The organism is Methylobacterium sp. J-026, assembly GCF_022829585.1.
In the GTDB taxonomy this organism is placed as follows: Bacteria; Pseudomonadota; Alphaproteobacteria; order Rhizobiales; family Beijerinckiaceae; genus Methylobacterium.
Genome location: NZ_JAKSYC010000314.1, coordinates 1 through 56521, shown reverse-complemented (window position 1 = coordinate 56521; position 56521 = coordinate 1). Strand labels below are relative to the sequence as shown.

Sequence of the window (56521 nt, the reverse complement as noted above, 5' to 3'; positions counted from 1 at the left end):
CGTCCTCGGTCATCACCAGGGTGCGCCGCTCGGCGCCCATCATGACCTTGTCCTTGGCGTCCTCGAACTCGTGCATCGTCACGATGCGCTTGCCGCGACGGGCGGCCAGCAGCGCGGATTCGTTCACGAGGTTCATCAGGTCGGCGCCCGAGAAGCCGGGGGTGCCGCGGGCGATCACCTTGAGGTCGACATCGGGGGCCAGCGGCACCTTGCGGACGTGGACCCGCAGGATCCGCTCGCGGCCGGTGACGTCCGGGTTCGGCACCATGATCTGGCGGTCGAACCGGCCCGGACGCAGCAGCGCCGGGTCGAGCACGTCGGGGCGGTTGGTCGCCGCGATGATGATGACGCCCTCGTTGGCCTCGAACCCGTCCATCTCGACGAGAAGCTGGTTCAGGGTCTGCTCGCGCTCGTCGTTGCCGCCGCCGAGCCCAGCGCCGCGATGGCGGCCGACCGCGTCGATCTCGTCGATGAAGATGATGCAGGGCGCGTTCTTCTTGGCCTGCTCGAACATGTCGCGCACGCGGCTGGCGCCGACGCCCACGAACATCTCCACGAAGTCGGAGCCCGAGATGGTGAAGAACGGCACGTTGGCCTCGCCCGCAACCGCCCGGGCGATCAGGGTCTTACCGGTGCCGGGCGGGCCGACGAGCAGCACGCCGCGGGGGATCCGGCCGCCGAGCCGCTGGAATTTCTGGGGGTCGCGGAGGAATTCCACGATCTCCTGGAGGTCTTCCTTGGCCTCCTCGACGCCGGCGACGTCATCGAAGGAGACGCGCCCGTGGGCCTCGTTCAGGAGCTTCGCCTTCGACTTGCCGAAGCCCATGGCCCGGCCGGCACCGGACTGCATCTGGCGCGACAGGAAGATCCAGGCGCCGATGAAGACGAGGATCGGGAGCCAGCTCACGAGCAGCTGGATGAACCAGGGGGTGTTGTCCGACGGCGGACGGGCGGTGATCTGCACGCCCTTGCCCTGGAGCTTGGAGACCAGGCTCGGGTCGTTGGGCGCGTAGCTCGTGAAGTTGCCGCCGCCGACATAGGTGCCGGACACGTCCTGCCCGGAAATCACCACCGATTGGATCTTGCCGGAATCGGCGTCGTTGAGGAGCTGGCTGTAGGCGATCTCGCTGCCGCCGCCCCGGTGGCCGGGGTTTTGGAACAGGGTGACGAGGGCCAGCACCAGCAGGAAGATGACGACCCACAAGGCAAAGTTGCGAAAATTCGGGTTCATCGATCAATCCTTGGCGTGTGCGACCCCCAAGACGGACGCGTCCCTCGGCAGTTCCGGTCCATCCGTGCACACCCCGCCAATGTAGGCGGGGGGCTCTCCCTTGCCAAGTAATTCGGGGGCCCCTGCGGCGAGGGCAGCATCCGGGGCCCGATCCGCCGCCCGCCGGCGCGGGGGTGCGGGGGCGAGACACAGGGTGGCGGCCCCGTCGGTGGAGACCAGAATCCCCGCCAGCGTGCGCCGGATCGCCGAGCGGCCGCGCAGGGCCGGCAGCAGCGATTCGAGGACGAGGGCTTCGAGGCGTTCGAGGCGGCGGGGCGCCGCGCCCGCCCGGGTCAGGGCGAGGTCGACGCACCGCAGGGCCACGGCCTCCGGCAGGGCCGCGAGCGCGGTCCCGTCGAGGCGGATGCGTCCCTCGGTCTCCGGCAGCCGCACCGCGTCGAGGGCCTGCGCGGCGGCGATTCGCAGCGCGGCCCCGTCGCGGGCGGCGCGCGCGGCGAGGCGGGCGAGGCGCGCCGGGGTCAGGCCCTCCCGCTCCAGGATCGGCCAGGCCGCGCGCAGGCGCCCGCGGGCGAAGCGCGGGTCGGCGTTGCCGGGGTCGCGCAGGTAGGGGATGCCGCGGGCCTCGCACCACGCCACCAGGGCGGATTTCGGCAGGGTCAGGAACGGCCGCCCCAGCCCGATCCCGGGCGCCAGCGCCCGCGCGGCCCGCATGCCGGCGAGCCCCGCGGGGCCGCTGCCGGCGGCGAGGCGCATCAGCACCGTCTCGGCCTGATCGTCCCGGGTATGGCCGGTGAGCACGAGGCCGGCGCCGACCCGCCGGGCCTCGGCGGTGAGCAGCCCGTAGCGGGCGGCCCGGGCCGCCGCCTGCAGGCCGGTCCCGGGCTTCGGCCCCGCCCAGGCGAGGATCGCGTGCGGCAGGCCGAGGGCCCGGGCCGCGCGGCCGACCGCCTCGGCCTCCGCGCGGGACTCCGGGCGCAGGCCGTGATCCACCGTGGCGACCTGCACGGCCGGGGCGCCGCGCCCCGCACGCAGGTGCGCAGCTAGGTGCGCGGTGGCGTGCATCAGGCTGGTCGAATCGGGTCCGCCCGAGACGGCGAGGAGGAGGCCGCAGCCATCGCGCACGGCGCGGTCGAGCCAGGGCGCGAGGGCGTCGCGGACCGGGTCGTCCGATCCGCTCAAGCGCCGCAGCGGACGCGCTTCTGCTCGCGCGCCACGCCCTGGCGGACGCCCGTCCCGGCATTCGGGAACTTCCGGTCGAGCTCGGCCAGGGTCGCGCAGGCCTGCTCGCGGGCGCCCAGGGCGGCGAGGGTGACGCCGAGCTTGAGCATGGCGTCGGGGGCCTGGGCGGAGCGGGCGTAGTCGGTGGAAACCTTCAGGAACTGCTCGGCGGCCTCGCGGTTGCGGCCGCGGGCGAGGTAGCTCTCCCCGAGCCAGTAGGTGGCGCCGGCGACGCGGTTGTCGCGGGGATGGGACTGGATGAACTGGCGCAGGCCCATCTCCGCCTGCTCGTACTGCTTGGCGCGGAGCAGCTCCACCGCGGCGTCGTAATCCGCCGCCGGGTCGCCGGGCCGGGTGGCGGCGACGCTCTCGCTCTCGGAGGGCCGGGCCGGGATCGCGCCGGTCCGGGCCGGCGGTCGCAGGTCCACCGGCTCGTCGGAGCCGGGGGCGGCGGTGTCCGCATCCTCGTCCTCGGTCGCCCCCTCGGTCACCCCGTCGAGCGCCCCGTTGATCGCCCCTTGGGGCAGGCGCTGCGGCCGGGGCGCGGCCGTCTCGACGGCCTCCCGGGGCGGCAGCGGCGCGGAGGGCTGGGTGCTGCCGAGCTGCATCGGCGCGCCCGGCGCCCCGGGGGCCTGCCCGGGGTCGAAGGCGTCGCCGCGCTTGCCCGGCCGTCCGGAGCCCGGATTGACGCCGTTGACGCCGCCGGCCGGACCCGCGGCGGGCGGCGCGGCCGCGGGCGCAGGCCTGCCGCCACCCTTGCCCTCACCTTTGCCCTCGCTCAGCCGGAACTCGACATCCTCCTGGAACTTGCGCAGCTGCTCCTTGAGCTGGCGGTTCTCGTACTGGAGGGTCTCGATCTGCCCGGCCATCATCCGGGACTGGTTCTCGATGCGCCCGAGGCGCACCACCAGCTCGGAGGCATCCTGCGCCACGGCCGGATGGCCGAGGAGCGCGGTGGCCAGGGCGGTGACGAGCGCGAGGCGGGTGCGAAGGCGGGCGGGCATGAGGCGGCTGCGGTCCAGTGGCGGCGCGAGCCCCTATCAGATGCGCCGGTCCGCGGCAAAACTGCGGCGGGGTCGGGCCGGCTCCTGGAACCCTGGAGGCGGAGAGCGTCCCATATCCGGCCGCAGCCCCGGACCCGCGACGATCCGGATTGGAAGACATCCGCCTCGTTCAGTGTTTATCGAGATCAATGGCATGTATTTTCGCTCATACATGTGAATATACGCATATTTTTCAAATAAAACGATCTCAATTTCACTCGCACAACCTGAGCAAGCTTCACGCAATCTCCGATGCTTACGGCGCAATCTCCGTGCATTGCTTCGTGAAGTCCGTCATCGTGAAGAATCAACTCGGACCACACGCCGCGCAGGGTTCAGACCGCGACGGCCAGCACGCTCCCGAAGCGGCGCCGGCGTCGATGCCGCGCGAACAGTACCTCCTGGACGGGCTCTCGAAGGCCGGTAAGCTTATCGAGATCGGTCCGGCCCACAATCCGCTCGTGCCGCGCAGCGCCGGCTGGAACAGCTTCAGCCTCGACCACGCCTCCCGGGCGGATCTGGTCGCCAAATATGCGGGCGATCCCTGGGTCGACCCCGCGAAGATCGAGGAGGTCGATTTCGTCTGGCGGGGCGGATTGATGATCGACGCCGTCCCGGCCGAACACCACGGCACGTTCGACGCCGTCATCGCGAGCCATGTCATCGAACACACGACCGACGTGATCCGGTTCCTGCAGGCGGCGCAGACCCTGCTCCGGCCGGAAGGCACCCTGCGTCTCGCGGTCCCCGACAAGCGCAAGTGCTTCGACTTCTACCGCAATCCCTCGACCACGGCCGACACGATCGTCGCCTACGAGGACAGACGAGACCGGCACGACGTGCGCACGCACATCGACTATGCCCTGCGGATGGCGACCAAGCGCGGCTGCCCCGGCTGGTTCGAGGGCGACACCCAGCCCGCCGAACTCCTCCACCGCGTCGACATCGCGTGGCAGATGCTCCGCTACCGCGGCATTCCCGATTACGTGGACGCACACAATTGGGTGTTCGTGCCGGCGAGCTTCGAACTGATGATGCTCGAACTCTGCCAGCTCGATTTCCTCGATCTGCGAATCGAGAATCTGGTCGCGATGCCGGCCACCGAGTTCCTTGTCCGGGTCCGGCCCGGGCGGGAGGCGGTCGATCCGGAGACGATCCAGGCGCGGCGCCGCGCGCTCATGGACCGGATGCTGATCGAACTCGCCGATCAGACGCGGCAGATCGCGGGCAGCCCGCTATACGCGCCGCCCCAAGAACCACCCCAAGAACCGCCCCAACGACCGCCCGAAGCGTCTCCCTCGGACCCTGCCCCGCCCGTGCGACGCTCCGGGTTGCGCCGCTGGCTGGCGGCCGGGGCGTCGCTGGCCGCGGCGTCCGCCGCGCTCCAGCGGGTCGCCCGCTCAACCCGGTGAGCGGGGACCTGCGTCCGCACCGCCCGCGCGGGCGGAGGTTTCGGCCGGCGCCGGTCGCCTACGCCCCGGCGCCGCGGTCGAGCACGATCACCGCCCGGCGGTTCTGCGACCAGCAGGAGATGTCGTTGCACACCGCCACCGGCCGCTCCTTGCCGTAGGAGACCGTGCGCATCCGGTTGGCCGCGATGCCCCGGGTGGCGAGGTAGTCGTTGACCGACTGGGCCCGGCGGGCGCCCAGGGAGAAGTTGTACTCGCGGGTGCCGCGCTCGTCGGCATGGCCCTCGATGATGAAGGTGTAGCGCGGGTAGCGCTGCAGCCACGCGGCCTGCTTGTCGAGGGTCGCGGTGGCGGTGGGGGTCAGGTCGGTGGAATCCGACTCGAAGAAGACCCGGTCGCCGATATTGACGACGAAGTCCTGCGCGCTGCCCGGGGTCGCGGCGCCCGCACCGAACGCGGAGGCGTCGGCGAGGTCCTTGTCGTTGCTGCATGCGCCGAGCCCGCGGGCGGCGACGGATGCGAGGCCGAGGGCGGCGGCGCGGAAACGCTGGGGCATGGGTTCAAACTCCTCGAGCGGTGCCGAAGGCCGGCTGCGGGTCTTCGAGGCGGGTCCGCGTCGTCCTGGATGCCGTTCGTAGGCGCGGATGGTTAAGCGACGGTTCCGCCGCGCGGGGCGGGGCCGTGGTGACGGCCCGTGCCGGGCGGTGGCGTGCGCTGTCGCACCCGGAATGCGGCGGCGGCGGGGCGGCCCGTCCGAGCAGGCGATTTCCGCCGCGCCGGTTGCGGCGATGCCACAGGGGTGCGTCCCGGGCCGGTCTTTAAGATATCGTCAACCCTATCGATCCTTGAATGGTTGTGCCGACCACCGGATATCGTTCATGCGCCCCGCCCCGTGTGTTCTCATCGTCGAGGACAGCTATCTGCTGCTCGAGATCATCGCGAGCCTGTGCGAAGCGCAGGGCATCCGGGTCATCGAGGCGTCGAGCGGCGAGGCGGCGCTGACGCTCCTGCGGGCCCGGGGCGGCGAGATCGACTGGCTGTTCACCGACATCCATCTGCCCGGGCTGATCGACGGCTGGACGGTGGCGCACGCCTACCGGGCGCTCCACGCCGACCGGCCGGTTGTCTACACCTCGACCGATGCGAACCGGCGCGGCGGCGTGCCCGGCAGCCTGTTCCTGCGCAAGCCGTTCCAGGTGCAGGAGGTCAACCGGCTGGTCCGGATGATGGTCGAGGGCCCCGGCGCGGCGATGCCGCTCAGCGCGGCGGGCTGAGGGGGTTCAGCCCGCCCGGAACAGGGCCGCGATCTCCGGGGCGGCGAGCCAGGATTCGACCCGCGACGCGGTGAGGTCGCCGGCGGGCATCGCGTCGTAGATGGAAAAGCTCGCCGCGATGAAGCCCGGCAGGTCGTAGAGCACCGGGAACTCGTCGCTCAGCACCTTGGACTTGAACGCCTTGCTCTTGAACAGGTACGAGCCGGTCAGCCCGAACAGCTCGGCGATCGGGGGGTAGATCGGCCAGATCACGTCCTGGGTCAGCGCGTCGCCGAGGTAATCCTCGATCGCCACGGGCTCCGGGGTGAGGCCGCTCTCCGTGAGCAGGCGGCGGGCGATGTCGCCGATGACGTGCACCTTCGGGTGGTTCATCAGGTGCATGAAGGCGCCGCGGCGCGCCCAGCGGGTCAGCTCCCGCTCCAGGCCGAAGCCCAGGGCCTCGGCGGACGAGACCAGCTCGCGCACGGCCGGATCCCAATGGTCGAGATAGCCGAGCCGCCGGAACACGTCCTCGCGGAACAGGCCGGCGGTGTGCCCGATGGCGAGGCCGAGCCGGTGGGCGGTCAGCGCGATCGCCGAGTGGTACTGCCCCAGGGGCGAGGGCGCGAGCTTCAGCGCGGCGAGGTCCGAGGCCTGGCCGGCATAGATCATGTCGGGATGGAAGGCCGAGAACACGATCGACGGAAACAGCCTGAGACGGGGGTCGGCGGCGCGCAGGGTGGCGGCATCGCCCCCCGGGATCAGACCGGCCGGGAAGGTCTGCGAGAAGACGTGGTCGTGGGTGCGCAGCGTCCGGATCAGGCCGTCGACATGGCCGTGGTCGCGCTTCAGCGAGCCCATGGGCAGGTAGCGCACGGGACTCTTCGGCGCGAGCAGGCGCATCGCCTGGGCGACCCCCCGGGCCTGGCAATTGCCCAGCACCGCGATGGACGGCCCGTCGCGGGTGGTGGCCGCGCGCGACCGGTTCCGCCATGGTGTCGCCCAACTGGGCGTCGACAGGGAAAACGCGCTGCGGGCGCGCCGGGGCAGGTCGTTCAGGGCCACGTCGCGTGCCGGTGTCCGCGGACGGCGCGACGCCCCCGAGGGCGGTCGCCGTCGTGAAGAAGAGGGTTCGAGGATGGCGTTGAATCCGTATACGGGTCTACCGGCCGAGCGATTCTGGCGCAAGGTCGTGACCAACGTGCCGCCCTTCGCGGTCAATCCGCACCCGAAGGACACGTTCGTGATCGCGCCGACCGACAAGGTCGCCACCGGCGGCTCCTGCTTCGCGCAACGGGTGGCCGAGGCGGTGCGCGGCGCCGGGTTCAACTACTACCTGACCGAGCCGCCGACCCCCGGGATGAGCGCCGAGGAGGCCAATGCCCGCCAGTTCGGCACCTTCTCGGCCCGGTACGGCAATCTCTACTACACGCGCCAGTTCGTGCAGCTGTTCGACCGGGCCTACGGCCGGTTCGAGCCGGAGCTGAAGGCGTGGCTGCGCGACGACGGCCGCTACGTCGATCCGTTCCGCCCCACCGTCGAGCCGGCCGGATTCGCCAGCGAGGCCGAGGTGATCGCGGCCCGCGACGCGCATCTGGCCGAGGTGCGCCGCCTGTTCGAGACCCTGGACGTGTTCGTGCTGACCTTGGGCCTCACCGAGGGCTGGCGCTGGCGGGCCGACGGTGCCGCCCTGCCGCTGGCCCCCGGGGTCGCGGGCGGCACCTTCGATCCGGATCTGTATGAGTGCGTCAATGCCGGCGCCGGCGAGGTGCTGGGCGACCTCAACGGGTTCCTCGACCGGCTCTGGAGCGTGAACCCCAAGGCCCGGGTGATCTTCACGGTCTCGCCGGTGCCGATGATCGCCACCTACATGGACCGGCACGTGATGGAATCGAACAGCTACTCCAAGTCGGTGCTGCGGGTGGCGGCCGGCGAGGTGGTCGGCCGGGGCGATCCGCGGGCGGTGTATTTCCCCGCCTACGACATCGTCACGAGCAACGTGAATGCCGGGCGCTACTACAACGAGGACCAGCGCACCATCAACGACGCGGGCGTGCGCCACGTGATGCGCCTGTTCCTGGCGACCTTCGCCCGCGACCGCGCCGCCGCGGCCCCGACCCACGCCCCCGTGGACCTCGCCGCCGAGTTCGAGGGCAATGCCGGCGTGATCTGCGACGAGGAGGAGATCGAGCGCAGCGTGGCGTAGGTCCGGTCAGGTTTGCCTTCGGGCGGGCGTTTCGGGCAAGCTCGGCCACACGCGCTATTCCGGAGACGAATCCCTTGAGCCTGCCCCCGCCCCGCCACGCCGATCACGCCATCGATCCGGTCTTCGTCGCGCGGCACTCGCCCCGCGCCTTCACGGGCGAGGCCGTGCCCGAATCCGAGCTGATGCGGATGATCGAGGCGGCGCGCTGGTCGCCCTCGGCCTACAACTCGCAGCCCTGGCGCTTCCTCTACGCGCTCCGGGGCGACGCCCACTGGGACACCTTCCTCGGCCTGCTGGTGTCCGCCAACCAGACCTGGGCCTCGGGCACCGGCGCGATCCTGTTCCTGGTCTCGAACGGGCTCATGAAGGTCGGCGACGCGCTGAAACCGTCCTACAGCCACTCCTTCGATGCCGGCAGCGCCTCGCTCGCATTCCAGCTCCAGGCGATCCACCAGGGCTGGCACGCCCACGGCATGGTCGGGTTCGACCATGTCCGGGCCCCGGAGGTGCTGCGCCTGCCCGAGAACCACCGGATCGAGGCCGCCTTCGCGGTGGGGCGCAAGACACCCGAGGCGGAACTCGCCGAGGAGCAGCGGCCCCGCGAGACGCCGAACGGCCGCCGGCCGATCACCGACTTCACCCTCGCGGGGCCGTTCCCGGCCGCCGCAGGTTGAGGCGACGCGGAACCGGCGCCTTCGACCGGGGATTGTGTCCGCAGCGCAACGCCGGTCCCGGATCGATCCGGTCCGCCCTGCGACGAATCGGGAGCTGGCTCATGGATCCGTCCGACAAGGCCGAAGCGGCCGCCGGGTTCCTCGATGACGGACGGTTCGACCACGCCTCGGGGCTGCAGAGCGTCGCCGACCGCCACGGGGTCAGCCTCGAGGCGGTGCGCCACCTCATGCGGGCGCTGGAGCGCGGCCACGGCACCATGGCGCAGTTCGACCATCCCGATCTCGGCGGGATGGGCCAATGGTTCTCCGGCGGCATGGTGATGGTCGGCCGGATGTTCGACGACGCGCTGAAGGCGCGGGTCGGCGGCCTCTGCACCGAGCTGGCGTCGGCGCTGCCGGCGGGGGGTTTTTCCGGATCGGAACCCGTATCCCATGGGAGCGGCGGCGCGTGGTGGCCCGCCGGCCTCGGATCCCCGGCCAGCACCGGCTCGCAGAACGGGCTGCGCTACGCCTATTTCCCGGAGACGCGGCGGCTGGCCGTCGAATCGGGCTCCGGCGTCGCCCTCTACGACACCGGCGAGCACCACATCTCCGGGGTGTCGCAGGCGAATGGCAGCCTCGACTTCACCGGCCCGCGGGGCGCCGTCTCCCTCGACCGCCTGCGCCGGATCGAGGCGGAGACGGCGGCTCCACGGCAGGCCGATCCGGCCGAAACGCCGGCCGCACCGGCGCCCTCACCCGCGACCGACGTGCTGGCGACGATCGAGCGGCTGGCGGAGTTGCACGCCCGGGGCGTGCTCACGGAGCGGGAATTCTCCGACAAGAAGGCGGAGCTGCTGGCGCGGCTGTGATTTTCCGGGGCTGCCGGCCTCCCTGAGGGGATGCGGGCGAGGGGGAGAGGTTTTCCCCGCCGCCGACCGGCTCCTGGCCGCTCAGGCGATCCCGGCCCGCAGCAGGTCGTGGACGTGCACGATGCCCACGGGCCGTCCGTCCGTGACGGCGAAGACCGCGGTGATGAGCCGGCGGTTCATCACCTCCAGGGCGGCCTGGGCGAGCTTGTGCGGCTCCACGGTGACCGGATCCCGGGTCATCACCGCCGAGACCGGCGTGTCGAGCAGCGCCGGGCCCATGTGACGGCGCAGATCGCCGTCCGTGACGATGCCGACGAGGCGCCCGGCCCCGTCGGTCACCCCGACGCAGCCGTAGCGCCGGGCCGCGATCTCGATCAGCACCTCGGACATCAGCGCGGTCTCGTGGACCAGCGGCATGTCCTGGGGGCCGTGCATCACCTGCTGCACGGTCTTGAGCCGGGCGGCGAGCGTGCCGCCGGGATGCAGGGTGTGGAACCGGGCCGAGGTGAAGCCGCGCCGCTCCAGCAGCGCCACCGCCAGGGCGTCGCCGAGCGCCAGCTGGATCAGGCTGGAGGAGGTCGGCGCGAGGTCGTGCGGGCAGGATTCCCGCACCCGGGGCAGCTCCAGCAGCACGTCGGCGGCGCGGCCGAGCGTGCTCTCGCCGTTGCGGGTGATGGCCACCAGGGGGATCGAGAACCGGCGGCTGAAGCCGACGAGGTCGGACAGCTCGGCGGTCTCCCCCGACCACGACAGGGCGACGATCACGTCGTCCCGGGCGATCATCCCGAGGTCGCCGTGGCTCGCCTCGGTGGGATGGACGAAGAAGGCGTGGGTGCCGGTGGAGGCCAGGGTCGCGGCGATCTTGCGCCCGACATGGCCGCTCTTGCCGATGCCGCTGACGATGACCCGGCCCTTGCTCTGCAGGATCGTCTGCACCGCCTCCTCGAAGGCCGCGCCGAGCCGGCCCTGGAACGCCGCGCTCGTCTCCTGAAGGGCGGCGATGCCCAGTTGCAGGCTGCGCATCCCGAGGTCCCGGGTGGTGGCGAGGTGCGCCGACGGCGCGTCGTAGCGATCGTCGCGCAGGGCGCTGGAGGCGGGAGCGTTCATCGTTTCCGTTCTGGACCGTCCGGCCGGATCCGCGGGCCGGACGGCGGCGCGGCGCAGGTCCGGCGACGCTAGGCAGCCGTCATGGTTGAAATGTGACGCGGGGACGACGCAGCGACGCAGCGTGGTCGGGGCAGCCCCGGTTGAAGCCGCGCCCGCGCGGGTCCATGCTGGCCCGACGCCAGCCCGCGCTGCGGGTCCGAAGGAGGGCTTAAGCCCCATGACCATCCGCTTCCCCGATCCCGATCCCGCCATCCTCGCCCGGCGCGAGGCGATCCTGGCCGGCCTCGCGCCGCTCGTGGCGCCGGAGGCGCTGGTGGTGAGCGAGGACGAGCGCCGGGCCTTCGAGACCGACGGGCTCACCGCCTACCGGCAGATGCCGCTCGCCGTGGTCCTGCCCTCCACCACCGCGGAGGTGGCCGCCGTGATGGCCTATTGCCACGCCAACGGCGTCCGGGTGGTCCCGCGCGGCGCCGGCACCTCGCTGGCCGGGGGCGCCATCGCGCAGGCCGACGCGATCATCCTGGGCGTCGGCAAGATGACCAAGGTGCTCGACCTCGATTTCGCCAACCGCACCGCCCGGGTCCAGAGCGGCATCACCAACCTGGCGATCTCCGGGGCGGTGACCCACGAGGGCTTCTTCTACGCCCCCGACCCGTCGAGCCAGCTCGCCTGCACCATCGCGGGCAACATCGCGATGAATTCCGGCGGCGCGCATTGCCTGAAATACGGCGTGACCACCAACAACCTCCTGGGCGTCACCCTGGTGCTCAACGACGGCACCGTGGTGGAGATCGGCGGCCAGCACCTCGACAGCCCCGGCTACGACCTGCTCGGCCTCGTCTGCGGCTCGGAGGGGCAGCTCGGCATCGTCACCGAGGCGACGGTGCGGATCCTGCGGGCGGCCGAAGGCGCGCGCCCGGTGCTGGTCGGCTTCTCGAAGGTCGAGGATGCGGGCGACTGCGTGGCGGCGATCATCGCGGCCGGCATCATCCCGGTGGCGATCGAGTACATGGACCGCGAGGCGATCCTGATCACCGAGGACTTCGCGAAAGCCGGCTATCCCCGCGACGCCGAGGCGATGCTGATCATCGAGGTCGAGGGCTCGGACGCCGAGTGCGACGGGATGCTGGCGCGGATCGAGGCGATCGCCCGGGACTTCCGGCCGACCAGCCTGCGGGTCTCGCGCTCGGAGGCGGAATCCGCCGCGATCTGGAAGGGCCGCAAGTCGGCCTTCGGCGCCACGGGTCGGATCTCCGACTACATCTGCATGGACGGCACGATCCCCACCGGGCAGCTCGGCCCGGTGCTGGAGCGGATCGGGACGATCTGCGCCGAGCAGGGCCTGCGGGTCGCCAACGTGTTCCACGCCGGCGACGGCAACCTGCACCCGCTGATCCTGTTCGACATCAACAAGCCCGGCGAATTGCAGAAGGCCGAGGCGGCGGGCGACGAGATCCTGAAGCTCTGCGTCGAGGTCGGCGGCTGCCTGACCGGCGAGCACGGGGTCGGCATCGAGAAGCGCGAGCTGATGCGCTTCCAGTACGATCAGGTCGATCTCGAGCAGCAGATGCGGGTCAAGGCGGTGTTCGATCCGGACTGGATGCTGAACCCCGCCAAGGTCTTCCCCCTGGACGGGCGGCTCGCGGCCTGACCGGGGCCGCATGCCCCTGACCGGGAACGGTGCGCCACCGTCCCCGGTCGGTCGAGGCCGGTCCGTTCAGGCGGCTTCGACCTTGCGGCCCTTGCCGGCGGTGGCAGCCCCCTTGCGGCGACCCTGGGCGCGGCTCGGAGCCGGCTCCTCAGCGGCCTCGGCCTCGGCCTGCTGGGCGCGACCGGGCTGACCGAGGCCCAGGCTCTTGGCGAGGGCCGAGCGCTGCGCGGAGTAATTCGCCGAGGTGGTCGGGTAATCGGCCGGCAGACCGTAGCGCTCGCGGTAGCTCTGCGGATCCATCCCGTGCTTGGTCAGGTGGCGCTTCAGCGTCTTGTACGACTTGCCGTCGATGAAGCTGACCAGGCCGTCGGGGCGGATCGACTTGCGGATCTGGGCCGGCGTCGGCCGCTCGACAGTCTCGGTGGCCGGCGCCGACGGGCCGGAACCGATGGTGTTCAGCGCATCGTGGATGCTCGCGATCAGCGCCGGCAATTCAGCCGACGGGAGCGAGTTGTTGGAGACGTAGGCCGCGACGACGTCCACGGTCCGTTCGATGTAATCCAGTTGCGATGTCGGCGCAGCGTCAGACATTCTCTCTTTCCTTGCTTCGAAGCTTGATGAGGTCTCCTCTGTTCGCGAGTTAAGACACCGGCCAAAAAAAGCAAGGCGATCGACTTCGTTCTCTGTGATCAGCCAAAAGTCTAAGTATGCATCAACCCGTGATGGCTACAGGGTCAGGTTGCATTGGCGGCATTTGGAGGGCACTTGCGGAGCTCTTTACCGCACCCGGACCTGTGAATGCTGCGCCGATCCGCAAGACGGGTTTTCGTAGAGAACAGAGACCTTTACACCCTAGATGAGTGGCCGTCTTGGACCGTCCTCGACGGCGGTTCATCCCCGTTCGTCGGCGTTGCGAAAAATTCGCGCACGGTTTGCGCAAGATTTCGCGACTCGGCCGGATGTCCGGGGCCCGCGGCGCGGCTCGGGAGGCTCAGGCGCCGCCTGAAAACCTCAGGTTCCCGTCAGGCGAAGGTCTTGCGCGGGTCGAACGCGTCGCGCACCGCCTCGCCGGCGAAGACGAGCAGGCTCAGCATCACGGCGATGACCAGGAAGCCGGTCAGCCCGAGCCAGGGCGCCGTCAGGTTGTCCTTGCCCTGGGCGAGGAGTTCGCCGAGCGAGGGCGAGCCAGGCGGCAGGCCGAAGCCGAGGAAGTCCAGGGAGGTCAGCGTCGTGATCGACCCGTTCAGGATGAACGGCAGGAAGGTCAGCGTCGCCACCATGGCGTTCGGCAGCAGGTGGACGGTCATGATCCGAATATTCGACAGGCCCAGCGCCCGGGCGGCGCGGACGTATTCGAAGTTCCGGGCGCGCAGGAACTCGGCCCGGACCACGCTCACCAGCGACACCCAGGAGAACAGCAGCATGATCCCGAGCAGCACGAAGAAGCCGGGGGCGATGAAGGCCGAGATGATGATGATCAGGTAGAGGGTCGGGATGCCGCCCCAGACCTCGATGAAGCGCTGGAAGGCGAGGTCGACCCAGCCGCCGAAATAGCCCTGCACGGCCCCGGCCACGACGCCGATGGCCGAGGAGATCGCCGCCAGGATCAGGCCGAACAGCACCGAGATGCGGAACCCGTAGATCACCCGCGCCAGCACGTCCCGGGTGGTGTTGTCGGTGCCGAGCCAGTGCCAGGGGATGTCGGCGCAGGTCGTGCCGCCGAGCTTTTCCGCCACCGGCCGGCACTGGGCATCCGACAGCATCCAGGTCGGGGGCGACGGCGAGGGGGTCGGCAGGTCCTCGTTGATCGTGTCGTAGGAGAACGGGATCGGCGGCCAGAGCGCCCAGCCGTTCTGCGCGATCTCCCGGCGGATCTCGGGGGAACGGTAGTCGGTCTGGGCGAGGAAGCCCCCGAACGTCTCCTCTGGATAATCGACCAGCACCGGCACCAGCCAATCCCCCTTGTAGGACAGGAGGATCGGCCGGTCGTTGGCGATGAACTCGGCAAAGAGGCTGGTGACGAACAGGATCGTGAAGATCAGGAACGACCCGTAGCCGAGCCGGTTGCGGCGGAAATTGTCGAGGCGGCGGCGGTTGAGCGGCGACAATCCCCGGCGCTGGGCCGGGACGGGCGGCGGGGGCGCCCCCTCGTCCGGCCGCAGGACGATCGGCTGGGCGCCGGGCATCGGCGCGGGCACGACCTCGCTCTCGCCGGGACGGGCGACCTCGTTCATCGCAGCACCCTCCCGCGGCGGACCGGCGGTGGGGATCCCGGCCCCGCCGCCCGCCGCGCCAGGGGGCTGGCGCGCAGGCGGCTTCCGGGCCCGGCCGCCCCGGGGGCGTTCAGCCGTCGATCCGGGTCGCGGTGCCGTCGATCTCGGCCGGGCGCAGGCCGCCGCTGCGCTCCATCCAGCGGCGCAGCAGGCGCACGTTCCGGCGGTTGGCCTTGAAGGCGGCGTCGAACAGGTCGCCCGCCACCGGCACCGCCCCGATCAGCCCGTCGAAGGCGACGTTGAGCCCCATCCGGGTCACCAGCCAGCGCGGCGCCCCGAGGCGCCGGGCCTCGTAGACGATGTAGGAGGAGATCACCATGCCGGCCACGTCGCCGATCACCGGGACGAGGCCGATCAGCGCGTCGAACCCGACCCGCCGGTTGATTCCCGGGATCACGAAGGCCGTGTCCATCAGGTGGGCCAGCGTCTCCAGCCGGGCGAGGCTCGCCTCGGGGCCGAGATCCGCCGACAGGAATTGCGGCCGGCCGCCGGGACGGGCCTCGCCGCCGGGAAAGGTCTCGGCGCGGGCGAAGCGCCCGGCCGGGGAAGCCTGGGTGACAGTCATGGTCGGGATCCGTGGGGAGGACATCCTCCACAACGGCGTGCCCCCCCGGCCGGATCCCGGCCGGCCTTGCGCCCGCGCGTCTCACGCCAGCGGTCCCGGCGAGATCCGTCCCGGCGGGCCCGGCGAAGCAGGGGCGTCGGGACGCGTCGCGGCAGACTGCGCTCACCGGGGTCGCCGCCAGGCCGCGGGTCGCGGGGACGAGGAATGCGGTCGCCCCGGCGCGGCGAGGACCGGGTTCATGCGGGGCGGACCGCAGTTGGGGCGGGCGTCGGGGCATGTCCGCCTGTAGCACGGCTCCGGACCGGTGCGGAATGTGCGCGGCCGCACAGACCCGGTTCCGCGCCCGAAACAACCGACTGACGAATGTTGACTTTCATCACTCGTATCGTAGGTTGCCATCACGGCTGGAGCGGCACTCACGCCGGCGGGGCTTTGCCCCCTCGCCCCGTCAGCGGGGTGCCGCTCCGGTCCTCTCGAAGGGCCATCGACTTGCGGGTCGGTGGCCCTTTCGTCATGTCCGGGACCGGGCGACCCCGGATGCGACGATGCGGACGATGACGCGCTGCCTCCTCTTGGCCCTGCTGATCGCGGGCCTCGGCCTGACCCTGCGCCGCGCCCTGCCGGTCACCCCCGTGGATGGCGCGTTCCACACCGTCCTGCGGGCCTACGCGACCCCGGGCCCCGGCGCCGGGGAAGACCAGCAACACGAATGAAACGTCGCCGCCCTAGTGACGGCGCATTGGCCGGTCACCTGTAGGCCCTGCCGGCGCTGCGGCCCTGTCGCCGCGCTCGTCATGGCGCCGCGATGAACCCTATCGCCGCGGCAAGGAGCCGTTCTGGCCCCGGAGAGCTTTATGGGCTTACGCTCGCGCATGCGGGAGTCGAGGCCGCCGTGTCACGGCACGGCATCGATCTCCGGCGGCGGTCTCCGGGGCGCGGCGGGATGCGGCACCTCCGGGACCGGTCGGGGGGTTTGGACAGCGAAAGGATAGGGCACCGGCGGTCGCGCAGGCGGCCGGCATGGGCTCTAATCAGGCATGAACGAGAGTTCACCGATCCGGACCGACACTGCCCGCGCCTATCAGCCCGGCGAGGCGCCCGCACGCGAGGTCCGCACGCGGCGGTTCCGGCCGATCCGCTGGCTCGTGATCCTGGTGCTGCTCGCCGGCGCCGGGGCGATCGGCCATCGCTGGTACGAGGCGCGCACCGACAAGGCGGCCGAGCCCGCGACGGCGCATCGGGGCGGCGGCCGGCACGGCGGCGGCGGCGGCGACATGCCCCAGGCGGTGGGCATCGCCACCGCGATCACCGGCGACATGCCGGTGGTGCTCCAGGGCCTCGGCACGGTGACGCCGCTGGCCACCGTGACGGTGAAATCGCAGATCAGCGGCTATCTCACCCTGGTGAAGTTCCGCGAGGGCCAGGCCGTGAAGGCGGGCGACGAACTCGCCGAGATCGATTCCCGCCCCTACGAGGCGCTGCTGGCCCAGTACCAGGGCCAGCTCGCCCGCGACCAGGCGCTGCTGCAGAACTCGAAGCTCGACCTGCAGCGCTACCAGACCCTGAACCGGCAGGATTCGATCTCGAAGCAGAACGTCGACACCCAGGCCGCCCTGGTGAAGCAGAACGAGGGCACGGTCGCGGCCGACCAGGCGCTGGTCGACCAGCAGAAGCTCAACATCGCCTACACCCACATCACCTCGCCCGTGGACGGACGGGTCGGCCTGCGGCAGGTCGACCAGGGCAACTACATCTCGGCCGCCTCGACGGCGATCGTGGTGGTGACCCAGCTCCACCCGATCTCGGTGATCTTCACCCTGCCGGAGGACGACGTGGCCCGGGTGATGCGCAAGGTCCGCGCCGGCGCCAAGCTCGCCGTGCGCGCCTACGACCGCGGCGACGCCCACCAGATCGCCACCGGCACCCTCGACACGGTCGACAACCAGATCGACACGACCACCGGCACGGTGAAGCTGCGCGCCCTGTTCGACAACGGCGACGAGGAGCTGTTCCCGAACCAGTTCGTCAACGCCAAGCTGACCGTCGACACGGTGCGGAACGCCACCCTAGTGCCGAACGCGAGCCTGCTCCAGGGCACGCCCGGCACCTACGTCTACCTGATGGACGGGGACAACAAGGTCACGGTCCGGCCGATCAAGACCGGCGAGACCGACGGGACCAACACCGTCGTGGCCTCCGGGCTGAACCCGGGGGACCGGGTCGTCACCGACGGCACCGACCGGCTGAAGGACGGCGCCCCGGTCCGGATCACTGAGGGCGCGCAGGCGGCCGCGGGCGACGGCAAGGCCGCGGAGGCGAAGCCGGCCGAGGCTGCGGCGGCGGACGCCCAGGGGACAGCGGAGGGCGGTCGTCGGCACCGGCGCCGTCAGGCGCAGTGAGTTCGGGGTTGGCGGGCGACAGCCGCTTCACCCCCTCCCCCCTCTGCGGGGGAGGGTGGCCCCTGCGTCAGCAGGGGTCGGGTGAGGGGCGCGACGCTTCCGAATTGGTCGCAGCCTTCATGAGGGCCAGCGCTCTCTCCTGCACCGTCGCTCCCCTCTCCCCCCCTGCTTGGCAGGGTACCCTACCCCGCAGAGGGGGGAGGGAGAAGGCGCGCGCGTCATGAACCCGTCCCGCCTGTTCATCCTGCGCCCGGTCGCCACGACGCTCTTGATGCTGGCGATCCTGATCGTCGGCGGCGTCTCGTACCTGAACCTGCCGGTCTCGGCGCTGCCGGCCGTCGACTATCCGACGATCCAGATCCAGACCTTCTACCCCGGTGCCAGCCCCGAGGTGATGACCTCCTCGGTGACCGCGCCCCTGGAGCGGCAGTTCGGGCAGCTCGCCAACCTCAACCAGATGACCTCGCAATCCTCCGCGGGGGCCTCGGTCATCACCCTGCAGTTCAGCCTGGACCTGTCGCTGGACATCGCCGAGCAGCAGGTCCAGGCGGCGATCAACGCCGCCGGCAACCTGTTGCCTTCGGACCTGCCGGCGCCGCCGATCTACGCCAAGGTCAACCCGGCCGACGCCCCAGTCCTGACCCTGGCGCTGACATCGAAAACCCTGCCGCTGACCCAGGTGCGCGACCTCGCCGAGTCGCGCCTGGCCCAGAAGATCAGCCAGGTGGCGGGCGTCGGCCTCGTGAGCATCTCAGGGGGGCAGCGCCCCTCCGTGCGGGTGCGGTTCAACGCCCGGGCGCTCGCCGCCTACGGGCTCAACATCGACGACCTGCGCACGACCATCACCAACCTGAACGTCAACACGCCCAAGGGCACGATCGACGGGCCGAAGCAGTCCTACGCGATCGACGCCAACGACCAGATCCGCGATCCCAAGGCCTACAACGCGGCGATCATCGCCTATCGCAACGGCGCCCCGGTGATGCTCTCGGAGGTGGCCGACGTGGTCGAGGGGCCGGAGAACACCAAGCTCGGCGCCTGGGCCGACACGACGCCGGCGGTGATCCTCAACATCCAGCGCCAGCCGGGCGCCAACGTCATCGCCACCGTCGACAAGATCAAGTCCCTGCTGCCGCAGCTCCAGGCGAGCCTGCCGGCCGCCGTCGCGGTGGCGCCGCTCACCGACCGCACCACCACGATCCGCGCCTCCGTGGACGACGTGCAGTTCGAGCTCGGCCTCGCCATCGCCCTGGTGGTGCTGGTGATCTTCCTGTTCCTGCGCAGCCTGTCGGCAACCCTGATCCCGAGCCTGTCGGTGCCCCTGTCGCTGGTCGGCGCCCTGTCGGTGATGGACCTCTACGGCTTCTCCCTCGACAACCTGTCGCTGATGGCGCTGACCATCGCCACCGGCTTCGTAGTCGACGACGCCATCGTGGTGATCGAGAACATCGCCCGGCACGTCGAGGCCGGCGATTCGCCCCTCGAGGCGGCGCTCAAGGGCTCCCGCGAGATCGGCTTCACCATCATCTCGCTCACCGTCTCGCTGATCGCGGTGCTGATCCCGCTCCTGTTCATGGGCGACGTGGTCGGGCGCCTGTTCCACGAATTCGCCATCACGCTGGCGGCCACGATCGTGATCTCGGCGGTGGTGTCGCTGACCCTGGTGCCGATGCTGTGCGCCCGGCTCCTGAAGCACGTGCCGGAATCGCAGGTCCGCCGCCGGGAGGGCGCCTTGTCCCGGCTCGGCCGGCGCGCCATCGACGGCACGATCGAGGCCTACGGCCGCGCCCTGCGGGTCGTCCTCGACCATCAGGGCCTGACCCTGCTGGTGGCCCTGGGGACGCTGGCGCTCACCGCCTACCTGTTCGTGGTCATCCCCAAGGGCTTCTTCCCGGTCCAGGACACCGGCGTGATCCAGGGCATCACCCAGGCCGAGCAGTCGGTCTCCTTCGCGGCCATGGCCGAACGCCAGCAGCGGATGGCCGAGATCGTCCTGAAGGACCCGGATGTCGCCAGCCTGTCGTCGTTCATCGGGGTCGACGGCCAGAACGTCACCCTCAATTCCGGCCGGATGCTGATCAACCTGAAACCCCGGGAGGCGCGGACCGATTCCGCCAGCGCGATCATCCGGCGGATCTCGGCGGCGGCCGCGGGGGAGCCCGGCACGCGGCTCTACATGCAGCCGGTCCAGGACCTGACCATCGACACCGCGGTCTCGGCGACCCAGTACCAGGTCATCCTCGAGAGCCCGAACATCGACGATTTCGAGACCTGGGTGCCGCGCTTCACCGAGGCGCTGGCCCAATCGCCCGTGTTCAGGGACGTGGCCAGCGATCACCAGGGCCAGGGGCTCGCCGCCTACGTGACCATCGACCGGCCCACCGCCGGCCGCTACGGCATCACCCCGGCCACCATCGACAACGCCCTCTACGACGCCTTCGGCCAGCGGATCATCTCGACGATCTTCACCCAGTCCAACCAGTACCGGGTGATCCTGGAGGCGGACCCGAGCCTGCACACGACCCTGCGCAGCCTGGAGACGATCTACCTGCCCTCCTCCACGGCCACCAATGGGCAGGTGCCGCTCTCCGCGGTGGCGCGGATCAGCGAGCGGCGGGCGCCGCTGCTGATCTCGCATCTCGGCCAGTTCCCGGCCACCACCGTGTCGTTCAACCTCGCCCCCGGCGCGGCGCTGGGCCAGGCGGTGGAGGCGATCGACCAGGCCAAGGCCGAGATCGGCCTGCCGGCCTCGTTCCGGGTGGTGCCGCAGGGCTCGGTCTTCGCCTTCCAGGCGGCGCTCAGCAACGAGCTGTTCCTGGTGCTGGCGGCGATCGTCACCGTCTACATCGTGCTCGGCGTGCTCTACGAGAGTTTCATCCACCCGATCACCATCCTCTCGACGTTGCCGTCCGCGGGGATCGGGGCGCTGCTCGGCCTGATGCTGTTCGGGCTGTCGCTCGACATCATCGCGGTGATCGGCATCGTGCTCCTGATCGGCATCGTGAAGAAGAACGCGATCATGATGATCGACTTCGCGCTCCAGGCCGAGCGCGAGGACGGGCTGGAGCCCCGGGAGGCGATCTTCCAGGCCTGCCTGCTGCGCTTCCGGCCGATCCTGATGACGACGCTGGCGGCGCTCTTCGCCGCGGTGCCGCTGATCCTCGGCACCGGCGAGGGGTCGGAGCTGCGCCAGCCGCTGGGCATCTGCATCGCCGGCGGGTTGATCGTCAGCCAAGTGCTGACCCTGTTCACGACCCCGGTGATCTACCTGGCGTTCGACCGTCTGGAGCGGCGGATCGCGGGGCGGCGGGGACCTGAGCTGGAGAGCGGCGAGGCGCTCCCGTGAACATCTCCGAGCCGTTCATCCGGCGGCCGGTCGCGACCACGCTGCTCACGATCGGCGTGCTGCTCGCCGGCCTGTTCGCGTTCCTGAGGCTGCCGGTGGCGCCGCTGCCGCAGATCGACTTCCCGGTCATCCTGGTCCAGGCGCAGATGCCCGGCGCCTCGCCGGAGACCATGGCCACCACCGTGGCGGCGCCCCTCGAACGGCGGCTCGGCGCCATCGCGGACGTCAACGAGATGACCTCCACGAACGCGCTCGGCTCCACCCGGATCGTGCTGCTGTTCGGCCTGAACCGGGACATCGACGGCGCGGCCCGCGACGTCCAGGCGGCGATCAACGCGGCCCGGGCCGACCTGCCGACCGCGCTCCGGCAGAACCCGACCTACCGGAAGTTCAACCCCGCCGACACGCCGATCATCATCCTCGGCATGATCTCGGACACCCTCACCCGCGGCCAGGTCTACGATTCCGCCGCCACGGTGGTGCAGCAGAAGCTGTCGCAGCTGCCGGGCGTCGGCAATGTCGATATCGGCGGCTCGTCCCTGCCGGCGGTGCGGGTGGAGCTCGATCCCACCGCCCTGTTCAACTACGGCATCGGCCTGGAGGGCATCCGGGCGGCTTTGGCCTCGGCCAACGCCAACTCGCCCAAGGGCGAGATCGACGCCGGGGGACGCCGCTACCAGCTCTACGCCAACGACCAGGGCAACAAGGCCGCCGATTACCGCGACATCATCGTGGCCTACCGCAACGGCGCCGCGGTGAAGCTCACCGATGTCGGCCAGGTGCTCGACGGCGTCGAGGACAAGCGCAACCTCGGCATCGTCAACGGCCAGTCTGGCGTGCTGCTGTTCGTCTACAAGCAGCCCGGCGCCAACGTGGTCGAGACCATCCAGGCCGTGAAGGACGCCCTGCCGCAGATCATCGCGGCGCTCCCCGGGGGCATCGACATCAAGCTCACCGGCGACCGCAGCGCCACGATCCGCGCCTCCCTGGAGGCCACCGAGGAGACGCTGCTGGTGGCGGTCGGCCTCGTGATCCTGGTGGTGTTCGGCTTCCTGCGCTCCTGGCGGGCCACCCTGATCCCGGCGGTCGCCGTGCCGATCTCGATCATCGGCACCTTCTCGGCGATGTACCTGCTGAACTACTCGCTCAACATCCTGTCGCTGACCGCGCTGATCATCGGCACCGGCTTCGTGGTCGACGACGCCATCGTGGTGCTGGAGAACGTCCAGCGGCACATCGAGGACGGCAAGTCCCGGCTCCAGGCGGCGCTGATCGGCGCCCGGGAGGTCGGGTTCACGGTGATCTCGATGAGCCTGTCGCTCATCGCGGTGTTCCTGCCGATCCTGCTGATGGGCGGCCTCGTCGGCCGGATCTTCCAGGAATTCTCCGTCACCCTGTCCCTGTCGATCCTGATATCCCTGGTGTTGTCGCTCACGACCACGCCGATGATGTGCGCCCGGCTGCTCCGGGCCGAGGGCCATGGCCCCGACGGGGGACCGGCCCCCGGGCGCCGGCCGAACTGGGTGATCCGGATCCTGGAGGGGGGCTTCTCCCGGCTGCTCGACGCCTACGCGCGGACGCTGGCGGTGGCGCTCGCCCATCCGCGGATCGTGCTGCTGAGCCTCCTCGCCACGGTCGGGCTCAACGTCTACCTCTACGTGATCGTCCCGAAGGGCTTCTTCCCCGAGCAGGATACCGGCCAGATGATGGGCGGCATCCAGGCCGACCAGCGCATCTCGTTCCAGTCCATGGAGCAGAAGCTCAAGCAGGCGACGGCGATCGTCGGCGCCGATCCGGCGGTGGAGAGCGTCGTCGGCTTCACCGGGGGGCGCGGCACCAACTCGGCCAACGTGTTCGTCGGCCTGAAGCCGCTCAACACGCGGGCGCCGATCTCCGCCGTGATGGCGCGGCTGCGGCCGAAGCTCGCCCAGGTGGCGGGGGCGCGCCTCTACGTCTTCCCCCGGCAGGACCTCCAGATGGGCGGCCGCCAGAGCTTCGCCCAGTACCAGTACACCCTCCAGGGGGACACCGCCGAGGAGCTGTTTTCCGCCGCGCCGAAGCTGGTGACGGCCCTGCAGAAGGACCCGGTCTTCGCGGACGTCACCTCCGACCAGCAGGAGGGCGGGCTGGAGAGCCGGGTGGTGATCGACCGCAACACGGCCTTCCGCTACGGCATCACCCCGAACAAGATCGACAACACCCTCTACGACGCCTTCGGCCAGCGCCAGGTCTCGACCATCTACAACCCGCTGAACCAGTACCACGTCGTGATGGAGATCGCCCCGCGCTACCTGGAGACGCCGGAGACGCTCAAGCAGATCTACGTCTCCACCTCCGGGGGCAACGCGGCCGGCTCGGCCACCACCAACGCGGTGGCCGGCACCGTGGCGGCGGCGGGGGGCGTCAACACCAACGCGGCGACCGGCACCAGCAGCCCGGGCAGCGCGTCCGCCGCGTCGACCGCGACCGGCGCCGCCGCCGGCACCGGGGCGGTGGGCGGCAGCACGGGCAGCACCGGCGCGGTCTCGGCGGCCGCCGCCTCGGCCAGCACGGCCGACACCGCCTCGAACGCCGCCGCCATCGCGTCCGATTCCGCCCGCAACGCCTCGTCCAACGCCATCGCGGCCTCGAAGGGCGGCGCCTCGTCGAGCGCCCCGGTCTCGGCCGCCAAGGAAACGATGGTGCCGCTCTCAGCCTTCGCCCGGATCGAGCCCGGCAGCGCCCCGGTCCAGGTGAGCCATCAGGGCCTGTTCGTGGCCACCACGATCTCGTTCAACCTCGCCCCGGGCAAGAGCCTGTCGGACGCCACCGACGCCATCGACCGGGCCATGGCGTCCCTGCACCTGCCGGCGACGATTCACGGCGAATATGCGGGGGCGGCCAAGAACTACGTCGCCTCGGCCTCGCGCCAGCCGCTGCTGATCCTGGCCGCCATCCTGGCGGTCTACGCGGTGCTGGGAATCCTGTACGAGAGCTTCGTCCACCCGCTGACGATCCTCTCGACCCTGCCCTCGGCCGGCGTCGGCGCGGTGCTGGCCCTGCTGGTCACCGGCACCGACTTCACGATCATCGCGCTGATCGCGGTCTTCCTGCTGATCGGCATCGTGAAGAAGAACGCCATCATGATGATCGACGTGGCGATCGACGCGGAGCGGACCCGGGGTGCGAATCCCGTGGACGCGATCCGGGAGGCCTGTCTCCTGCGCTTCCGGCCGATCATGATGACGACCCTGGCGGCGATGCTCGGCGCCGTGCCGCTGATCCTCGCCAACGGCGAGGGCGCGGAGCTGCGCCGGCCCCTGGGCATCGCCATCGTGGGCGGATTGATCGTGAGCCAGATCCTGACCCTCTACACCACCCCCGTCGTCTACCTCACCCTGGATCGCCTCCGGCACAGGGTGCTCGACCGCCGCAGGCGCGCCGGGCGGGGCGGAGAAGCGGCGCTGCCGGCCGGAGAGTGATGGTTAAGGTTTCACGTGAAACATCGGCGGCCGCGGTCGTGCGCGCGACACGCCCTCCCCCCTCTGCGGGGGAGGGTACCCTGCGCAGCAGGGGGGGAGAGGGTCAGCGCGACGATTCCGGATGGAGCGATCGTCGCGACCTCTCCGGCACCGTCGCTCCCCTCTCCCGACCCCTGGTGACGCGGGGGCCACCCTCCCCCGCAGCGGGGGGCGGGAGAGCGTCCCGCACGCTCGCGGCCCTCCTCTTCGCCGCCCCCCTCATGACCGGCTGCGTGGTCGGCCCCGATTACTCCCGGCCCTCCGTGGAAACGCCGCTCGGCTACCGGCAGGGCGGGGTCCGGGAGGACAGCCCGGCCTATGTCGCCGCGCGGAAGACGGGGTTTCGCGAGGCCCGGCCCAACGATGCCGTCGAGCGCGGCGACTGGTGGCGGGTGTTCAAGGACCCGACCCTCGACCGGCTGATCCGCCTCGTCGATGTCGACAACCAGTCGCTCCGGCAGGCGGTGGCCAATTACCGGCAGGCCCGGGCGCTGGTCGCCTCCGCGCAGGCCGCCCTGTACCCGACGGTGATCGGCGCGCCGAGCATCACCCGCACCGGCAGCGGCGGCGGCAGCACCGGGACCGTGCGCACCAGCGCGGCCCTCCTCGGCGAAGCCAGCTGGCAACTCGACCTGTTCGGCGGTACCCGCCGGACCATCGAGAGCGAGGCGGCGCTCGCCCAATCCGACGCCGCCACGATCGCGCTGACCCGCCTGACCATCCAGGCCGAGGTCGCGGCCGATTACCTGACCGTGCGCTACGCCGATTCGCTCCAGAAGGTGCTCGACGAGAATATCGAGAACTTCAAGAAGACCGCGGCGATCACCGAGAACCAGTACGCCGCGGGCGTCGCGGCCCGGTCGGACGTCATCACCGCGCAGACGCAGGTCCAGACCATCGAGGCCCAGGCCATCGCGGTGCGGCTGACCCGGGTGCAATACGTCAACGCCATCGCCACCCTGATCGGGCGCCCCCCCTCGGAGGTGTCGATCCCGGTCTCCGGCATCGCCAAGAATCCCCCGGGCGTGCCGGTGGGGATCCCCGGCGACCTGCTGGAACGGCGGCCGGACGTGGCCCAGGCCGAGCGCCTCGTCCAGGCGCAGAGCGAGCGCATCGGCGTGGCGGTGGCGGCCTTCTTCCCCACGGTCACGATCTCGGCCCAGGGCGGCGTCTCGGGGCTGACCCGCAACGGCCTGTTCTCGGCGGCCAACCAGGTCTGGTCGGTGGCGGCCTCCGGCAGCGAGACCCTGTTCGACGGCGGCGCCCGCACGGCGGCCGTCCGCTCGGCCGAGGCCGGCTACGACGCCCAGGTGGCCAATTACCGGCAGGTGGTTCTCGCCGCCTTCGCCGAGGTCGAGAACCAGATGGCGGCCTTGCGCATCCTCGCCCAGCAGCAGGGGGCCCAGGACAAGGCGGTCGACCTGTCGCGCAAGGCGGTGGAGATCACCTTGAACGAGTACCGGGCCGGCACCCAGAACTTCACCACCGTGGTGACCGCGCAGGGGCTGCTCGTGACCAACGAGATCAATGCCCTCCAGGTGCGGCTCAGCCGCTTCACCGCGGCGGTGACGCTGATCCGGGCGCTGGGCGGCGGCTGGGACGTGCGCTCCCTGCCGAGTGATTCCGAGCTGAAGGGCCCGAGCCTGCCGATCGACCGGGGCGGCCAGGCGGTCCGCCCGGACGAGTAGGAGGCGCGCCGCCCGGCCGCGTGCGCGGGCGCCGGAACGGCCCCCCGGTGCGGCGGGTTGTCAGGCGGCTTGCTGCGCCGCAATCGGACGGGAATCGGGAATGGTCGAGCAGAAGACAGCCCTCAAGGACGACGCCGCCTGCGGCACCGAGCCGGCGCCGCCCTGCACGCTGGTGATCTTCGGCGCCGGGGGCGACCTGACCAAGCGCCTGCTGATGCCCTCCCTCTACAACCTCGCCGGGGCGGGGCTCCTGCCCGAAGGGTTCTCGATCCTGGGCGTCGACCATTCCGACGGCACGGACGAGTCCCTGCGCGACACCCTCACCAAGACCCTGGAGGCGTTCAGCAAGGACCCGACCTCGGAGTTCCACGCCGACCATATCGACGCCAAGAGCTGGGGCTTCATCCGCGACCGGCTGCACTACCTGAAGGGCGATTTCGAGAAACCCGAGACGTTTTCCGCGATCGGCAGCCGGATCACCGGCAGCGCGGTGTTCTACTGTGCGGTGGCGGCCCGGTTCTTCGGGACGATCGTGGACGGCCTCGGCCAGGCCGGCCTGCTCAAGCAGGAGAACGGCGATTTCCGCCGGGTCGTGATCGAGAAGCCGTTCGGCTCGGACCTGGCCTCGGCCCGGGAACTCAACGCCCGGATCCTGAAACAGGCCGACGAGAGCCAGTTCTACCGGATCGATCACTTCCTCGGGAAGGACACGGTCCAGTCGATCATGGCGTTCCGCTTCGCCAACGGGCTGCTGGAGCCGGTCTGGCGGCGGGAATACATCGACAGCATCCAGATCACGGCGGCCGAGACGGTCGGCGTCGAGGAGCGCGGCGGGTTCTACGAGCCGACCGGGGCGCTGCGCGACATGGTGCCGAACCACATGTTCCAGCTCCTGTGCATGGTCGGCATGGAGCCGCCGAACTCCTTCGCGGCGGAGGCCGTGCGCACCGAGAAGGCCAAGCTCGCCGAGGCGGTGCGGCCAATCCCGCCGGAGGATGCGGTGCGCGGCCAGTACACGGCCGGCACCTCGGAGGGCCGCGATGTCCCGGCCTACCGGGACGAGCCGCACGTCGCCAAGGATTCGGTCACCGAAACCTACATCGCCCTGAAGCTCCATATCGAGAACTGGCGCTGGGCCGGGGTGCCGTTCTACATCCGCACCGGCAAGCGCATGACCGGGCGGCGCACCGAGATCGCGGTCCTGTTCAAGCCGGCCCCGTTCAAGATGTTCGAGGACACGCCCAACGCCGATCTCGGGCCGACCGTGATGCGGATCCTGATCGATCCAGATCACGGGGTCAGCAGCGAGTTCAACGTGAAGGTGCCGGGGCCGCAGATGAAGATCGGCCGGGTCCGCTCGGGCTTCCGCTACAAGGATTTCTTCGCCGACACGCCGAATGTCGGCTACGAGACGCTGCTCTACGATTGCATGACCGGCGACGCGACCCTGTTCCAGCGGGCCGACAATATCGAGGCGGGCTGGGCCGCGGTCGACCCGCTGCTCCAGGGCTGGCCGCAGCAGGACGTGGCCCCCTACCCGGCCGGAAGCGCCGGGCCGAAGGCGGCGGACGATCTCCTGGCCCGGGACGGCCGCCACTGGCTGGGCCTCGACGGCGAGACGGATTGAGAGCCCGGGCGATCGAACGACCGGACGGTTTCATCCCGGACCCTGAACGGGACGCGACGGGGCGCGAGCCGGCCGCCTGCTCGGCAGGGAGGTGGTCGCGGCTCGGTTTACAGCCAAGCGTACCGCTACACGACGGCGGCGCGACGCTCAGGACCGAGAGGTCCCGAGCGCCCCAATCCACCCCCTCATCCTGAGCTGCGGCGAAGCCGCCGCGAAGGCGGGCTCCTTCGAGGCCTCCGCTGCGTTTCGGCGCCTCAGGATGCGGGCCAGGGTTGGATGTCCGATCGGTGCGACCGGCGTGGAACCGAGGTCAAACAGTCACGGATTCACGCTCAGCGCCGCTTGAACGGCAGCATCGCCGCTACGGCCAGCGCGTCGACCCGGTTGTTGAGCGGGTCGCTGGCATGGCCCTTGACCCAGTGCCAAGCGACCTCGTGGCGGTCGCGGGCGGCGTCGATGCGGCGCCAGAGGTCCTCGTTCTTCACCGGCTTCTTGTCGGCGGTGCGCCAGCCCCGCGCCTTCCAATTGTGGATCCAGGCGGTGATGCCCTGGCGCAGATACTGCGAGTCCGTGAACAGATCGACCCGGCAGGGACGCGTGAGCGCCTCCAGGGCCTCGATCGCCGCCAGGATCTCCATCCGGTTGTTGGTGGTATGCGCCTCGCCCCCCGAGAGCTCTTTCCGGGTGTCGCCGAAGATCAGGATCGCCCCCCAGCCCCCCGGCCCGGGATTCCCCGAGCAGGCGCCGTCCGTATAGATCTTCACCCGCATCGGCGCGGCCGCGGCCTCGCCGGCGGGGCCGGTCACGTCGGTGCTCATCCAGCCCTCAACCCTGCCGCCCGTAATCCCGGGCGTCCCGCGCCTGCCGGTGGAAGGTGAGCCGGCGATCGAATTCCCGCGGGTCCTTCGGCTTGACCAGCGCCCCCGGGGGCACGTTCAGCCAGTCGACCAGCCGGGTCAGCATGAAGCGGAGCGCGGCGCCCCGGCACAGGATCGGCAGGGCCGCGACCTCGTCCGGCTCCAGGGGGCGCACGGCCTCGTAGCCGGCGATCAGGGCCGCCGCCATGTCCCGGTGGACGGTGCCGTCCGGGTCGAAGCACCACGCGTTGAGGCACACCGCGAGGTCGTACGCGAAGGCGTCCGTGCAGGCGAAGTAGAAGTCGATCAGGCCCGACAGGGCGTCGCCGATGAAGAACACGTTGTCGGTGAACAGGTCGGCGTGGATCACCCCGCCCGGCAGCGTCCGGGGCCAGTGCGCCTCCAGGAAGGCGAGGTCGGCACGGGTGCGCGCCGCCAGCCCCGGGGCGACGGAATCGGCCTGGGCCTCGGCCTGGGCGAAGAGCGGGCGCCAGGACGACACCGAGAGGCTGTTCTCCCGCACCATCGCGAAATCCCGGCCGGCGGCGTGGAGCTCGGCCAGGGCCCGGCCGAGCGCCCGGCAATGCTCGACGCCGGGCGCCTTGACCGAGACGCCCTCCAGGAAGCTGACGATCGCGGCGGGTCGGCCGCACAGGCGTCCCAGCGCCGTGCCGGCCCGGTCGCGCACCGGCTGCGGGCAGGCGAGGCCGCGGGCCGAGAGGTGCTCCATCAGCCCGATGAAGAACGGCAGGTCCTGCTCCCGGACCCGCTTCTCGTAGAGGGTCAGGATGTAGGAGCCCTGGGTGGTGTGCAGGAAGAAGTTCGAGTTCTCGACGCCCTCGGCGATGCCCTTGTAGGAGAGCAGGCCGCCGATCGCGTAGGCGGACAGGAACTCAGCGAGCGCCGCGTCGGATACCTCGGTGTAGACGGCCACGTGTTCGCGCTCGGGTTGGGGTTCTTCTGGGATTTGGGATCGCCGATGAGCCGGACGGTCCCGGTCTTCCGACCCACCCCCTCATCCTGAGGTGCTGCGCAGCGGCCGCGAGGGAGGCCTCCGGATATCGCAGCGGTCCCCGGAGGGCGCCTTCGAGGCCTGCGCTGCGCTTCGGCCCCTCCGGGTGAGGGGTTTGGACGGGATTGGGCCCCTCTCGTCGGAGGCTGGATCCCAAGCAGCCTACTCGGCGGCTTCGCTGCGCAATTCGCGCGGCAGCGGGAAGACCATGTCCTCCACCACCGTCGAGACCGTGTCGACGATCACGTCGTAGCGGGCCGCGAAGGCCTCGATGATCTCCTCGACCAGCACCTCGGGGGCCGAGGCGCCGGCGGTGAGTCCGAGCTTGCGGATCCCCTCGAAGGCCGGCCAGTCGATCTCCTCGGCGCGCAGCACGAGGCGGGTGATCGGGCAGCCGACCCGCTCGGCGACCTCGCGCAGGCGCTGGGAGTTCGAGGAGTTGGAGGAGCCGACCACGATCAGGGCGTCGACCAGCGGCGCCACCTGCTTCACCGCCTCCTGGCGGTTGGTGGTGGCGTAGCAGATGTCGTCCTTGTGCGGCCCGGTGATGGTCGGGAATTTCTTCTTGAGTGCCTCGACGATGTGGCGGGTGTCATCCACCGACAGGGTCGTCTGGGTGACCCAGGCGAGGTTGTTGGGGTTCTCGGGGGTCAGGGCCTGGATCTGGTCGAGATCCTCCACCAGGGTGATCGAGCCCTTGGGCAATTGGCCCATCGTGCCGACCACCTCGGGATGGCCGGAATGGCCAACCAGCAGCACGTGGCGGCCGCGCTTGTGGTGGATCTCGGCCTCGCGATGGACCTTGGTCACCAGCGGGCAGGTGGCGTCGATGGTGGTGAGGCCGCGCGAATCGGCGTTGGCCGGGACCGTCTTGGCGACGCCGTGGGCGGAGAAAATCACCGGGGCGGCCCCGTCGGGCACCTCGTCGAGCTCGCGCACGAACACGGCGCCCTTCCGCTTCAGGCTCTCGACCACGTACTTGTTGTGCACGATCTCGTGACGGACGTAGACGGGCGGTCCGTAGAGGGCGAGCGCCCGCTCGACCACGTCGATGGCCCGCACCACGCCGGCGCAGAAGCCCCGGGGGGCGCAGAGCAGGATCTCCAGCGGCGGCTTGCCGGCATTGCCCTGGGCGGGCTCGAGGGGCGCGGGTTCGACGGTCATGTGGGGGATGTGGCGAGGGCGGGGCCGTCCTGTCAACAGGCCAAGTCCCGGAACAGGTCCAGGAACCGGGCCGGACGGTCGCGGCGGGGCCCTCCTGTAGCACGATTGCCGCGGGTTTGGACCCGGCCCCTCAGAGGCGCCGGAGGCCGGTCACCGGGCCGAAGCTGTGGGCCTGGATCCGGGCGACCGCCTCGGCCAGGGGCTCCACCGCCACCGCCATGTGGTGGCCGTTGGCGTGGATCAGGGTCTCGGGGTCGAGCATCAGGCCGACATGGCCACGCCAGAACACGAGATCGCCCCGGCGCAGGGCCGCGCCGTCGAGGGGCAGGGCCTGCCCGAGATCCCGCGCCTGCAGGTCGGCGTCGCGCGGGCAGGCGAGCCCCGCGGCGTCGAGGCAGAGCTGCACGAGGCCGGAACAGTCGAGCCCCAGCGTCGTCCGGCCGCCCCAGAGATACGGGATCCCCACCAAGCGCAGGGCCGTGGCCGCGTAGTCGGACGCGCGCTCCCCCACCGGGGCGCAGTGGCGGGCGAACACGTAGCCGCCGGGGGTCTCAAGATACGCCCCCGCCTCGCCGGTCACCACCAGCCGCGCTCCGAGGCTCAGATGGGCGCGGATGGGCCGCTTCAGGTCCGGTTCCGGGTACAGGAAGGTGCGCAGCGCCGTGACCCGGTGGGTCGGCTCCGGCCCCGCCGGCCCGAGGCTGTCGGCGGGCAGGTAGCCGACATAGCCGTCGCGGGCGAGCTGCACGAAGGCGAAGCCGTCCGCCGCGGCGTAGAGCTCGACGGCGTCGCCGAGCAGCGCCTCGGTGTCCAGCCCGGCGTCCGGGGCGGGGGCGCGCCGCAGGGGCGCCGCGGGGGCGATGACCCGGCGCGGCGTGCCGGCGACGAAGCGCTCCGCGGTGACCTGGCCGCGCAGGTGCAGGGCGGCGATGTCGGCCCGGGCCGGCGTCAGGCGGGGATCGAGGGTCTCAGGCATGCGGCCATCCTAGGGCATCATCCTGAATGCTGGTGTCCGCCGTCCGGAAAAAAGTCGATGCGCGCCGGAGGCCGCGGGCGTCGTTCCCGACCCGGGAACCGGACGATACGCTCAATCTCCGGGGGGCATCGTCTCGTCCCGGAGGCCGATAGCCCTCGTCCGGGCGGGAGGCCGGACCCCGGGGGGCCTTCGGGATCTCTGGGGAGATCGCCGTGGCGGGGCGGAACCGTTGCGCCGCCCGCCCTGCGCTCCTATGTCGCATCCGCCCTCCGCCGGGGCGATTCGGCGCGATCGTGCCCACGGGCTCGACAGCGTCGGCGTCCTGGTGCCCATCGCGGCGGCAACGGTCCGTCAGCCATGTGCCCGGAATGCCGGTCACGGGCTTTTGATGCACTGCACAACCGGCCCGGAAGGCGCTATGTCTGTCCCATGAAGACTGCGAGTCGCCCCGTGAAGAAGACGCAGAAGAGCTTCGCCGACCTGCCGCCGATCCGGGTGCGCCGCGAGCCGCCCACGATCAACGAGGCGGTCGCGGCCGCCCAGGACCTCGCCGACGATGTCGAGCAGCAGGTCGAGATCGCCGCGGGCCTGATCGGCCTCCCGGCCGACGAGGTCCGCCCCCACGTCCTGGCCGCCAAGACGGCGAAGCCGGAGCGCGTGCCGGAGCGGATCCTGACCCATGCGAGCCCGAGCCGGGCGCCGCGCACCGTCGTGGTCGAGCGGCGCACCCGGCCGACCGTGGTGATCGAGCGGCGCATCCGCCCGATGGACCCGCGCCGCTGAGCCGATCCGGTCCTCACCAGGGCAGTGTCTCGCCCCGGTAGTCGAGATAGTGGGCGCCCGGCCGGCCGAGCGCCGCCGCAATCACGTCGGCGAGGCCGGTGACGCTCGTGGCCACGTCGAGATCGGCCTCCGTCCCGCCCATCTCGGTGCGGACCCAGCCGGGGTGCAGGATCAGCACCGACAGGTTCTCGGCCCGGTGGCGGATCTCGAAGCTGCGCGCCAGGGTGTTCAGCGCCGCCTTGCTGGCCCGGTACGTCTCCCAGCCGCCCGTCTCGTTCAGGCTGACGCTGCCGAGGATCGAGCTCATCAGGGCGAGGCTGCCGCCGGGGGCGAGGCGGTCGCGGAACGCCTCCGCGAAGCGGATCGGGCTGACAGCATTCGTGAGATAGACCTGCGCGGCGACATCCCGGGGCACCGCGTGCAGCGGGTCGTGGGCCTGCGTGGCGACGCCGGCCACCACGAAGATCAGGTCGAAGCGCTCCGAGGCCAGGCGGTCGTGCAGGGCGGCGACGCCGGCATCGTCGTCGATATCGGCGGTCTCGACGCGCAGCGCCTCGGAATCCAGCCGCCCCAAGTCGGGGGACGGCGTGCGCTGGGTGGCGGTGACCCGCCAGCCGCGCCCCAGGAAGGTCTCGACGAGGCCGAGCCCCAGGCCCCGGGAGGCCCCGACGATCAGCGCGCTCTTCTGCGATGGGTTCATGGTGTCCTCGACGATCCGGCCGGATCAACCGGCCGCGCCCGCGAAGGTTCGCCGAATCCCCAAGGACGAGGGCGGGGAGCGCGATAGCCGGCCGGCCAGGCTTGCACGTCGACCCAACCCCGTGGATTCCAGAGGGATCATCCCTTTGGCGGGGTCCCGGGGCAGAGCCCCGAGGCTTTCGCAGGGTTTGCGCCCCGCACCCGCGAAATGTCCGGGACCGTTCGAAACCATCACGGGCCGAGGATCACTGGCTAAGGACAGGATCCGTCCTGATCGAAGGACCGGGAACACGCGGAAACACGCTCCGGCGCCTCGTCCCGCACGGTGGCTGCCGGCCTTCGGAAAAAGACGATGTCCGTCAAAAAGCTAGCGCCCGGTGCCGGTTCCGGTATCCGGCCCGATGCTGTAGAGCCCGGCCCCAGGATCTCCGCCGTGCCGGGGACGACTCACACCGGATCCGGGCTCCGGGTCCACGGGAAGCGAACACGATCCCATGTCCAAGCCTGAGACCCTGAAACCCCGCCTGCCGCGCGGCTTCGTCGACCGGCGCGCCGACGAGATCGCCGCGCAGCACCGGATGCTGGAGACGATCCGCAAGAGCTTCGAGCTCTACGGGTTCGAGGCCCTGGAGACCCCCTTCGTCGAGTACACCGAGGCGCTCGGCAAGTTCCTGCCCGATCTCGACCGCCCGAACGCGGGGGTGTTCTCGTTCCAGGACGACGACGAAGCGTGGCTGTCGCTCCGCTACGACCTCACGGCGCCGCTCGCCCGGTTCGTGGCCGAGCATTTCGACGCCCTGCCGAAACCCTACCGCAGCTTCCGGGCCGGCTACGTGTTCCGCAACGAGAAGCCGGGGCCGGGCCGCTTCCGCCAGTTCATGCAGTTCGACGCCGACATCGTCGGCGCGGGCAGCGTCGCGGCCGATGCCGAGATCTGCATGCTGATGGCCGACACCCTCGACCGGCTCGGGCTCGGCGGCCGGTACGTGGTCAAGGTCAACAACCGCAAGGTGCTCGACGGCGTGATGGAGGCCGCGGGGCTCGCGGGCGACGACCGCGCCGGCCAGCGCCTCACCGTGCTGCGGGCGATCGACAAGCTCGACCGGCTGGGCGTCGACGGGGTGCGCGACCTGCTCGGCGCCGGCCGCAAGGACGAGAGCGGCGACTTCACCAGGGGCGCGGGCCTCGACACGGCGGCGATCGGGCGGATCCTGGCCTACGTGTCTTTCCAGGCCGACGCGGGCGACGGCGCCGACAAGGTGGCGTTCTGGGAAAAGTTCTTCGCGGGCTGGCACGACGCGGTCGGCGATTCGGAGACCGGCCGGGAGGGCATCGCCGAGCTGCACGCGATCATGCGCCTCTGCGCCGCCGCCGGCTACGGGCACGAGGTCATCCGGGCCGATCCGAGCGTGGTGCGCGGGCTCGAATACTACACGGGCCCGGTCTACGAGGCCGAGCTGACCTTCCCGGTCACCAACGAGGACGGCCAGACCGTGCGCTTCGGCTCGGTGGCGGGCGGCGGACGCTACGACGGGCTGGTCGGCCGCTTCCGGGCCGAGCCGGTGCCGGCCGCCGGCTTCTCGATCGGGGTCTCGCGCCTGTTCTCGGCCCTGCAGCTGGTGGGCAGCCCCCTGCTCGCCGGCGCCGAGACCCCCGGGCCGGTGGTGGTGCTGGTCCTCGACCGGGAGAACATGGCCGATTACCAGCGGCTGGTGGCGCTCCTGCGGGCGGACGGGATCCGGGCCGAGCTCTATCTCGGCGCCGCCGGCATGAAGGCGCAGATGAAATACGCCGACCGCCGCCGCGCGCCTGCGGCGGTCATCCAGGGCTCGAACGAGCGGCTGGCCGGCGAGGTCCAGATCAAGGACCTGATCGAGGGCGCCCGGGCGGCGGATTCCATCGCCAGCAACGCCGAGTGGAAGGCGGCCCGGCCCGCACAGATCTCGTGCCCGGAGGCCGATCTGGTGGCGCAGGTCCGCGCCGTGCTGGCTCGGCACTTTCCCTCGACCGCGGGTTGAAACGCCCGAGCTTCGACAGCGTTGTTCCCCGTCGATGCCGCGACCCTGTCGGCAGGGAGACCCCGGGGATGCGTGCCAAGACGACGGTCAAGCCCCTGATCCTGTCGGCCGCCCTGCTCATCGCCTGCGCGGCGCCGGCCTCGGCGGCCCGCCCGATCCCCGACCGGCTGCCCAGCGCCGTGGCGGTTGCGACGCCCGGCACCGGGAGCGCCCCCATCCTCAGCACCGGCGTCGCCGCGGGCCCCGCGCTCAGCGCGCTGACCCGGCGCAAGCCCGGCCGTCGGCCCCGCGGAGCGCGGCTCGGAAGCATCCGCCCGCTCTGAAAGTCGGGCCGGCGAAGATCCGGGGTTTCCCAAGAGCGAGCCCTTGGGCAGGGGTTCGGGGGCGGAGCCCCTGAAATTCGGGCTTCGCCCGAGACCAGGGCCCTGCCCTGGACCCGCGAAAGGGCTGGCCCTTTCGAAACCCGGACGATGCGTTACCGGACGCACACGGGCGGCAGCGCGGCGCGGACCTTGGCGACGAACGTCTCCAGATCGCAGCCGCCGTCCCGCGCCGGGCAGATCCCGATCGTCAGCGGCAGCGAGACCGGCGGGTCGAGGGGACCGAGCGGCCGGGCCGAGCGCAGCTGGTCGAGGGTCTGGGCGTAGATCCGGACCCGGATCGTCCGCGCGCTGGTCTCCGGACTGCGCCAGACCTCGAAGGCGAGGGTGGCGCCGGGGGCCGTCGGGTCCGGCTGCCCCGGGAGCGACCAGCCGAGGCCGAGGGCGCCCGACAGGGTCGACAGGGTGGTGTCGTGGCCGGCCAGCACGACGAGGCGCGCGCTCGCCCCGAGCGGCGGCACGCCGAGTCCCCGGGGCACCACGCCCTGCAGCAGGTCCGCGAGCATCCGCAGCAGCGTCGCCCCGTGGAACGCGGCGATCTCGGGCGTCCGGTGCAGGAGATCGGCCGCCCGCCGATGCGCGGGCAGCAGTGCCGCCAGGGTCTCGGGGGTGCCCTGCCCCCAGGCCACCTGATCGGCCGGCAGGCCCTGGGCGTATTCCAGGAGCAGGTTCTCCGACACGGCGGCGGCCAGCGCCAGCGGACCCTCGATCTTCGGCCCGGTGGGCGTGGCCCCCAGCGTGCTCGGGCCGTCGAGGCAGGCCGCCGGGACCGCCTTGCAGGCGGCAGGACCCAGGATCCGCTTCAGCGCCGCGATGGCCTTCTCGGACGCCCTGTCGGTCACCGCGGTCCCCCCGGCCGTCCGCGCCTGCACCGCCGCCAGGGCCGCGGCCGGATCCAGGGGACAGACGCGACCGCCGTCGAAGACCGGATCGGAGGCGCCCACCGGCCCGTGACGGGCGACGAGGCCGCAACCCGGCGCGACGGCCTCGGCCAGGACCTGCCCGCTCCGGAGGGTGCGGTTCGTGGCGCCGTCCGCCCAGACCTGCACGGCGTTGGGCGGCGGGCAACCGGTCTCGGGCAGAAGCTCGGCCCGGGCATAGACGCTCCGCAGGTAGGCCCCCATCCGGGACAGCGCCTCGGCGCCGTGCGGCGTCATTTCGCCCGGCTCGACGGGAAAGGCCGGCCAGGGCCGGCCGGTCCGGGCCTCCAGCGCGGCCGGCGCGGCGGTCGGTGCGCGCACCCCGTGGCGGGAGACCGTCACCACCCGCTCCAGCCGGGGCTCGGCCCGGAGGGGAGCCTGCGCCGACAGGAGGATCGCGAGGGCGACGCAAACGGACACGGTGCACAGGAATGCGCCGCTCGGGCCCCGCCCCCGGCCGGGCGCCTGCGGGATCCTCCGCGCCATCACGGTTCGCGCCCGTCCCCGCCTGGCATGATCCGCGGCGGCCCGGGCTCAGGCCGCCCGCAGGCCGGACAGGAACTGCCCCACGGCGGCGCCGAGCTGCCCCGATTCCCGCGACAGGGCCTGCGCCGAGGCCAGGACCTGGGCGGCGGCGGCACCGGTCTCGTCGGCGGCGCCCGCCAGGCCCGCGACGTTGCCGGTCACCGCGCTGGTCCCGGCCGCGGCCTCCGACACGTTGCGGACGATTTCCTGGGTGGCCGCACCCTGCTGCTCCACGGCGGCGGCGATCGAGGTCGCCACGCCGCTGATCTCCTGGATGCGGGCGGTGATCGAGCCGATCGCCCCGACGGCCTGGCCGGTGGAGGCCTGGATCCGGCCGATCTGCCCGGTGATCTCCGCGGTGGCCCGGGTGGTCTGCTCGGCGAGCGCCTTCACCTCGGAGGCGACCACGGCGAAGCCCCGGCCGGCGGACCCGGCCCGGGCCGCCTCGATGGTCGCGTTGAGGGCCAGGAGGTTGGTCTGGGCCGCGATGCCGGAGATGAGCGCGACCACGTCGCCGATCCGGGACGCGGCGGCGCTGAGGTCCTCCACGAGGGCCGCGGTCTGGCCGGATTCCGCGACCGCCCCCTGCGCCATGCTGGCCGAAGCCTGGACCTGCCGGCCGATCTCCTGGACCGAGGCGCCGAGCTGCTCGGCGGCGGCCGCCACCGTGCCGACATTGCCGGCGGCGTCCTCGGCCGCCCGGGCGACGCCCCCCGACCGGGCCGAGGCCCGGGCGGCGATCGCGCTCATGCCTCCGGCCGTGGTCTGGAGCTGGGCGACGGCGTCCGTCACCGCGACGATCACCCCGCCGACGCTGCCCTCGAAGGCCACGGCCATGCTCTGCATCGCCGCCCGGCGCTGGGCCTCCGCGCCCGCCCGGGCCAGCACGGTCTCGGCCTCGAGGGCTTGGTTGCGCTCCAGGCTCGCCCGGAAACCGAGGGCGGCCCGGGCGATCTCGGCGATCTCGTCGCGCCGCTCGGTGCAGGGCACGGCGACCGCGGCGTTGCCGGCGGCCAGTTCCGTCATGGCGGCGGCGACCCGCAGGGCGCGCCCGGCGATGTCCCGGGCGAGCCACGCCATCAGGGCCAGCGCCAGGACCGTGCCGAGGCCGGTGCCCGCCAGGATCGTCGTCACCGCCGTCGCGCTGGCCGCCCGGGCCGCCCCGGTGGCAGCCCGGGCGGCCCGGCTCGCGGATCCCTTCAGGCCATCGAGGCTCTTCCAGGCGGTGTCGTACAGCCGGTTGGCCGGACCGTTGAAGGCCGCCCGGGCCCGGGCGGCCTCGCCCCCGGCCGCCAGGGCGAAGGTGCCGCGCTGCGCCTCCAGATAGGCCTGCCATTGCCCGGTGAAGGCGGTCATGGATGCGGCCGTGTCGGGGCTCGCCGACAGCAGGGCGGCGACGTCCCGGATCAGGCCCTGCATCTCGGCGATCCGGGCGTCGTTGCGGTCCCGGGCCTGGGCGAGGGCGCCGGGTTCGGTCTCGTCGAGCACCCGGGTGGCCCCCAGGCGCACGCGGGTCATGGTCGCGCGCAGATCGCCCAGGAGGTCGACGGCCGGCAACAGCCGGTCGCCGATCTCCTCGGTGGTCGCGGTGCTCTGCCAGACGCGCAGGGCGGCCTGGGTGCCGACCGCGATGACGATCATCCCGCTGAGGCCGGCGAGCACCAGGAACTGGGTTCTGAGGCGGAAGGGGAGATGCACGGGTCGTTCACCGATGACGGGCCGGGAGCGGCAGGTGTATCCGATGGCTGTTGCAGGTCCGTAAAGGTTATCGCGCCTCGGACCGCGCCGCGCGCGATCCTGCGGGGCGCATCGGGCCGGCACGCCCGCGCCCGCTGTCGCCAAGCCCGGGCGCGGTTGCTACAGAGCGCCCGCGAGGTGGATACGATGACACGACCGGAGGCGGGTGAGACGGGGGCGGGGGACGCGGCGCGCACGCGGCTCTCCGCCCATCTGGCGGCGGCGGGCTACCGGCCGGTGACGCCGCCGGTGCTGCAGCCGCTGGAGCCGTTCCTGGAACTGTCGGGCGAGGATATCCGCCGCCGGATCTTCGTGACCCAGGACGCGGGCGGGGCCGAACTGTGCCTGCGGCCGGAATTCACCATTCCCGTCTGCCGCCTGCACCGGGCGCAGGCCGACGGGCAGGCGGCCGATTACAGCTATTGCGGCCCGGTCTTCCGGCTGGCCGCCGACGAGCCCGACGAGTTCTTCCAGGCCGGGATCGAGTCGATCGGGCGCACCGACACGCCCGCGGCCGATGCCGAGGTGCTGGGCCTCGCGCTCGAGGGGCTGGCCCTGTTCGGCCGCTCCGATCCGGCCGTGCGGCTCGGCGACATGGGCCTGACCGTGGCGCTCCTCGACGGCCTCGCGGTCCCGCCGGCGGCCAAAAGGCGGACGCTCCGGGCGCTCGCCGCCGGGCGGTCCCTCGATGCCGTGACCAACGGCGCGGGGGCGCGCCCCGAGGATCCCCATGCCGGCCTGCTGGCGGCGATCCAGGGCCAGGACCCGCGGGGCGTGCGCGCCTTCGTGGAGGACGTGCTGGCCATCGCCGGGATCTCGGCGGTGGGCGGCCGCAGCGCCGGGGAGATCGCCGAGCGCTTCCTCGCCAAGGCGGCAGCCCAGGCCCATGGCGGGGCCGGGCTCAACGCCGAGAACCGCGCCGTGCTCGACCGCTACCGGGCGATCGCCGGCCATCCGGACGCGGCGGCCCGCGACCTGCGGGCGCTCGTCGCCGACGCGCAGGTCCGCCACGACGCCCTCGCGGCCGCCCTCGACCTGTTCGAGGAGCGCATCGGCTTCATCGCGGCCCGCAGCCTGCCGATCGAGCGGTTCCGCTTCCAGGGCGGCTTCGCCCGCAACCTCGACTACTACACCGGCTTCATCTTCGAGGTGACCGAGGGCGACGGTCCGATCCTGGTCGGCGGCGGCCGCTACGACGGCCTGCTCGGCCATCTCGGCAGCCCGGTCCCGCTGCCCGCGGTGGGCTGCACCTTCTGGATCGAGCGCGTGGCGGGAGCCGGACGATGAGCGCTTCCGAGACCATGCTGATCCTCGCCGTCCCGTCCAAGGGCCGCCTGCAGGAGAACGCCAGCGCGTTCTTCGGCCGGGCCGGGCTGAAGCTCGCTCAGGGAGCGGGCGCCCGCGATTACCGGGGCCGGCTCGTCGGCGTCCCCGACGTCGAGGTGCGCTACCTCTCAGCCTCTGAGATCGCCGCGCAGCTCGCCTCCGGCGCGGCCCATCTCGGCATCACCGGCGAGGACCTGATCCGCGAGACCCTGCCGGACGTGCGCGGCCAGGTGGAGCTGCTGACGCCGCTGGGCTTCGGCAACGCCACCGTGGTGGTGGCGGTGCCCCAGGCCTGGATCGACGTCCGGGACATGTCCGACCTCGACGAGGTCGCGGCCGGGATGCGCGCCCGCCATGGCCGGCGCCTGCGGGTGGCCACCAAATACGTGAACCTGACCCGCCGGTTCTTCGCCGAGAAGGGCGTCGCCGATTACCGGATCGTCGAGAGCCTCGGCGCCACCGAGGGCGCGCCCGCCGCGGGCTCGGCCGAGATCGTGGTCGACATCACCACCACGGGGGCGACGCTCTCCGCCAACGCCCTGAAGGTGCTGGAGGACGGGATCATCCTGCGCTCCGAGGCCAACTTGGTGGCCTCGCTGAAGGCCCCGTGGGGCGCGGGCCAGCGGGCGGCGTTGCGCACGGTGCTCGGCCGGATCGCCGCCGAGGAGCGCGCCCGCACCACCCGCGAGGTGCGCGCCGCCCTGCCGGAGAGTGGCGCGATCGACCTCGCCACCCTCGCGGGCCTGCACGAGGCCGAACTGCCCTACGGCGCCCCGCTTGGACCGGAGGGCGAGATCGTCCTGCGCTGCCCGGAGGGCGCGGTGTTCGAGCTGGCCGACGCCCTGGTCCAGGCCGGGGCGCGGGCCGTGACGGTGCGGCGGGTCGACTACGCCTTCGCGGCGGAGAACCCGCTGGCGGAGCGGCTGCTGGCGCGGCTGTGAGGGGTCGCCCCGATGCCGGAAAGCTGGAAAACTTCCGGGCCGCGGTGTCTATGTCTCGGGTGGGTGACACGGTGAAAGACTGCCTGCCGTAGCACGGTCGTCCCTCGCGGATGACGGGAGCGCGATGCGGGGTTCCGGCAGGCCCCGCCCCACAGCCTCAGGAGGCTTCGGCCTCCTTTCGCGGTTTAGGATCCCGAATCGCAGGGTAGCGTCCGGCCTTCGCAGCGCCCGCCAGAGATCCCGTTCGGGTACCTACTGCGGCCCCTGCTTGGCGAACTCCCCCAGAACCCCGCGCAGCACGGTGAGGCGCGTGTCGTAAGCGGCGCGCAGGCAGGCGACGTCGGCGCCGCAGGTCCGGCGTTCCTGCAACCAGGCCTCCTGGTCGTCGCGCAGCTTGGTCTGGCCGCCCATCGGCAGCACCGCCTTCAGGATCTCGAACCGGGTCGCCATCTCGACATCCCTGTCGTTGAGGGCGAGATGCGCGCAGATCGCCGTCTCGTCGGGGGCCTCGGCCTTCTCGCAGGGGAAGCTCGCCGCGTGGGCGGAGGGGCCGAACGCCAGGGCGGCCAGGACCAAAGCGGCGGGGAACGACTTGGACATGGCCGGAAACGAGCCGGCGGGCGAAAGGCTCCGCCCGGCATGGCGGCACGGTAAACCTCGCCCGGGATCACAGGATCCCGGGATCAGAGGCCCGGCTTGACGATCGCCAGGATGACGATGCCGATCATCAGCAGCGTCGGCACCTCGTTGAGCACCCGGTAGAACCGGGGCGCGCGGGTGTTCCGGTCGGCGGCGAAATCCTTGACCATCCGGGCGAGCCAGCCGTGGATGCCCGACATCGCCAGCACCAGCACGAATTTCGCCTGCAGCCAGGGGCTCGCGTAGAACCCGCTCATCCAGGCGAGCGTCAGACCGAACGCCCAGGTGGCGATCATGGCGGGGGTCATGATCGCCTTGAGCAGGCGGCGCTCCATCACCTTGAAGGTGGCGGCCTGCGCCCCCGAGCCCGGCTCCAGGCCCGCGTGGTAGACGAACAGCCGGGGCAGGTAGAGCATGCCGGCCATCCAGGCGATCAGGCTGACGACGTGCCCGGCCTTGATCCAATCGTAGAGCACGGGCCTACCCGCGCAGCCGCGCGAGCATGCGCTCGACATGGGCGACCGGCGTCTGCGGCGTGATGCCGTGGCCGAGGTTGAAGATGTGCGGCAGGCCCGTGGTCGCCGCCAGCACCCCGTCCACCGCCGCGTCGAGGGCCGCGCCGCCCGCGATCAGCGTTTCCGGATGCAGGTTGCCCTGCGTGACCGTCGCGGCCGGCACCCGGGCGCGCAGGGCCTTGAGGTCCACGCCCCAATCGACCCCGACCGCGTCGGCGCCGGTCTCGGGCACGACCCGGGCATGGCCGTCGAGCCCCGAGCCGCGGGCGAACACGATGATCTTCGCGTGGGGCACCCGTTCGCGGACCCCCGCGATCATCCGGGCGATCGGGCGCAGGGACCAGCGGGTCAGCGCGTCCATGGCCGCCCCGTCGGGCAAAGCGCTCTCGGCCACGTCGCCCACCGGCTCCACGAGGCCGGCCGAGGGCGGTACCGCCGCCGGCAGGGTGCCGGCATGGGATTCGAAGATCTGCACGGCGTCGGCGCCGGCCTGGAGCTGGCGCACGAGGTAGTCGGTCTGCACGGTGACGAGGCGGTCGATCAGGGTGTCGACCAGGGCCGTGTCGCCCTCGGCGAGCGCCCGGGCCGGGGCGAGGTCGGGGGTGCCGCGGCCGCCGATCATGTAGCTCGCCACCGTCCAGGGGGCGCCGCAGAAGCCGAGCAGCGTCGTCGCGTCCGGCAGTTCGGCGCGCAGCCGCGTCACCGCCTCGAAGACCGGGGCGAGGTGCGTCATGACCGCCGGGTCGCCGGCCTCGCGCAGGCGCGAAAACGCATCCCGGCCGTCGAGCGGGTCGAGGCGGGGTCCCTCGCCCTCCACGAAGCGCACGTCCTGGCCGAGCGCGTGGGGCACGACGAGGATGTCGGAGAACAGGATCGCGGCGTCGAAGCCGAACCGGCGGATCGGCTGGAGCGTCACCTCGACGGCGAAGTCCGGGCTGTAGCAGAGGTCGAGGAACGAGCCGGCCTCGGCCCGGGTCGCCCGGTATTCCGGCAGGTAGCGGCCGGCCTGGCGCATCATCCAGGCGGGGGGCGGCCCGATCGCCTCCCCTTCGAGGACACGCAGCATCGTGCGTTTCACCGGCGGTGTCCCCGTCGTCATCTGCGCTCCCACCCCGCTTAGCCCCTTCCGCATGCCCGTCGGCGCGGCTCCTGTCGAGTCGCGACGCGCCGATCCCCACACAGGCCCCTTCGAAAAGAAAAGAGAGAGTCTAGGACTCTGTTTTTTCTCTTGGGGGGGCGAAGTTCGGGGTCGCAAGCGGGTCCACAGGCCGTCCCCGACGCCGCGCCGTTAACGAGGCTTTAAAGGATTCGCTCCATGTTGCGAGAACGGCCAAGTCCGACAGCGGCTTGCGAACGCCGAGTCCGGTACGCACCCCTCGTGCGTCCCGGATTCTCCCAGGCGCCCGGATTCCGCGCGTCCCGATGGCGTAGCTGTGAACGGCGGAGTCGATAAGACGGGGCCTCCGCGCCCTGGACCTGCCCGAAGCCGCATCCTATCCACACTGATCGACTCCCCTGGCGGCCGGCGGTGGATAACGCCCGGCGAGACGAAGGCGACAGGATGGGCCGCAGCTACTTCCACCTCCACCTCGTCTCCGACTCCACCGGCGAGACGCTGATCAATGTCGGCCGGGCGGCGGCCGCCCAGTACGAGGGCGTCTCGGCGATCGAGCACGTCTACCCGCTGGTGCGCTCGGCGGCGCAGCTCGACCGGGTGATCTCCGAGATCCGGGCGGCGCCGGGCCTCGTGCTCTACACCCTGGTGGGCGGTGACCTCGGCGAGCGGCTGGAGGAGGTCGCCCGGGAGACCGGCTCCCCCTGCCTGTCGGTGCTGCGGCCGGTCCACGACCTGCTGCGCGCCTATCTCGGCGCCGAGACGACCGCCCGGCCGGGCGCCCAGCACATGCTCAACGCCGAGTACTTCAAGCGCATCGACGCGATGAACTTCACGCTGGCCCACGACGACGGCAACCTGCCGGAGGACCTGGAGGATGCCGACGTGATCCTGCTCGGGGTCAGCCGGACCTCGAAGACGCCGACCTCGATCTACCTCGCCAATCGCGGCCTCAAGACCACCAACCTGCCCCTGGTGCCGGGCATGCCGCTGCCGCCGGCGATCGAGCGCGCCCGCAAGCCCCTGGTGGTCGGCCTGTTCGCCTCGCCCGAGCGGATCGTGCAGATCCGCCAGAACCGGCTGTCGAGCCTGAACGCCGACGAATCCTCGATGTATGTCGACCGCTCGGCGGTGGCCGACGAGATCACGGCCTCGCGGCGGCTGTTCACCAAGAACCGCTGGCCGACCATCGACGTGACCCGCCGCTCCATTGAGGAGACCGCGGCCGCGATCGTCGACCTCTACCGCGACCACCGCCTGAAGTTCATCGCGGATTGAAACGGGGTTCCCAAAGGGCGAGCCCTTTGGCGGGGTTCAGGGGCGGAGCCCCTGAGACGCGGGCCTCGCCCGACACCAGGGCTCTGCCCTGGACCCGCGAACGGTCGAAGACCTTTCAAAACCGTGACGTTCAGCTTCCGCTCAGGACCGCCCGCACCAGGGCGAGGCCCGCCAGCAGGCCCACGAGCCCGGCCGCGACCGAGCCCAGCACGTAGAGGGCGGCCAGGCCCGTCTCGCCCCGCTCGTACAGGCTGATCGCGTCGAGCGAGAAGGTCGAGAAGGTGGTGAAGCCCCCGAGCACACCGGTGGTCAGGAACAGCCGGGCCGGGTGGCCCGCCGCGCCGCGCAGGGCGAAACCCTCGGCGAGCACGCCCATCAGGAATGAGCCCAGCACGTTGATGATCAGGGTGGCCAGGGGAAAGCCGAGGCCCGGCAGCAGCCGCGACACCGCGACGTTGACGCCGTGCCGGGCGCCCCCCCCGAGCCCGGCCCCGAGGATGACGATGAGGGTGTTGATCATGCCTGCCCTTCCTGTTCGGTCGGGCGGCCTCCCCGCGTCGCGGCTTCGGCGCAGGGCCCCACCGCGGACGGCGAAAGGCGCGCCCGTTCGGTAGGAGCCATCAGCCCGGCATGGCGGTCACGATGCCGGGCGGTTGCCGGGGAGCTCCATCCCCATCGGGGACGGGTTTAGCGCAGGACGGCGCGTGGGGGAATCGGGTTTTCGAACGCCCCTGCGGGTCAGCGGGCGGAGGCGAAGTGGCTGCGCTGCTCGATCTGGGCGGCGTAGAAATCCTCGACGACCTCGCGGACCACCTCGGCCAGCTCGCCGCCCCGGTTCTCGTCGAGCTGGATGTCGCTGCCCACCGTCCGGCCGCTGGCGCCGCGCGCCGCCCCGGGGACCAGGCGCTCGTTGTAGCGCTGGTTGAGGCCCGAGACCGCGATGAAGTTGCTGCCGCCGAGTTCCGGCCCGTAGGTGATCTTGATCTTCTGCTCCGCGTCGGTCCCGCGCAGCTGCGCGCAGAGGCTGATGAAGTTGTCCTGATCGATCCTGGCTTCGAGGCCGGTGATGCTGCCGTGGACGTTGTCCGCCTCGTTGAGCACCTCGGCCATGAGGTTCAGGACGCCGACGACCGGCTCCAGCGCCCGGGCGCCCTCCGCCAGGAGCTTCCTGCGGAAGTCGTTGCTCCGGGCATCGGCTTCCTGAAGCCGGGTGCGGAACCTGTCCTTGACGTCGTTCGCGCGGGCCATCGCGCTCCTCCCTGGATGTTGATCCGATGCTGTGTCGCTCGGTGGGAGGAGCCTACGAGACCGATTCGAATGCTGCAAGATCGTGCAACATATTGATGCCTGCTCAGATCTTGAGCCGTTGCACAGGAATAATACTTGCTTATCGACTGTGCAACGGCGACGGACCGGGATCCGCCGTTACTTCAGGAGCTGCAGCAGGCTCCGGCCGGCCGGGGTCTTGAGCTCCTTGGCGTCGAGCTTGCCGTCGCCGTCGGGATCGGCCGCCTTGAAGCGGCTCTCCACCAGGGCGAGGTATTCCTTGCGGTCGAGGGTGCCGTCGGAATCGGCGTCGGCGGCCTTCAGGTCCTTCTTGCTGATCCGGCCCTTCAGCTCCTTGGCGTCGACGGTGCCGTCCTTGTCCGTCTCGGCGGCGTCGAAGGTCTTGCCGGCGGCGGCCTGGGCCTCGGCCAGATCGATGGTGCCGTCCTTGTCGGTGTCGACCATCTTCAGCGTGCGCTCGGTGCCGGCGGAGCGCGCGGCGGCCGGGAGCGTCGCCGGCAGGAGAAGGGCGGCGACGAGCGGCGCGGCGAGGGCGGTTCGGGTCAGGGTTGCGGGCATGGATGACGTCTCCGGTGGCGATCGGTGCCGGCAGCCCAAGCCGCGGCCGCGCGGGCCGTTCCTTCACAAGGCGACGATCATCCCCCGCCGCGGGTCAGCGGGCCGGGCCGTCGAGGGGTGCCAGACGGTCCGGCCCGGGCGCGGCGGCGACCGGTTCGGGGCGCGACAGGGCGCGGGCGAGCCCCGGCAGGTCCGGCCCGGCCGCGCCCGGGGGCCCGAACACCGACCGGTCGAGGGTCGCGAAGGCGTCGACGAGCGCGGGCCGGGACCGCCAGATCCGAGCCAGATCCGGCGCCTCCCGCAGCGCCGCCTCCAGGGCCGTGTGGAACCGGGCCGGATCGCCCGTCCGGGCCGCCGCGCGCAGGGCGCGCCGGGCCGGGCCGGAGAGGCGCAGGCGCGGCCGCCCGAGGCCGAAGCCGATCAGGGCCAGCCCGAGCCCGAAGGCGGCGAGCGCCGCGGCGGCGGCCGCGAGCGGCGCGGGGACCGGCGGGGGCGCCCGGTCGGTCTCCCGGTCGGGCAGGCCGCCGCCGATCTGCCGGGCCGGGATCTCGGCCTCGCGCATCGTGCGGGTGCCGGTGTCGAACCACGGGATCGCGATGGCGTCGAGGGGGATGATCTCCGGCACGCCGGGCTTCACGTCCCACTGGTAGGTGGCCCGGGCCACGGGACCGGAGGGCGTCAGCAGGGTCTCGCGGGTGACCGGGCCCGCGAAGGTGATGATGCCGCGGGTGCGCATCACCGGCCGGGGCGGCAGGCCCTCGGCGACCATGCCCTGCGCCTCCAGGGTGACGATCCGCCGGGCGGTCTCGCCGACCTTGATGGTCTCGGGGTCCGGGCTCCAGGAATCCGTGATGGTGACGTCCCGGGCGGGCAGCCACCAGGGCTCCTTGGCGTCGGGGCCGCCGGTGGCGGCGGTCCATGGTTCGACGGGGAAGGGGATCGGGGCTGAGCGCACCTCGACGGTCCGGCGCTCGCCGACATCGTTGACCGTCAGCTTGTGGGTGAACGGCTCGATGGTGAACGGCCCGGCATGGTGCGGGAAGACCGCCACGGTGCGGTCGAACGCGATGGCGCTCTGGCCGTCCGGGAGCTTGGCCTTGCTCCAATGGTCGCGGCCGAGCTGCGTCCAGGAAAAGTTTGCCAGCGAGGGCTGGACCACCTCCTCCAGCAGGATCGGCTGCTTGTAGACCCCGTGGATCTTCAGCAGCACCATCTCGCGGGCGAAGGGGGCGCTGTGGCCGTTGAAGTCCGCCGTCACCGTCAGGGTGAGGTCGCCGGGCTCGATCTCGGCCCGGGCGGGGAGAGGGGTGAGCGGAGGGGCGAGGAGGGTGACAACAAGGGCGGCCCGGATGCGCCCCCGCCCTCCCCCCGCTGCGGGGGCGGGTACCCCGCGGAGCAGGGGGGGAGAGCGGAGCGCCGCTTCAAGCAGGGTCGCGCCCGCCATGACGGGCTCAGCCCGCTCCGGAGGCCGGGCTCCCCTCCCCCGACCCCCTCCGGGGGCCGCCCGCCCGCGCAGAGGGGGGCGGGCAATCGCGCATCGCGGAAGACTCAAGAGCATCACCACGGGTTGCTCCCGGCGGGTATCGCGGTGCCGGCCTCGATCCGGCGGGTCTGCTCGGCGCGCAGGCGCAGCTTGAGATAGCGGCCCGGATCGTCCGGCAGGGTCTGGAGCCAGAGCCGGTCCGGGCGGATCTCGTGGGCCTCGAAGCTCTTGGTCACCCGGCGGACCTCGCGCTCGGGGGCCTCGGCCACCATGGCGGCGCCGCCGCCCGTGCGCCCGCGGCCCGCGGCGTCGCCGGCCGAGCCCCGGGCCTGGCCCTTGCCGGCGTCGATCGACTGCTGCTCGGCCCTGCCCCGGCGGGCGACCTTGCTGTTGCCGGGCAGCGACGCGCTGGCGTTGGATTCCTTGTTGCCGGCCAGACCCTCGCCACTGGAGGCGGCGTTGATCTCGTCGGTCTGGTCCTGGTTGGCGGTGTTGTTGTAGCGGGCGCCATACTGGGCGGTGCCGTTGGCGATGCCGCCGCCGGGGCCGCGGTCGATCACCTCGGCCTGCATCCGGGCGATCAGCGAGCGGTTGGCCTGGGCGTCGGCGTCCCGGGGGTCGAAGCGCAGGGCCTCGTCGTAGGCCGCGAGCGCGCCGGGGAGGTCGCCGGCGCGCGCCAGGGCGTTGCCGAGATTGTAGCTCGCCCGGCGGCCGCCGGCGCGGAACAGGGCGATCGCCGCGTCGTAGCGGCCGGCCTCGTAGAGGGCGGCGGCGCGCCAGGCCGGATCGGCGAAGACGTCGGCGGCCAGACCCGGCAGGCCGAGGCCCATCAGCAGCCGCCCGAACCCGGTGCGGGGCTGCGAGACCGCGAGCAGCGCCAGCAGGCCCGCGCCCGCCAGCGCGAGGCCGGCGAGCCGGGCGCGGCGCCGCCAGCGTGGCGGCAGGCCGGCCCGGAGCGGCGCGGCGAGACCCGTATCCGGCAGGCTCAGCCGCATCACGCGCTCCTGCGGAACAGGACCAGGGCCGGCAGGGCCGCCAGCAGCAGCAGCCAGCGCCCGAGATCCGCGTAGGCCAGCACCCCGTAGCCCCCCGCCGCGAGGTGCTGACTGAGCCCGGCGCCGACCGCGTCGAGCACCGGCCCGGGGGCCGCGATGTCGGCGGCGGTGCCGCCCCCGGCCCGGGCCAGGGCGTCGAGGGCGGCCCGGTCGGGCCTGGGCGCGCCGGGCGGGAGCGGCCTTTCGGCGGGGACGAACAGGGCCTGCAGGCGCCAGCCCTGCCGGGCGATCGCCCCGGCCTCCCGGGTCGCGGCCTCGCCGACGCCGTCGCCGTCGCTGATCAGCACCACGTCGGCGGCGACCACGTCCGCCTCCGCCAGGGTGCGGCGGGCGAGCGCCAGGCCCCGCTCGGGATGGGAGCCGCGGTCGGGCACCGTGTCGGCGTCGAGGGCGAACAGGGTGGTGCCGAGGCTGTCGCGGTCGGTGGTGGGGGAGGCGGCCAGATAGGCGTCGCCCGCGTAGACCACCAGCGCCACGGCCCGGGTGCCGGCGGCCTCGGCCACGGCGGCGGCGGCCTGGCGGACCCCCTGGAGGTTGCCCCCCTCGGTGACCGAGCGGGAGAGGTCGAGGACGATCACCGTCTCGTCGAGATTGCGGAACGTCCGCCCGTCCGCCCGCTCCACGGCGGGGCCGGTCAGCGCCAGGGCGATCAGCCCGGCCGCCAGGGCGGCGGCGAGATTCGCCTGCCGCCGTCCGCCGAGCACCGCGCCGGCCCGGGCGAGATGGGCCATCAGCGCCGGATCCACCGCCCGGGCCCAGTCGCCGAGGGGCGCCGAGCGCCACGCGGCGCGCAGGGCCAGGAGGGCGATGACCGGGATCGCCAGGAACCACCAGGGGCGCAGGAGGGCGACGGCGTCGAGGGCGCTCATCGGGCTGAACCGGAGAGGGCGCACGCTCTCCCTCCCCCCCCTGCGGGGGAGAATACCCTGCGAAGCAGGGGGGGAGAGGGGCGCGACGGTGCAGGATAAGGCGTTGGCCGGCCCGTCGACTCAGCCCTTTTCGGACGCCGCGCCCCCCTCTCCCGACCCCCGCTGACGCAGGGGGCTCCCCTTGGGCCCCCCTCCCCCGCAGAGGGGGGAGGGAGGGGCGCGCGGCTTCGATCGCGGCTTGGATCGCCGCCCTTATCCATCCAGCGACGCGTTGTGGCCGAGACCTCAAACACCGCACCCATCACGCCCCCCTCCGGCTGGCGAGCAACGCGGCGGCGGCCAGCAGCGCCAGGGCGCCCGGCCAGGGCCAGAGGTCCCGGCGCAGCGGCAGGGGCGGTGCCAGGGCGCGGCCGCCCTCCAGCCGGTCGATGGCCTCGGCGACCCGGACCAGATCCGCGGTGGTGCGCACCCGGAACGCCTCGCCGCCGCTCGTCTGCGCCATGTCGCGCAGGGTCTCGGTGTCGACCACGTCCTGCTCGCCGTCGGCGTCGGCCATGTCCCGGGGGCCGAGCGCGATCGTGTAGATCCGGATGCCCAGGTCCTTGGCGAGCTCCGCCACGTCCTTGGGGGCGGTCTGGCCGGCATTGTTGGCGCCGTCCGAGAGCAGGATCACGGCCTTCGCGGGTTTCGCGGCGCCGGGTTCGGCCTCGGCCCCGGCATCCCGGGGGTCCAGGCGGCGCAGGGCCAGCCCGAGGCCGTCGCCGATGCCGGTGGAGCGGCCGCTGATGCCGATCGTCGCCTCGTCCAGCGCCCGGGCGACCGCGGCGGTGTCGAAGCTCGGCGCCGCCGCCACATAGGCCTGGTCGGCGAAGATCACGAGGCCGATCCGGTCCCCGGCCCGGCGCCGGATGAAGTCGGCGCCGACGCGCTTGACCGCGGCGAGCCGGGTCACGGTCTCGCCGTCGAGGGCGAAGTCGCGCCGCTCCATGGAGCCCGACAGGTCCATGGCGATCATGATCTCGCGGCCGGAGGCGGGGAGCGCGGCGGCCGGCATGACCAGGCGGGGCCCGGCGAGGGCGACCAACAGGGCGAGCCAGAGCGTCCAGGCGAGGGCGGTCCGGCGGCGCCCGCGGGCCGCGCGGTCCGCGCCGGCCCGGCCCGCGCCCACCAGGGTGCCGGGCACCCGGAGGGCACCGCTGCCGCCCTCCGGCTCGGCCGGGATCAGGCGGCCGGCGAGCAGCGGCAGGGGCAGGGCCAGCAGCGCCCAGGGCGCGGCGAGGTCGAAGGCCGACAGGAGCGCGCTGAGCCAGGCGGGCAGGAGGTCGCTCACCAGACCGCTCACGAGCGCGCCCCGCTCCGCACCCGTCCGATCAGGCGGCCGAGTTCGGCGTCCAGGGCGTCGAGATCCGGAGCCTGGCGGCGGTACAGCCCGTCGGCGAGGACGCGGCCCGCCCCCCGGGTGAAGAAGTCGGTCCGGAAGAGGGCGTCGAGGCGCCGGCCCCACTCCGCGCCCGCGGTCCGGAGCCCGGCCTCGCCGCCCAGCGTCCGGTCGAGGCGGCGCAGCAGCCGGGCCTGAGCCACGAGCCGCGCCTCCGGATCGAGGCCGCGGCTGCGGGCGAGTTCGGCCAGCGCCGCCCGGCGGAGGCCGGCCCGGGACCGGCCGCGCAGGGCGCGCGCGAGCCCGACCAGCAGGGCGGCCAGGAAGCCCAGGAGGGCGGCCGCGAGGATCTCGCCCTGCACGGCGCCGGCGGCGCCCCCGGGCAGGTGCAGGCCGCGGAGCTGGTCCAGGCCGAGCGCGGTCTCGGCGGGCATCATCGCGGCACCCCGCCGGGCCCGGCCTCACAGCACCGCATCGAGGCGCTCCATCAGCGGCGCGTAGGCCTCGGGTCCCGCCTCGACGTCGAGGCGCACACCCGTGATGCCGCGGCGGGCGTAATCGGCGAGCCGCGCCTCGGCGGACCCGTCCGACCCGCCGGCCGGCCTCGCCGTCGGCAGCGCGGTGCCGCGGCTCCCATCCGCCAGGGCGAAGGGATAGTAGCCCGGCGGCCGGGCGCGCTCGAAGGCGTCGCTCACCAGGATCAGCCGGATGGCGATCCGCTCGGCCAGCAGGGTCAGGAGCTCGTCGAAGCCCGGGCCCGGGGCGTCGAGGGCGCTGGCGACGACGAGGTGGCCGCCGGCGGGCAGCAGGCTGCGGGCGAGGCCCAGCGTCGCCTCCAGCGGCGGCTCCGCCTCGGACCGGATTCCGGGCAGGGCCTCCAGGGCCTGCGCGTGGGCCTGGGCGAGGGCGCCGGTCACGGCGATCATGGCGCGCTCCCCGCCCGCGGGCCGCAGCACCGTGGGGGCCCCGGCGGACGCCACCGCGAGGCCGACCCGGCCGCCATCGGCCGCGACCCGCCAGCCGAGCAGCACCAGGGCCTCGGCGGCCGCCACCGAGCGCAGGGTCCGGCGGGTTCCGAACAGCATCGCGGGCCGGAAATCGGCGAGCAGCACCACGGCCCGGTCGCGCTCGTCGTGGTGGGTGCGGACATGCAGCTGCCCGGTGCGCGCGGTGGCGTTGCGGTCGATGAAGCGGCGGTCGTCGCCCTCCGACCAGAGCCGGACGTCCTCCGGCTCGGAGCCGCGCCCGCGCCGCCGCGTGACGATGCCGCCGGGCAGGCCCGCCAGCGTCCGGGTCCCTGGCGCCGAGCCCCGCCGGGCGAGGTGGCGCAGGCCCATCAGGGCCTCGCCCGAGAGGTGGATGCCGCTGTCGGCACCGCCTCTCCCGCCCCCCTCTGCGGGGGCGGGTGGCCCCTGCGGCAGCAGGGATCGGGTCGGGATGTAGTCCCGCAAGAGGGGAACCCGGCTTCCGGAAGCGGCGCGACCGTCCTGAAGGCCGGCGTTCGATCCTGCACCGTCGCGCCCCTCTCCCGACCCCCTCCGGGGGCCACCCGCCCCCGCAGAGGAGGGAGGGAATATGCGCCGCGCGAACCCGAACATCGTCAGAGGGCCCGCACCCGCTGCACGAGCTCGCCCACGAGCCCGCGGGCGGTCCTGCCCTCGGCGGCGGCCCGCCAGGTCAGGCCGATGCGGTGGGACAGGGCGTCCCGGGCCAGCGCGGTGATGTCCTCGGGGGTGACGTGGTCCCGGCCGTGCAGCCAGGCCCGGGCCTTGCCGGCCATCATCAGCGCGAGCGTACCCCGCGGCGAGGCCGGGTGCTCGATCAGCGCGCGCAGGTCCGGGGCGGCCGCGTCGGTGCGGGTCGCCGCCACCAGCCGGACGAGGTAGTCCTTGAGCGCCGGCGACACGTAGGTGGCCAGCGCCGCCTCCCGGGCGGCCCGGACATCCGCCAGCGACAGGCGCACGGGCATCGCCTCGACGTGGTGGGTGATCTCGCCCTCCACGAGATCGAGGATCGCCCGCTCGGTGGCCTCGTCGGGCATGTCGACCACGACGTGCAGGAGGAAGCGGTCGAGCTGCGCCTCCGGCAGCGGGAAGGTCCCGGCATGCTCGATCGGGTTCTGGGTCGCCACGACCATGAACGGGTCGGACAGGGCGTGCGTGGTCCCCGAGACCGTGACCTGTCCCTCGGCCATGGATTCGAGGAGCGCCGACTGCACCTTCGGGGGCGCGCGGTTGACCTCGTCCACCAGCACCAGGGCGTGGAACAGGGGACCGTGCAGGAATTCGAAGGTGCCGCTGTCCTGGCGCCACACGGTGGTGCCGGTGAGATCGGCCGGCATCAGGTCCGGGGTGCATTGGATGCGCGCGAAGGAGCCGTCGAGGCCGTCGGCGAGGCGCTTGACCGCGCGGGTCTTGGCGAGGCCCGGGGCGCCCTCGATCAGCAGGTGGCCGCCGGTCAGGAGCCCGATCAGCAGGCGCTCGACCAGGCCGGCGCTGCCGATCAGGCCGCGTTCCAGCCCCGCGCGGAGCGCCATGACGCGGCCGTGCAGGCCCTCGTCCGGGACGATGTCGGGCCGGCGTTCGGCGAGGGCGCCGCTCATGCGGGGAAAATTCCGGCGCGGACCGATTCCGCCGCGTGGGCCCTGTCCTGCATCCTGTCCGTCTCCTCGGCCGGGTCCCGAATTCTTAAGGGATCCTCAGTCTCTTGCCGGTGTGCCCGTTGCCCGGTGCGGCCGTCAATCCCGGTCCCGGCCCGCGCCGGGGTCGAGGCCGGTCCACGGTGTCACGGTTTCGTCACCACGCGCGCCCAAGGACCGCCCCGCCCGAGAACGGCCCCGCAAGAGAACCGCCCCGCCCAAGGACTGCCGATGACCGAGGACCGCCGATGACCACCTACGCGTCCCTCCCCGAGGAGTTGAAATCCGCCCTGGGCCTGCTCGTGGCCTTCGTGCTGGGCACGGTGATCGGGGCCGAGCGCCAGTACCGGCAGCGCACCGCGGGCCTGCGCACGGCGGTGCTGGTGGCGGTGGGCGCCTGCGCGTTCGTGGATCTCGGCATGCGGCTGACCGGCCCGGACGGGGGGGTCCGCACGGTGGCCTACGTGATCTCCGGCATCGGCTTCCTCGGGGCCGGCGTGATCATGAAGGAGGGGATGAACGTCCGCGGCCTCAACACCGCCGCCACCCTGTGGTGCTCGGCCGCCGTGGGGGCGTTCTGCGGCGCCGACCTGCCCCTGGAGGCGGTCTTCGTGATGGTGACGGTGCTGGCCTGCAACACGGCGCTGCGGCCGCTGGTGAACGCCATCAACCGCGCGCCGATCCGCGAATCGGCCACCGAGGCGACCTACGAGGTCCAGGTGACCACCGCGCCCGGCGAGGCCGGCCCGGCGCAGGACCTGCTGGTGGAACGCCTGGAGGCGGCCAATTATCCGGTCAGCAACGTCGAGGTGGAGGAACGCGGCGAGAGCGCGGTCGACGTGGTGGCGACGCTGACGGCGAGCGCCGTGAAGGCGGAGGAACTCGACGCCGTGACCAACGACCTCGCCCGCCTCCCGGGCATCCGCCACGCCACCTGGTCGATCCAGACCGCCGACTAGCGCATCCGCCCGCGAGGGGGCTGCCGGCTTTCGGAGACGACGATGCGCCAAGGCCTGTTCTGGCGTGATCCTGATCCTTCGATCCTGACGGACGGATCCCGTCGCTGACCGGTGATGGTTTCGAAGGGTCCGGGACCTTTTACGGGTGCAGGGCGCCGCTTGCGAGATCCTCGGGGCTCCGCCCCGAGACCCCGCCCAAGGGACGATCCCTTGGGAATCTGCGGGATCGGGTCGCCGTGCGGTCCTGCGCGGCGACAGGCGCGAGCACAGGCAAAAATACGGCTCAGTACGGCGCCGTCAGCTTGAGCCAGAGCAGGACCGCGAGGCTCACCACGGCGATCGGCATCTGGATCGGGCGCAGGCGGGCATGCGCCAGGGGCACTGCGCCGGTGCGCGCCGCGATCGGGTCGAGGATCCCCACGAGGGCGTAGCCGAGGATCAGCATCGCCAGCGCCGGCACCGCCTTGCCCATCACGGCGGCGAACAGGCTGAACAGCCCCAGCCCGTACAGGACCAGCATCGTGACCAATTGCGACAGGCGCGGGCCGCCCTCGGTCCGGAAGCTGACGCCCCGGTGCACGCCGGCCAGGAACAGCAGGATCGAGGCGGCGTAGAGCAGGGTGAACAGGGCCACGAGGTAGTCGAGGGGCTGGCCGTTCAGCCACCACGCCGCGGCGGCGCCGACGGCGATCGGCACCATCGGGCCGAAGCCGAAGACGAGGTCGAGCCACGGGATCCGGCGCGGCTCGTGCGCGGTGAGGGTGCGTCCGGTGGCGTCGTCGCGCATGGCGGTCAGAGGGGCTCTCGGGTTGGGGATCTGCTGCACCGCAGCGCCGGGACGGTGAACCCTCCCGTGCGGGCCCGGTTCCGGGCCGGTCCGCCGCGCCGCCTCTCTAACCCCGGCGCGTCCCGTCCGCGAGGGCCTTGAATGGGGGCCTCGAATGGGGGCCTCGAATGGGGGCCTCGAATGGGGGCCTCGAATGGGGGCCTCGAATGGGGGCCTTGAGTGCGGGGGCGAAACGCGTTATCTCTTCATCGCCCTCGTCACAAGGTCAGCGCCACAGCGCGCCCGAAATCGGAAGGGCGGGGTGGGGTGCGGCGAGGGGACCGTGGAGCAGGGTGGCGAAGCGGTTTTGGCAGGGCCCTGGCGGCTCACGGGCGGGGTGTGGCGGTGACCTTGTGGCGAGGGCGATGGAGAGGGAGCGCGTTTGGGCCCCGCGCTCAAGGCCTGCATTCGAGGCCGCCATTCGAGGCCCCCATTCGAGGCCCCCATTCGAGGCCCCCATTCGAGGCCCCCATTCAAGGCCCTCGCGGACGGGACGCGCCGGGGTTAGAGAGGCGGCGCGGCGGACCGGCCCGGAACCGGGCC

Annotated in this window: 49 protein-coding genes and 1 riboswitch (1 of these 50 cut by a window edge); of the genes, 19 read left to right on the top strand and 30 right to left on the bottom strand. The window is 72.2% G+C overall.

What is annotated here, in order from left to right:
• The 3 genes in view from ftsH to ybgF are tightly spaced (at most 3 nt apart) and all read right to left on the bottom strand, a layout consistent with a single transcriptional unit that may run on beyond the window.
• A protein-coding gene (gene ftsH, locus MKK69_RS26950; RefSeq protein WP_243973094.1) for an ATP-dependent zinc metalloprotease FtsH crosses the window boundary here: on the bottom strand, nt 1-1231 show its 5' portion. The gene continues 692 nt to the left of window position 1, outside the view; 1231 of the gene's 1923 nt are visible here — the first part of the coding sequence; it begins with the start codon at nt 1229-1231; its stop codon lies beyond the left edge, outside the window.
• A gap of 3 nt (nt 1232-1234) precedes the next feature.
• Entirely contained in the window at nt 1235-2410 is a 1176-nt protein-coding gene (gene tilS, locus MKK69_RS26945; RefSeq protein ID WP_243973093.1) for a tRNA lysidine(34) synthetase TilS, read from the bottom strand.
• Nucleotides 2407-3453: a tol-pal system protein YbgF gene (gene ybgF, locus MKK69_RS26940; protein WP_243973092.1), complete on the bottom strand. Its 1047-nt coding sequence runs from the start codon at nt 3451-3453 to the stop codon at nt 2407-2409. The genes tilS and ybgF overlap by 4 nt, the downstream gene beginning before the upstream one ends.
• A 149-nt stretch (nt 3454-3602) precedes the next feature.
• Here ybgF and MKK69_RS26935 point away from each other — a divergent pair, with 149 nt between their 5' ends.
• The gene (locus MKK69_RS26935) at nt 3603-4904 is read left to right on the top strand and encodes a methyltransferase domain-containing protein (protein ID WP_243973090.1); all 1302 of its coding nucleotides are present in this window, start codon (nt 3603-3605) and stop codon (nt 4902-4904) included.
• Between the two features lie 58 nt (nt 4905-4962).
• Here the strand turns inward: MKK69_RS26935 and pal are convergent, their stop codons facing one another.
• The gene (pal, locus tag MKK69_RS26930) at nt 4963-5457 is read right to left on the bottom strand and encodes a peptidoglycan-associated lipoprotein Pal (RefSeq protein WP_243973088.1); all 495 of its coding nucleotides are present in this window, start codon (nt 5455-5457) and stop codon (nt 4963-4965) included.
• 322 nt (nt 5458-5779) lie between these two features.
• Here pal and MKK69_RS26925 point away from each other — a divergent pair, with 322 nt between their 5' ends.
• Nucleotides 5780-6175 carry a response regulator gene (locus MKK69_RS26925; protein ID WP_243973086.1) on the top strand — a complete coding sequence of 132 codons (396 nt, stop codon included), beginning with the start codon at nt 5780-5782 and terminating at the stop codon, nt 6173-6175.
• Between the two features lie 6 nt (nt 6176-6181).
• Here MKK69_RS26925 and MKK69_RS26920 read toward each other — a convergent pair whose 3' ends face one another.
• Nucleotides 6182-7219: a WcbI family polysaccharide biosynthesis putative acetyltransferase gene (locus MKK69_RS26920; protein WP_243973084.1), complete on the bottom strand. Its 1038-nt coding sequence runs from the start codon at nt 7217-7219 to the stop codon at nt 6182-6184.
• Nucleotides 7220-7292: 73 nt separating this feature from the next.
• Here MKK69_RS26920 and MKK69_RS26915 point away from each other — a divergent pair, with 73 nt between their 5' ends.
• From MKK69_RS26915 to MKK69_RS26905, 3 genes are all read left to right on the top strand, one after another.
• The gene (locus tag MKK69_RS26915; RefSeq protein ID WP_243973082.1) at nt 7293-8360 is read left to right on the top strand and encodes a GSCFA domain-containing protein; all 1068 of its coding nucleotides are present in this window, start codon (nt 7293-7295) and stop codon (nt 8358-8360) included.
• A 74-nt stretch (nt 8361-8434) separates the two neighbouring features.
• A complete protein-coding gene (locus MKK69_RS26910; protein WP_243973080.1) occupies nt 8435-9034 on the top strand; it encodes a nitroreductase family protein in 600 nt (199 codons plus the stop codon).
• Nucleotides 9035-9135: 101 nt separating this feature from the next.
• Entirely contained in the window at nt 9136-9885 is a 750-nt protein-coding gene (locus MKK69_RS26905) for an SHOCT domain-containing protein (RefSeq protein WP_243973078.1), read from the top strand.
• An 81-nt stretch (nt 9886-9966) separates the two neighbouring features.
• Here MKK69_RS26905 and MKK69_RS26900 read toward each other — a convergent pair whose 3' ends face one another.
• Nucleotides 9967-10992, bottom strand: coding sequence for an SIS domain-containing protein (locus tag MKK69_RS26900; protein WP_243973076.1), 1026 nt, complete (start codon nt 10990-10992; stop codon nt 9967-9969).
• A gap of 217 nt (nt 10993-11209) precedes the next feature.
• Here MKK69_RS26900 and MKK69_RS26895 point away from each other — a divergent pair, with 217 nt between their 5' ends.
• Nucleotides 11210-12643, top strand: coding sequence for an FAD-linked oxidase C-terminal domain-containing protein (locus MKK69_RS26895; RefSeq protein ID WP_243973074.1), 1434 nt, complete (start codon nt 11210-11212; stop codon nt 12641-12643).
• Nucleotides 12644-12709: 66 nt separating this feature from the next.
• On the opposite strand, the gene MKK69_RS26890 is transcribed toward MKK69_RS26895, so the two are convergent.
• The 3 genes from MKK69_RS26890 to MKK69_RS26880 form a co-directional block, all read right to left on the bottom strand.
• Nucleotides 12710-13234 carry a MucR family transcriptional regulator gene (locus MKK69_RS26890; protein WP_243973072.1) on the bottom strand — a complete coding sequence of 175 codons (525 nt, stop codon included), beginning with the start codon at nt 13232-13234 and terminating at the stop codon, nt 12710-12712.
• Between the two features lie 431 nt (nt 13235-13665).
• On the bottom strand, nt 13666-14877 hold the full coding sequence (locus MKK69_RS26885) for an ABC transporter permease (protein ID WP_243973070.1): 1212 nt from the start codon (nt 14875-14877) through the stop codon (nt 13666-13668).
• A 109-nt stretch (nt 14878-14986) separates the two neighbouring features.
• Nucleotides 14987-15481: a DUF4112 domain-containing protein gene (locus MKK69_RS26880; RefSeq protein WP_243973068.1), complete on the bottom strand. Its 495-nt coding sequence runs from the start codon at nt 15479-15481 to the stop codon at nt 14987-14989.
• Nucleotides 15482-16035: 554 nt separating this feature from the next.
• Between MKK69_RS26880 and MKK69_RS26875 the strand changes: the two genes are divergently transcribed.
• The 6 genes from MKK69_RS26875 (at nt 16036) to zwf (ending at nt 28041) form a co-directional block, all read left to right on the top strand.
• Nucleotides 16036-16194, top strand: a complete 159-nt coding sequence (locus MKK69_RS26875) for a hypothetical protein (RefSeq protein WP_243973066.1) — start codon at nt 16036-16038, stop codon at nt 16192-16194.
• Nucleotides 16195-16518: 324 nt separating this feature from the next.
• Nucleotides 16519-17880 carry an MdtA/MuxA family multidrug efflux RND transporter periplasmic adaptor subunit gene (locus MKK69_RS26870; RefSeq protein ID WP_243973064.1) on the top strand — a complete coding sequence of 454 codons (1362 nt, stop codon included), beginning with the start codon at nt 16519-16521 and terminating at the stop codon, nt 17878-17880.
• Nucleotides 17881-18100: 220 nt separating this feature from the next.
• Entirely contained in the window at nt 18101-21226 is a 3126-nt protein-coding gene (locus MKK69_RS26865; RefSeq protein ID WP_243973062.1) for an MdtB/MuxB family multidrug efflux RND transporter permease subunit, read from the top strand.
• Entirely contained in the window at nt 21223-24687 is a 3465-nt protein-coding gene (locus tag MKK69_RS26860) for an efflux RND transporter permease subunit (RefSeq protein ID WP_243973060.1), read from the top strand. The genes MKK69_RS26865 and MKK69_RS26860 overlap by 4 nt, the downstream gene beginning before the upstream one ends.
• A gap of 176 nt (nt 24688-24863) precedes the next feature.
• On the top strand, nt 24864-26414 hold the full coding sequence (locus MKK69_RS26855) for an efflux transporter outer membrane subunit (protein WP_313900890.1): 1551 nt from the start codon (nt 24864-24866) through the stop codon (nt 26412-26414).
• Between the two features lie 100 nt (nt 26415-26514).
• A complete protein-coding gene (gene zwf / locus MKK69_RS26850) occupies nt 26515-28041 on the top strand; it encodes a glucose-6-phosphate dehydrogenase (RefSeq protein WP_243973056.1) in 1527 nt (508 codons plus the stop codon).
• 332 nt (nt 28042-28373) lie between these two features.
• Here the strand turns inward: zwf and rnhA are convergent, their stop codons facing one another.
• The 4 genes from rnhA to MKK69_RS26830 all read right to left on the bottom strand — a co-directional run bounded on the left by rnhA (nt 28374) and on the right by MKK69_RS26830 (nt 32050).
• Nucleotides 28374-28859: a ribonuclease HI gene (gene rnhA, locus MKK69_RS26845; protein WP_243973055.1), complete on the bottom strand. Its 486-nt coding sequence runs from the start codon at nt 28857-28859 to the stop codon at nt 28374-28376.
• Nucleotides 28860-28866: 7 nt separating this feature from the next.
• Nucleotides 28867-29832, bottom strand: coding sequence for a homoserine kinase (locus MKK69_RS26840; RefSeq protein WP_243973054.1), 966 nt, complete (start codon nt 29830-29832; stop codon nt 28867-28869).
• Between the two features lie 240 nt (nt 29833-30072).
• Entirely contained in the window at nt 30073-31074 is a 1002-nt protein-coding gene (gene ispH, locus MKK69_RS26835; protein WP_243973053.1) for a 4-hydroxy-3-methylbut-2-enyl diphosphate reductase, read from the bottom strand.
• A 130-nt stretch (nt 31075-31204) separates the two neighbouring features.
• Complete coding sequence (locus MKK69_RS26830) at nt 31205-32050, bottom strand: C40 family peptidase (RefSeq protein WP_243973052.1); 846 nt, start codon at nt 32048-32050, stop codon at nt 31205-31207.
• Between the two features lie 450 nt (nt 32051-32500).
• On the opposite strand from MKK69_RS26830, the gene MKK69_RS26825 reads away from it, so the two are divergent.
• Complete coding sequence (locus MKK69_RS26825) at nt 32501-32833, top strand: hypothetical protein (RefSeq protein ID WP_243973051.1); 333 nt, start codon at nt 32501-32503, stop codon at nt 32831-32833.
• A gap of 13 nt (nt 32834-32846) precedes the next feature.
• Here the strand turns inward: MKK69_RS26825 and MKK69_RS26820 are convergent, their stop codons facing one another.
• On the bottom strand, nt 32847-33533 hold the full coding sequence (locus MKK69_RS26820) for an SDR family oxidoreductase (RefSeq protein ID WP_243973047.1): 687 nt from the start codon (nt 33531-33533) through the stop codon (nt 32847-32849).
• Nucleotides 33534-34026: 493 nt separating this feature from the next.
• Between MKK69_RS26820 and hisS the strand changes: the two genes are divergently transcribed.
• Together hisS and MKK69_RS26810 are read left to right on the top strand one after the other, a co-directional pair.
• The gene (gene hisS, locus MKK69_RS26815) at nt 34027-35550 is read left to right on the top strand and encodes a histidine--tRNA ligase (RefSeq protein WP_243973045.1); all 1524 of its coding nucleotides are present in this window, start codon (nt 34027-34029) and stop codon (nt 35548-35550) included.
• A 68-nt stretch (nt 35551-35618) separates the two neighbouring features.
• The gene (locus MKK69_RS26810) at nt 35619-35873 is read left to right on the top strand and encodes a hypothetical protein (protein ID WP_243973043.1); all 255 of its coding nucleotides are present in this window, start codon (nt 35619-35621) and stop codon (nt 35871-35873) included.
• Nucleotides 35874-36025: 152 nt separating this feature from the next.
• On the opposite strand, the gene MKK69_RS26805 is transcribed toward MKK69_RS26810, so the two are convergent.
• Nucleotides 36026-37336: a histidine-type phosphatase gene (locus tag MKK69_RS26805; RefSeq protein ID WP_243973040.1), complete on the bottom strand. Its 1311-nt coding sequence runs from the start codon at nt 37334-37336 to the stop codon at nt 36026-36028.
• Nucleotides 37337-37384: 48 nt separating this feature from the next.
• Complete coding sequence (locus MKK69_RS26800; protein WP_313900889.1) at nt 37385-39073, bottom strand: methyl-accepting chemotaxis protein; 1689 nt, start codon at nt 39071-39073, stop codon at nt 37385-37387.
• Between the two features lie 186 nt (nt 39074-39259).
• On the opposite strand from MKK69_RS26800, the gene MKK69_RS26795 reads away from it, so the two are divergent.
• Nucleotides 39260-40399 carry an ATP phosphoribosyltransferase regulatory subunit gene (locus MKK69_RS26795; RefSeq protein ID WP_243973038.1) on the top strand — a complete coding sequence of 380 codons (1140 nt, stop codon included), beginning with the start codon at nt 39260-39262 and terminating at the stop codon, nt 40397-40399.
• Entirely contained in the window at nt 40396-41379 is a 984-nt protein-coding gene (gene hisG, locus MKK69_RS26790; protein ID WP_243973036.1) for an ATP phosphoribosyltransferase, read from the top strand. Before MKK69_RS26795 ends, hisG begins: the two co-directional genes overlap by 4 nt.
• A gap of 252 nt (nt 41380-41631) precedes the next feature.
• Here hisG and MKK69_RS26785 read toward each other — a convergent pair whose 3' ends face one another.
• The 3 genes from MKK69_RS26785 to MKK69_RS26775 form a co-directional block, all read right to left on the bottom strand.
• Complete coding sequence (locus MKK69_RS26785) at nt 41632-41979, bottom strand: lysozyme inhibitor LprI family protein (RefSeq protein WP_243973031.1); 348 nt, start codon at nt 41977-41979, stop codon at nt 41632-41634.
• Nucleotides 41980-42062: 83 nt separating this feature from the next.
• Nucleotides 42063-42494 (bottom strand): protoporphyrinogen oxidase HemJ, encoded by a 432-nt coding sequence (gene hemJ, locus MKK69_RS26780; protein WP_243973030.1) that lies wholly within the window; start codon nt 42492-42494, stop codon nt 42063-42065.
• 4 nt (nt 42495-42498) lie between these two features.
• Complete coding sequence (locus MKK69_RS26775; protein WP_243973029.1) at nt 42499-43632, bottom strand: uroporphyrinogen decarboxylase; 1134 nt, start codon at nt 43630-43632, stop codon at nt 42499-42501.
• A 462-nt stretch (nt 43633-44094) separates the two neighbouring features.
• Here MKK69_RS26775 and MKK69_RS26770 point away from each other — a divergent pair, with 462 nt between their 5' ends.
• Entirely contained in the window at nt 44095-44925 is an 831-nt protein-coding gene (locus tag MKK69_RS26770) for a pyruvate, water dikinase regulatory protein (RefSeq protein ID WP_243973028.1), read from the top strand.
• Between the two features lie 130 nt (nt 44926-45055).
• Here MKK69_RS26770 and crcB read toward each other — a convergent pair whose 3' ends face one another.
• From crcB to MKK69_RS26720, 10 genes are all read right to left on the bottom strand, one after another.
• Entirely contained in the window at nt 45056-45445 is a 390-nt protein-coding gene (crcB, locus tag MKK69_RS26765) for a fluoride efflux transporter CrcB (RefSeq protein ID WP_243973022.1), read from the bottom strand.
• 84 nt (nt 45446-45529) lie between these two features.
• Nucleotides 45530-45608, bottom strand: a riboswitch (Fluoride riboswitch).
• Nucleotides 45609-45663: 55 nt separating this feature from the next.
• The gene (locus tag MKK69_RS26760; RefSeq protein WP_243973020.1) at nt 45664-46173 is read right to left on the bottom strand and encodes a hypothetical protein; all 510 of its coding nucleotides are present in this window, start codon (nt 46171-46173) and stop codon (nt 45664-45666) included.
• Between the two features lie 177 nt (nt 46174-46350).
• A complete protein-coding gene (locus MKK69_RS26755; protein WP_243973018.1) occupies nt 46351-46770 on the bottom strand; it encodes an EF-hand domain-containing protein in 420 nt (139 codons plus the stop codon).
• Nucleotides 46771-46864: 94 nt separating this feature from the next.
• Nucleotides 46865-48214, bottom strand: a complete 1350-nt coding sequence (locus MKK69_RS26750) for a hypothetical protein (protein ID WP_243973016.1) — start codon at nt 48212-48214, stop codon at nt 46865-46867.
• A gap of 113 nt (nt 48215-48327) precedes the next feature.
• A complete protein-coding gene (locus MKK69_RS26745; RefSeq protein ID WP_243973009.1) occupies nt 48328-49248 on the bottom strand; it encodes a tetratricopeptide repeat protein in 921 nt (306 codons plus the stop codon).
• Entirely contained in the window at nt 49248-50177 is a 930-nt protein-coding gene (locus MKK69_RS26740; RefSeq protein WP_243973008.1) for a VWA domain-containing protein, read from the bottom strand. The genes MKK69_RS26745 and MKK69_RS26740 overlap by 1 nt, the downstream gene beginning before the upstream one ends.
• A 301-nt stretch (nt 50178-50478) precedes the next feature.
• Nucleotides 50479-51495, bottom strand: coding sequence for a VWA domain-containing protein (locus MKK69_RS26735; RefSeq protein ID WP_243973121.1), 1017 nt, complete (start codon nt 51493-51495; stop codon nt 50479-50481).
• Between the two features lie 20 nt (nt 51496-51515).
• Nucleotides 51516-51992 carry a DUF4381 family protein gene (locus tag MKK69_RS26730; protein ID WP_243973007.1) on the bottom strand — a complete coding sequence of 159 codons (477 nt, stop codon included), beginning with the start codon at nt 51990-51992 and terminating at the stop codon, nt 51516-51518.
• Between the two features lie 24 nt (nt 51993-52016).
• On the bottom strand, nt 52017-52892 hold the full coding sequence (locus MKK69_RS26725) for a DUF58 domain-containing protein (protein ID WP_243973120.1): 876 nt from the start codon (nt 52890-52892) through the stop codon (nt 52017-52019).
• A 263-nt stretch (nt 52893-53155) separates the two neighbouring features.
• Nucleotides 53156-54157, bottom strand: a complete 1002-nt coding sequence (locus MKK69_RS26720) for an AAA family ATPase (protein ID WP_243973006.1) — start codon at nt 54155-54157, stop codon at nt 53156-53158.
• Between the two features lie 284 nt (nt 54158-54441).
• On the opposite strand from MKK69_RS26720, the gene MKK69_RS26715 reads away from it, so the two are divergent.
• Nucleotides 54442-55152: an MgtC/SapB family protein gene (locus MKK69_RS26715; protein WP_243973005.1), complete on the top strand. Its 711-nt coding sequence runs from the start codon at nt 54442-54444 to the stop codon at nt 55150-55152.
• A gap of 283 nt (nt 55153-55435) precedes the next feature.
• On the opposite strand, the gene MKK69_RS26710 is transcribed toward MKK69_RS26715, so the two are convergent.
• Nucleotides 55436-55939 carry a DUF3429 domain-containing protein gene (locus MKK69_RS26710; RefSeq protein ID WP_243973004.1) on the bottom strand — a complete coding sequence of 168 codons (504 nt, stop codon included), beginning with the start codon at nt 55937-55939 and terminating at the stop codon, nt 55436-55438.
• Nucleotides 55940-56521: the final 582 nt, after the last annotated feature.

Coding starts and splice junctions, on each gene's coding strand:
- crcB (WP_243973022.1), bottom strand. CDS start 45,445: ATGATCAACACCCTCATCGTCATCCTCGGGGCCGGGCTCGGGGGGGGC.
- MKK69_RS26915 (WP_243973082.1), top strand. CDS start 7,293: ATGGCGTTGAATCCGTATACGGGTCTACCGGCCGAGCGATTCTGGCGC.
- MKK69_RS26775 (WP_243973029.1), bottom strand. CDS start 43,632: ATGACGACGGGGACACCGCCGGTGAAACGCACGATGCTGCGTGTCCTC.
- MKK69_RS26870 (WP_243973064.1), top strand. CDS start 16,519: ATGAACGAGAGTTCACCGATCCGGACCGACACTGCCCGCGCCTATCAG.
- zwf (WP_243973056.1), top strand. CDS start 26,515: ATGGTCGAGCAGAAGACAGCCCTCAAGGACGACGCCGCCTGCGGCACC.
- MKK69_RS26890 (WP_243973072.1), bottom strand. CDS start 13,234: ATGTCTGACGCTGCGCCGACATCGCAACTGGATTACATCGAACGGACC.
- MKK69_RS26830 (WP_243973052.1), bottom strand. CDS start 32,050: ATGCCTGAGACCCTCGATCCCCGCCTGACGCCGGCCCGGGCCGACATC.
- MKK69_RS26715 (WP_243973005.1), top strand. CDS start 54,442: ATGACCACCTACGCGTCCCTCCCCGAGGAGTTGAAATCCGCCCTGGGC.
- MKK69_RS26865 (WP_243973062.1), top strand. CDS start 18,101: ATGAACCCGTCCCGCCTGTTCATCCTGCGCCCGGTCGCCACGACGCTC.
- MKK69_RS26760 (WP_243973020.1), bottom strand. CDS start 46,173: ATGGCCCGCGCGAACGACGTCAAGGACAGGTTCCGCACCCGGCTTCAG.
- MKK69_RS26720 (WP_243973006.1), bottom strand. CDS start 54,157: ATGAGCGGCGCCCTCGCCGAACGCCGGCCCGACATCGTCCCGGACGAG.
- MKK69_RS26905 (WP_243973078.1), top strand. CDS start 9,136: ATGGATCCGTCCGACAAGGCCGAAGCGGCCGCCGGGTTCCTCGATGAC.
- hisS (WP_243973045.1), top strand. CDS start 34,027: ATGTCCAAGCCTGAGACCCTGAAACCCCGCCTGCCGCGCGGCTTCGTC.
- MKK69_RS26925 (WP_243973086.1), top strand. CDS start 5,780: ATGCGCCCCGCCCCGTGTGTTCTCATCGTCGAGGACAGCTATCTGCTG.
- pal (WP_243973088.1), bottom strand. CDS start 5,457: ATGCCCCAGCGTTTCCGCGCCGCCGCCCTCGGCCTCGCATCCGTCGCC.
- MKK69_RS26885 (WP_243973070.1), bottom strand. CDS start 14,877: ATGAACGAGGTCGCCCGTCCCGGCGAGAGCGAGGTCGTGCCCGCGCCG.
- MKK69_RS26875 (WP_243973066.1), top strand. CDS start 16,036: ATGACGCGCTGCCTCCTCTTGGCCCTGCTGATCGCGGGCCTCGGCCTG.
- ispH (WP_243973053.1), bottom strand. CDS start 31,074: ATGACCGTCGAACCCGCGCCCCTCGAGCCCGCCCAGGGCAATGCCGGC.
- MKK69_RS26770 (WP_243973028.1), top strand. CDS start 44,095: ATGGGCCGCAGCTACTTCCACCTCCACCTCGTCTCCGACTCCACCGGC.
- MKK69_RS26740 (WP_243973008.1), bottom strand. CDS start 50,177: ATGAGCGCCCTCGACGCCGTCGCCCTCCTGCGCCCCTGGTGGTTCCTG.
- MKK69_RS26900 (WP_243973076.1), bottom strand. CDS start 10,992: ATGAACGCTCCCGCCTCCAGCGCCCTGCGCGACGATCGCTACGACGCG.
- hisG (WP_243973036.1), top strand. CDS start 40,396: ATGAGCGCTTCCGAGACCATGCTGATCCTCGCCGTCCCGTCCAAGGGC.
- MKK69_RS26710 (WP_243973004.1), bottom strand. CDS start 55,939: ATGCGCGACGACGCCACCGGACGCACCCTCACCGCGCACGAGCCGCGC.
- MKK69_RS26745 (WP_243973009.1), bottom strand. CDS start 49,248: ATGCGGCTGAGCCTGCCGGATACGGGTCTCGCCGCGCCGCTCCGGGCC.
- MKK69_RS26785 (WP_243973031.1), bottom strand. CDS start 41,979: ATGTCCAAGTCGTTCCCCGCCGCTTTGGTCCTGGCCGCCCTGGCGTTC.
- rnhA (WP_243973055.1), bottom strand. CDS start 28,859: ATGAGCACCGACGTGACCGGCCCCGCCGGCGAGGCCGCGGCCGCGCCG.
- MKK69_RS26810 (WP_243973043.1), top strand. CDS start 35,619: ATGCGTGCCAAGACGACGGTCAAGCCCCTGATCCTGTCGGCCGCCCTG.
- ybgF (WP_243973092.1), bottom strand. CDS start 3,453: ATGCCCGCCCGCCTTCGCACCCGCCTCGCGCTCGTCACCGCCCTGGCC.
- MKK69_RS26755 (WP_243973018.1), bottom strand. CDS start 46,770: ATGCCCGCAACCCTGACCCGAACCGCCCTCGCCGCGCCGCTCGTCGCC.
- MKK69_RS26730 (WP_243973007.1), bottom strand. CDS start 51,992: ATGATGCCCGCCGAGACCGCGCTCGGCCTGGACCAGCTCCGCGGCCTG.
- MKK69_RS26725 (WP_243973120.1), bottom strand. CDS start 52,892: ATGGGCCTGCGCCACCTCGCCCGGCGGGGCTCGGCGCCAGGGACCCGG.
- MKK69_RS26795 (WP_243973038.1), top strand. CDS start 39,260: ATGACACGACCGGAGGCGGGTGAGACGGGGGCGGGGGACGCGGCGCGC.
- MKK69_RS26805 (WP_243973040.1), bottom strand. CDS start 37,336: ATGGCGCGGAGGATCCCGCAGGCGCCCGGCCGGGGGCGGGGCCCGAGC.
- MKK69_RS26750 (WP_243973016.1), bottom strand. CDS start 48,214: ATGGCGGGCGCGACCCTGCTTGAAGCGGCGCTCCGCTCTCCCCCCCTG.
- MKK69_RS26820 (WP_243973047.1), bottom strand. CDS start 33,533: ATGAACCCATCGCAGAAGAGCGCGCTGATCGTCGGGGCCTCCCGGGGC.
- MKK69_RS26895 (WP_243973074.1), top strand. CDS start 11,210: ATGACCATCCGCTTCCCCGATCCCGATCCCGCCATCCTCGCCCGGCGC.
- MKK69_RS26880 (WP_243973068.1), bottom strand. CDS start 15,481: ATGACTGTCACCCAGGCTTCCCCGGCCGGGCGCTTCGCCCGCGCCGAG.